At 42.9% G+C, this 57,671-nt stretch carries 59 protein-coding genes, 2 pseudogenes and 2 riboswitches (1 of these 63 running past the window's edge); of the genes and pseudogenes, 19 read left to right on the top strand and 42 right to left on the bottom strand.

Annotated features, from left to right (window positions below):
• Positions 1-774: the 3' portion of a MalY/PatB family protein gene (locus ACR65F_RS15255; protein ID WP_440504918.1), read on the top strand. 402 nt of this gene lie to the left of the window's left edge; 774 of the gene's 1,176 nt are visible here — the last part of the coding sequence; the start codon falls outside the window, past its left edge; its stop codon occupies positions 772-774.
• A 13-nt stretch (positions 775-787) separates the two neighbouring features.
• Here the strand turns inward: ACR65F_RS15255 and ACR65F_RS15250 are convergent, their stop codons facing one another.
• Positions 788-1,012, bottom strand: coding sequence for a hypothetical protein (locus ACR65F_RS15250; RefSeq protein ID WP_039044460.1), 225 nt, complete (start codon positions 1,010-1,012; stop codon positions 788-790).
• Between the two features lie 35 nt (positions 1,013-1,047).
• Positions 1,048-1,809 carry a peptidylprolyl isomerase gene (locus ACR65F_RS15245; RefSeq protein ID WP_440504917.1) on the bottom strand — a complete coding sequence of 254 codons (762 nt, stop codon included), beginning with the start codon at positions 1,807-1,809 and terminating at the stop codon, positions 1,048-1,050.
• A gap of 116 nt (positions 1,810-1,925) precedes the next feature.
• On the opposite strand from ACR65F_RS15245, the gene ACR65F_RS15240 reads away from it, so the two are divergent.
• The 3 genes and pseudogenes from ACR65F_RS15240 to ACR65F_RS15230 form a co-directional block, all read left to right on the top strand.
• Positions 1,926-3,155, top strand: coding sequence for an MFS transporter (locus ACR65F_RS15240; RefSeq protein WP_039044459.1), 1,230 nt, complete (start codon positions 1,926-1,928; stop codon positions 3,153-3,155).
• A 73-nt stretch (positions 3,156-3,228) separates the two neighbouring features.
• A complete protein-coding gene (locus ACR65F_RS15235) occupies positions 3,229-5,082 on the top strand; it encodes a transglycosylase domain-containing protein (protein WP_440504916.1) in 1,854 nt (617 codons plus the stop codon).
• Between the two features lie 322 nt (positions 5,083-5,404).
• Positions 5,405-5,608, top strand: a pseudogene (locus ACR65F_RS15230) (transposase); the annotation flags it as partial.
• Between the two features lie 465 nt (positions 5,609-6,073).
• Here the strand turns inward: ACR65F_RS15230 and ACR65F_RS15225 are convergent.
• A complete protein-coding gene (locus tag ACR65F_RS15225; RefSeq protein WP_440504915.1) occupies positions 6,074-6,673 on the bottom strand; it encodes a DUF5366 family protein in 600 nt (199 codons plus the stop codon).
• A 175-nt stretch (positions 6,674-6,848) separates the two neighbouring features.
• Here ACR65F_RS15225 and ACR65F_RS15220 point away from each other — a divergent pair, with 175 nt between their 5' ends.
• From ACR65F_RS15220 to mnhG, 7 genes are read left to right on the top strand one after another with little or no spacing between them, the layout of a single operon-like run.
• Positions 6,849-9,257 (top strand): Na+/H+ antiporter subunit A, encoded by a 2,409-nt coding sequence (locus tag ACR65F_RS15220; RefSeq protein ID WP_440504914.1) that lies wholly within the window; start codon positions 6,849-6,851, stop codon positions 9,255-9,257.
• Positions 9,244-9,666, top strand: a complete 423-nt coding sequence (locus ACR65F_RS15215; protein WP_039044456.1) for a Na(+)/H(+) antiporter subunit B — start codon at positions 9,244-9,246, stop codon at positions 9,664-9,666. The genes ACR65F_RS15220 and ACR65F_RS15215 overlap by 14 nt, the downstream gene beginning before the upstream one ends.
• Positions 9,666-10,007, top strand: a complete 342-nt coding sequence (locus tag ACR65F_RS15210; RefSeq protein WP_039044455.1) for a Na(+)/H(+) antiporter subunit C — start codon at positions 9,666-9,668, stop codon at positions 10,005-10,007. Before ACR65F_RS15215 ends, ACR65F_RS15210 begins: the two co-directional genes overlap by 1 nt.
• Positions 10,000-11,481 carry a Na+/H+ antiporter subunit D gene (locus ACR65F_RS15205; RefSeq protein WP_440504913.1) on the top strand — a complete coding sequence of 494 codons (1,482 nt, stop codon included), beginning with the start codon at positions 10,000-10,002 and terminating at the stop codon, positions 11,479-11,481. Before ACR65F_RS15210 ends, ACR65F_RS15205 begins: the two co-directional genes overlap by 8 nt.
• 6 nt (positions 11,482-11,487) lie before the next feature.
• Positions 11,488-11,967 (top strand): Na+/H+ antiporter subunit E, encoded by a 480-nt coding sequence (locus tag ACR65F_RS15200; RefSeq protein ID WP_039044453.1) that lies wholly within the window; start codon positions 11,488-11,490, stop codon positions 11,965-11,967.
• The gene (locus ACR65F_RS15195; protein WP_025782963.1) at positions 11,964-12,245 is read left to right on the top strand and encodes a Na(+)/H(+) antiporter subunit F1; all 282 of its coding nucleotides are present in this window, start codon (positions 11,964-11,966) and stop codon (positions 12,243-12,245) included. The genes ACR65F_RS15200 and ACR65F_RS15195 overlap by 4 nt, the downstream gene beginning before the upstream one ends.
• A complete protein-coding gene (gene mnhG / locus ACR65F_RS15190; protein ID WP_039044452.1) occupies positions 12,229-12,594 on the top strand; it encodes a monovalent cation/H(+) antiporter subunit G in 366 nt (121 codons plus the stop codon). Before ACR65F_RS15195 ends, mnhG begins: the two co-directional genes overlap by 17 nt.
• 47 nt (positions 12,595-12,641) lie before the next feature.
• On the opposite strand, the gene ACR65F_RS15185 is transcribed toward mnhG, so the two are convergent.
• Positions 12,642-12,926: a hypothetical protein gene (locus tag ACR65F_RS15185; protein ID WP_440504912.1), complete on the bottom strand. Its 285-nt coding sequence runs from the start codon at positions 12,924-12,926 to the stop codon at positions 12,642-12,644.
• Between the two features lie 62 nt (positions 12,927-12,988).
• Positions 12,989-14,503 (bottom strand): leucyl aminopeptidase, encoded by a 1,515-nt coding sequence (locus tag ACR65F_RS15180; protein ID WP_440504911.1) that lies wholly within the window; start codon positions 14,501-14,503, stop codon positions 12,989-12,991.
• 116 nt (positions 14,504-14,619) lie between these two features.
• On the opposite strand from ACR65F_RS15180, the gene ACR65F_RS15175 reads away from it, so the two are divergent.
• Entirely contained in the window at positions 14,620-15,096 is a 477-nt protein-coding gene (locus ACR65F_RS15175; protein ID WP_039044451.1) for a divergent PAP2 family protein, read from the top strand.
• A 225-nt stretch (positions 15,097-15,321) separates the two neighbouring features.
• Here ACR65F_RS15175 and ACR65F_RS15170 read toward each other — a convergent pair whose 3' ends face one another.
• The 3 genes from ACR65F_RS15170 to ACR65F_RS15160 form a co-directional block, all read right to left on the bottom strand.
• Positions 15,322-15,663: a YuiB family protein gene (locus ACR65F_RS15170; protein WP_156028841.1), complete on the bottom strand. Its 342-nt coding sequence runs from the start codon at positions 15,661-15,663 to the stop codon at positions 15,322-15,324.
• Positions 15,664-15,790: 127 nt separating this feature from the next.
• Complete coding sequence (locus tag ACR65F_RS15165; protein WP_039044450.1) at positions 15,791-17,008, bottom strand: NAD(P)/FAD-dependent oxidoreductase; 1,218 nt, start codon at positions 17,006-17,008, stop codon at positions 15,791-15,793.
• A 359-nt stretch (positions 17,009-17,367) separates the two neighbouring features.
• Positions 17,368-17,733 (bottom strand): HesB/IscA family protein, encoded by a 366-nt coding sequence (locus ACR65F_RS15160; RefSeq protein WP_440504910.1) that lies wholly within the window; start codon positions 17,731-17,733, stop codon positions 17,368-17,370.
• A gap of 119 nt (positions 17,734-17,852) precedes the next feature.
• On the opposite strand from ACR65F_RS15160, the gene ACR65F_RS15155 reads away from it, so the two are divergent.
• Positions 17,853-18,530: a DUF2225 domain-containing protein gene (locus tag ACR65F_RS15155; RefSeq protein ID WP_440504909.1), complete on the top strand. Its 678-nt coding sequence runs from the start codon at positions 17,853-17,855 to the stop codon at positions 18,528-18,530.
• A 47-nt stretch (positions 18,531-18,577) separates the two neighbouring features.
• Here ACR65F_RS15155 and ACR65F_RS15150 read toward each other — a convergent pair.
• Positions 18,578-18,873 (bottom strand): annotated as a pseudogene (locus ACR65F_RS15150) (NifU family protein).
• A 23-nt stretch (positions 18,874-18,896) separates the two neighbouring features.
• Between ACR65F_RS15150 and ACR65F_RS15145 the strand changes: the two are divergent.
• Positions 18,897-19,226 carry a YuzD family protein gene (locus ACR65F_RS15145; RefSeq protein ID WP_440504908.1) on the top strand — a complete coding sequence of 110 codons (330 nt, stop codon included), beginning with the start codon at positions 18,897-18,899 and terminating at the stop codon, positions 19,224-19,226.
• 104 nt (positions 19,227-19,330) lie between these two features.
• On the opposite strand, the gene ACR65F_RS15140 is transcribed toward ACR65F_RS15145, so the two are convergent.
• Entirely contained in the window at positions 19,331-20,395 is a 1,065-nt protein-coding gene (locus tag ACR65F_RS15140; RefSeq protein ID WP_039043399.1) for an NAD(P)/FAD-dependent oxidoreductase, read from the bottom strand.
• A 139-nt stretch (positions 20,396-20,534) separates the two neighbouring features.
• On the opposite strand from ACR65F_RS15140, the gene ACR65F_RS15135 reads away from it, so the two are divergent.
• Positions 20,535-20,771, top strand: coding sequence for a YuzB family protein (locus ACR65F_RS15135; protein WP_039043427.1), 237 nt, complete (start codon positions 20,535-20,537; stop codon positions 20,769-20,771).
• A gap of 317 nt (positions 20,772-21,088) precedes the next feature.
• Here ACR65F_RS15135 and ACR65F_RS15130 read toward each other — a convergent pair whose 3' ends face one another.
• The 30 genes from ACR65F_RS15130 to ACR65F_RS14985 form a co-directional block, all read right to left on the bottom strand.
• Positions 21,089-21,853: a TIGR01457 family HAD-type hydrolase gene (locus tag ACR65F_RS15130; protein WP_440504907.1), complete on the bottom strand. Its 765-nt coding sequence runs from the start codon at positions 21,851-21,853 to the stop codon at positions 21,089-21,091.
• Positions 21,840-22,304, bottom strand: a complete 465-nt coding sequence (locus ACR65F_RS15125; RefSeq protein WP_039043401.1) for a DUF86 domain-containing protein — start codon at positions 22,302-22,304, stop codon at positions 21,840-21,842. Before ACR65F_RS15125 ends, ACR65F_RS15130 begins: the two co-directional genes overlap by 14 nt.
• 88 nt (positions 22,305-22,392) lie before the next feature.
• Positions 22,393-22,752, bottom strand: a complete 360-nt coding sequence (locus ACR65F_RS15120) for a YutD family protein (RefSeq protein WP_039043402.1) — start codon at positions 22,750-22,752, stop codon at positions 22,393-22,395.
• A 6-nt stretch (positions 22,753-22,758) separates the two neighbouring features.
• Positions 22,759-23,688, bottom strand: coding sequence for a lipoyl synthase (lipA, locus tag ACR65F_RS15115; RefSeq protein ID WP_039043428.1), 930 nt, complete (start codon positions 23,686-23,688; stop codon positions 22,759-22,761).
• 410 nt (positions 23,689-24,098) lie between these two features.
• The gene (locus ACR65F_RS15110) at positions 24,099-24,806 is read right to left on the bottom strand and encodes an ABC transporter ATP-binding protein (protein WP_039043429.1); all 708 of its coding nucleotides are present in this window, start codon (positions 24,804-24,806) and stop codon (positions 24,099-24,101) included.
• A 2-nt stretch (positions 24,807-24,808) separates the two neighbouring features.
• Entirely contained in the window at positions 24,809-25,585 is a 777-nt protein-coding gene (locus ACR65F_RS15105; RefSeq protein WP_039043403.1) for an ABC transporter ATP-binding protein, read from the bottom strand.
• Complete coding sequence (locus tag ACR65F_RS15100) at positions 25,575-26,525, bottom strand: branched-chain amino acid ABC transporter permease (RefSeq protein WP_440504923.1); 951 nt, start codon at positions 26,523-26,525, stop codon at positions 25,575-25,577. The genes ACR65F_RS15105 and ACR65F_RS15100 overlap by 11 nt, the downstream gene beginning before the upstream one ends.
• Positions 26,526-26,538: 13 nt before the next feature.
• Entirely contained in the window at positions 26,539-27,414 is an 876-nt protein-coding gene (locus tag ACR65F_RS15095) for a branched-chain amino acid ABC transporter permease (protein ID WP_039043404.1), read from the bottom strand.
• Positions 27,415-27,493: 79 nt separating this feature from the next.
• Positions 27,494-28,678: an ABC transporter substrate-binding protein gene (locus ACR65F_RS15090; protein ID WP_039043405.1), complete on the bottom strand. Its 1,185-nt coding sequence runs from the start codon at positions 28,676-28,678 to the stop codon at positions 27,494-27,496.
• A 291-nt stretch (positions 28,679-28,969) separates the two neighbouring features.
• Entirely contained in the window at positions 28,970-30,547 is a 1,578-nt protein-coding gene (locus ACR65F_RS15085) for a Na+/H+ antiporter NhaC family protein (RefSeq protein ID WP_440504906.1), read from the bottom strand.
• A 134-nt stretch (positions 30,548-30,681) separates the two neighbouring features.
• Positions 30,682-30,862: riboswitch (Lysine riboswitch) on the bottom strand.
• 54 nt (positions 30,863-30,916) lie between these two features.
• Positions 30,917-31,684 carry a sporulation protein YunB gene (yunB, locus tag ACR65F_RS15080; RefSeq protein ID WP_052245914.1) on the bottom strand — a complete coding sequence of 256 codons (768 nt, stop codon included), beginning with the start codon at positions 31,682-31,684 and terminating at the stop codon, positions 30,917-30,919.
• A gap of 54 nt (positions 31,685-31,738) precedes the next feature.
• A complete protein-coding gene (locus ACR65F_RS15075; RefSeq protein ID WP_440504905.1) occupies positions 31,739-33,121 on the bottom strand; it encodes a bifunctional metallophosphatase/5'-nucleotidase in 1,383 nt (460 codons plus the stop codon).
• Positions 33,118-33,942, bottom strand: a complete 825-nt coding sequence (locus tag ACR65F_RS15070) for a sulfite exporter TauE/SafE family protein (protein ID WP_440504904.1) — start codon at positions 33,940-33,942, stop codon at positions 33,118-33,120. The genes ACR65F_RS15075 and ACR65F_RS15070 overlap by 4 nt, the downstream gene beginning before the upstream one ends.
• A gap of 2 nt (positions 33,943-33,944) precedes the next feature.
• Positions 33,945-34,805 (bottom strand): DUF72 domain-containing protein, encoded by an 861-nt coding sequence (locus tag ACR65F_RS15065; protein WP_440504903.1) that lies wholly within the window; start codon positions 34,803-34,805, stop codon positions 33,945-33,947.
• 125 nt (positions 34,806-34,930) lie between these two features.
• A complete protein-coding gene (locus ACR65F_RS15060; RefSeq protein WP_440504902.1) occupies positions 34,931-35,641 on the bottom strand; it encodes an N-acetylmuramoyl-L-alanine amidase family protein in 711 nt (236 codons plus the stop codon).
• 339 nt (positions 35,642-35,980) lie between these two features.
• Complete coding sequence (gene sufB, locus ACR65F_RS15055) at positions 35,981-37,378, bottom strand: Fe-S cluster assembly protein SufB (protein ID WP_039043409.1); 1,398 nt, start codon at positions 37,376-37,378, stop codon at positions 35,981-35,983.
• Between the two features lie 22 nt (positions 37,379-37,400).
• A complete protein-coding gene (gene sufU / locus ACR65F_RS15050; RefSeq protein WP_025782993.1) occupies positions 37,401-37,838 on the bottom strand; it encodes a Fe-S cluster assembly sulfur transfer protein SufU in 438 nt (145 codons plus the stop codon).
• A complete protein-coding gene (locus ACR65F_RS15045; RefSeq protein WP_039043410.1) occupies positions 37,838-39,058 on the bottom strand; it encodes a cysteine desulfurase in 1,221 nt (406 codons plus the stop codon). The genes sufU and ACR65F_RS15045 overlap by 1 nt, the downstream gene beginning before the upstream one ends.
• Positions 39,058-40,365, bottom strand: a complete 1,308-nt coding sequence (gene sufD, locus ACR65F_RS15040; protein WP_039043411.1) for a Fe-S cluster assembly protein SufD — start codon at positions 40,363-40,365, stop codon at positions 39,058-39,060. The genes ACR65F_RS15045 and sufD overlap by 1 nt, the downstream gene beginning before the upstream one ends.
• Positions 40,366-40,383: 18 nt before the next feature.
• Positions 40,384-41,163 (bottom strand): Fe-S cluster assembly ATPase SufC, encoded by a 780-nt coding sequence (gene sufC / locus ACR65F_RS15035; protein ID WP_039043412.1) that lies wholly within the window; start codon positions 41,161-41,163, stop codon positions 40,384-40,386.
• A 335-nt stretch (positions 41,164-41,498) separates the two neighbouring features.
• Positions 41,499-42,698 (bottom strand): dicarboxylate/amino acid:cation symporter, encoded by a 1,200-nt coding sequence (locus ACR65F_RS15030; RefSeq protein ID WP_039043413.1) that lies wholly within the window; start codon positions 42,696-42,698, stop codon positions 41,499-41,501.
• 135 nt (positions 42,699-42,833) lie between these two features.
• A complete protein-coding gene (locus ACR65F_RS15025; protein ID WP_039043414.1) occupies positions 42,834-43,676 on the bottom strand; it encodes a MetQ/NlpA family ABC transporter substrate-binding protein in 843 nt (280 codons plus the stop codon).
• Positions 43,677-43,927: 251 nt separating this feature from the next.
• Positions 43,928-44,596 (bottom strand): methionine ABC transporter permease, encoded by a 669-nt coding sequence (locus ACR65F_RS15020; RefSeq protein WP_440504901.1) that lies wholly within the window; start codon positions 44,594-44,596, stop codon positions 43,928-43,930.
• Complete coding sequence (locus tag ACR65F_RS15015; protein WP_039043416.1) at positions 44,593-45,615, bottom strand: methionine ABC transporter ATP-binding protein; 1,023 nt, start codon at positions 45,613-45,615, stop codon at positions 44,593-44,595. Before ACR65F_RS15015 ends, ACR65F_RS15020 begins: the two co-directional genes overlap by 4 nt.
• 378 nt (positions 45,616-45,993) lie before the next feature.
• Positions 45,994-46,099: riboswitch (SAM riboswitch) on the bottom strand.
• Between the two features lie 50 nt (positions 46,100-46,149).
• Positions 46,150-46,449 (bottom strand): thioredoxin family protein, encoded by a 300-nt coding sequence (locus ACR65F_RS15010; protein WP_440504900.1) that lies wholly within the window; start codon positions 46,447-46,449, stop codon positions 46,150-46,152.
• 289 nt (positions 46,450-46,738) lie between these two features.
• Positions 46,739-47,122 carry a glycine cleavage system protein GcvH gene (gcvH, locus tag ACR65F_RS15005; protein WP_039043418.1) on the bottom strand — a complete coding sequence of 128 codons (384 nt, stop codon included), beginning with the start codon at positions 47,120-47,122 and terminating at the stop codon, positions 46,739-46,741.
• Between the two features lie 77 nt (positions 47,123-47,199).
• Positions 47,200-47,559 carry an arsenate reductase family protein gene (locus tag ACR65F_RS15000; protein WP_440504899.1) on the bottom strand — a complete coding sequence of 120 codons (360 nt, stop codon included), beginning with the start codon at positions 47,557-47,559 and terminating at the stop codon, positions 47,200-47,202.
• A gap of 88 nt (positions 47,560-47,647) precedes the next feature.
• Entirely contained in the window at positions 47,648-49,435 is a 1,788-nt protein-coding gene (locus ACR65F_RS14995; protein WP_039043420.1) for an acyl-CoA dehydrogenase FadE, read from the bottom strand.
• 35 nt (positions 49,436-49,470) lie between these two features.
• Positions 49,471-50,646, bottom strand: a complete 1,176-nt coding sequence (locus ACR65F_RS14990) for an acetyl-CoA C-acetyltransferase (protein ID WP_440504898.1) — start codon at positions 50,644-50,646, stop codon at positions 49,471-49,473.
• Positions 50,647-50,676: 30 nt separating this feature from the next.
• Complete coding sequence (locus tag ACR65F_RS14985; RefSeq protein ID WP_440504897.1) at positions 50,677-53,061, bottom strand: 3-hydroxyacyl-CoA dehydrogenase/enoyl-CoA hydratase family protein; 2,385 nt, start codon at positions 53,059-53,061, stop codon at positions 50,677-50,679.
• A gap of 211 nt (positions 53,062-53,272) precedes the next feature.
• Here ACR65F_RS14985 and ACR65F_RS14980 point away from each other — a divergent pair, with 211 nt between their 5' ends.
• The 3 genes from ACR65F_RS14980 (at position 53,273) to ACR65F_RS14970 (ending at position 54,706) form a co-directional block, all read left to right on the top strand.
• Entirely contained in the window at positions 53,273-53,593 is a 321-nt protein-coding gene (locus ACR65F_RS14980) for a thioredoxin family protein (protein ID WP_039043423.1), read from the top strand.
• A gap of 108 nt (positions 53,594-53,701) precedes the next feature.
• Positions 53,702-54,160 carry an STAS domain-containing protein gene (locus ACR65F_RS14975; RefSeq protein WP_039043424.1) on the top strand — a complete coding sequence of 153 codons (459 nt, stop codon included), beginning with the start codon at positions 53,702-53,704 and terminating at the stop codon, positions 54,158-54,160.
• Positions 54,161-54,178: 18 nt separating this feature from the next.
• A complete protein-coding gene (locus tag ACR65F_RS14970) occupies positions 54,179-54,706 on the top strand; it encodes a C39 family peptidase (protein ID WP_039043425.1) in 528 nt (175 codons plus the stop codon).
• A 20-nt stretch (positions 54,707-54,726) separates the two neighbouring features.
• Here the strand turns inward: ACR65F_RS14970 and ACR65F_RS14965 are convergent, their stop codons facing one another.
• Together ACR65F_RS14965 and ACR65F_RS14960 are read right to left on the bottom strand one after the other, a co-directional pair.
• Positions 54,727-55,542, bottom strand: a complete 816-nt coding sequence (locus ACR65F_RS14965; protein WP_125103026.1) for an STAS domain-containing protein — start codon at positions 55,540-55,542, stop codon at positions 54,727-54,729.
• The gene (locus ACR65F_RS14960) at positions 55,514-56,449 is read right to left on the bottom strand and encodes a 5'-3' exonuclease (RefSeq protein ID WP_231567264.1); all 936 of its coding nucleotides are present in this window, start codon (positions 56,447-56,449) and stop codon (positions 55,514-55,516) included. Before ACR65F_RS14960 ends, ACR65F_RS14965 begins: the two co-directional genes overlap by 29 nt.
• A gap of 186 nt (positions 56,450-56,635) precedes the next feature.
• Between ACR65F_RS14960 and ACR65F_RS14955 the strand changes: the two genes are divergently transcribed.
• Entirely contained in the window at positions 56,636-57,271 is a 636-nt protein-coding gene (locus tag ACR65F_RS14955) for a hypothetical protein (RefSeq protein WP_440504896.1), read from the top strand.
• Positions 57,272-57,671 lie beyond the last annotated feature (400 nt).

Below are 57,671 nucleotides of genomic sequence, written 5' to 3'. Positions count from 1 at the left end.
CGTACTCATGAAGAATGTACGCTAATCGATAAAAATGGAACCTATGAAATTGACTTCGTTAAATTCGAAGAATCTTTAAAAAGAAATGTCAGATTATTCATTTTTTGCAATCCACACAACCCGGGCGGGATTGTATGGCCAGTACCTGTGTTACAAGAAATTGTTCGACTATGCGCTAAATATGATGTACTTATATTGTCCGATGAAATTCATGCAGATCTAGTGTTTGCTCCTTACAATCATACTCCCTTACATACAGTTGCTGGAGATGAAGGGAATCGGATTATCACGTGTGTCGCACCTACCAAAACCTTCAACTTAGCGGGAATTCAAGCGGCTATGATGATTATTCCAGACGAAGGTTTACGCGAGCAATTGCGCGATAACGGAATGGCCCACGGTCAAATGGAATTAAACGCTTTTGCAAATGTTGCGTTGAAAACAGCTTATCGCCACGGAGAGCCCTGGCTTGAAAAGTTACTTAATACAGTGTCTGATAATATGGATTACGTGATTGAAACATTACCTACTCGGGTGCCAGGAGTTAAAATCACGAAACCTCAAGGAACTTATTTGCTTTGGATAGACTACCGTGAAACAGGTCTTTCTGAAGATGAAATAATGGACAAGTTACTCAACAAAGGAAAGTTAGCACTTGAGCCAGGTACAAAATACGGGGAAGCTGGTCGTGGATTCTTACGTATGAATGTTGCTACTTGTCTTTCCACGGTTCAAGATGGTGTCGAACGGTTTATAAAAGGAATGGAAAACTAAGAAAAGAGCATCCTCATGAATGAGGATGCTCTTTTTGTTGTTCACGCATATCTCTGCGTTCCCGCAGTATGCGTTCTTCTAAGTCTTTCGTTTCCAATTCTTGCTTTTTAGAGATGCGCTGAATCCACATGAATGTCAACACAAGAAGTACCATGAAAAAAGCAAAGGAAATGGCCGCTGGGATATATTCTGATTTGTCTTCCGGAAAGTACAGGAAAGGCATTAGAACCGTCACCATGGATATCACTTCCTAACCGATAAATTTAGTGGTAATTACTCGCCTTGAACGTCGATAGACTCAATTTTCACATCTTCGACTGGCTTATCTTGAGCACCAGTTTTAACCGTGGCAATCTTGTTGACAATGTCCATACCTTCAATAACTTGTCCAAAAACAGTGTGCTTCTGGTCAAGGTGAGGTGTTCCTCCACGCTCTGCATAAGCATCAGCGATTTCTTCAGGCCATCCACCTTTTTTCAACTGATCTGCTGAAGCACCAGCTAAATTAGAGGCTTGAACGATGAAGAACTGGCTACCATTTGTGTTTGGACCAGCATTCGCCATTGACAATGCACCATTCAAGTTGAAAAGATCCATTGTGAATTCGTCTTCGAACGAATCTCCATAGATACTTTCTCCGCCCATACCTGTACCAGTCGGGTCTCCACCTTGGATCATGAAGTCTTTAATAACACGGTGGAAAATAAGTCCGTCATAATAGCCATCTTTTGCATGAGTTAAGAAGTTCTTAACTGTTTTTGGTGCTTTTTCTTCAAAAAGCTTGATTTTAATTGGACCAAGCGTGGTGTTCATAGTAATAAGCTTTTCTCCTGCTGCTACTTCATTAGATAATTGCGGATACATCTGGGAGTCCTCCTTAGGAATCGTTTTTTCTGGTTCGTCTGCTTGAGTCGTTTCACCTTTTTCAGGTGCAGACTCTTTTTCTTTAGCTTCTTGTTTTCCACACGCGGATACAACAAGAATCAATGCTAAAGAAAGCATGAGCATATAAAGTTTTTTATGCAATTCTCTCACCCTAAATTAGTTTAACACATGATTCAGTGAAACCGAACTACGAGCACTTGACTTCCTTCGGGAAACGAATTGTTTTATACTACTTAAATACAGTTTTTATAGAGGGAAGGTCACCTATGGATATTCAAAAAAGAAATTTCATCATTATCTGGGTGTCAAACTTTCTAGTAGCCGGCACAATGACAATGATCATGCCATTCTTGTCATTATATATTGAAACGTTTGGCGATTACTCGGATGCATACGTTCAAAAATGGTCGGGCCTCGTTTTCGGCGCGACATTCATCTCCGCTCTTATTATGTCTCCAATTTGGGGAAGAATTGCAGATAAATACGGTTTTAAGCCCATTCTTATCATTAACGGATTTGGAATCGCGATTTCAGTATTCTTAATGGGATTCATACACTCTGTGGAAGCGTTCTTCATACTCCGTCTTCTTAACGGTGTGGTAACAGGCTTCATCCCTACTTCTCTTGCATTCATCTCCGCAAACACAAAACGTGAAGAAGCCGGAAAACGGTTAGGGACACTTCAAATGGGTAGTGTGACTGGTACTTTGTTTGGTCCAGTATTAGGTGGACTCCTAGCCGATGCTTTCGGTTTTAAATACACGTTTGTAATTACTTCAATCTCCGTTATCATCGCTGCTCTCATCATCATATTCGGTATAAAAGAACAGCGCAAAGTGAAAACAGGTCGTGAGGTTGTCTACTCACGAAAGACGATTTTAAGTGGACTCCTCCACCATCGATTGATGTTGAACGTCATGGTGGTCACAGCACTAATTCAGATTGGGAACTTCAGTATCCAGCCGTTGCTTTCTCTGTATGTCTCTCATTTGACCGACGCAAAGGACGTTGCTTTTCTAGCAGGGATCACATTCAGTGCTGCGGGTGTCGGTAACTTATTGTTTGCCCGTAAATGGGGTAAGCTCGGCGATGATATCGGGTATGAGAAAGTACTTGGATTTCTATTATTGCTGTCGTTCATCTTCATCATCCCTCAAGCATTTGTCGGTAGCCTGTGGCAGCTTGTGATCTGGCGATTACTCTTTGGTATTTCCATGGGCGGTATGATTCCAATTACGACCGCACTCGTTCGTCGTGAAGCACCGCTCGATATCCAAGGTGAAGTGATGGGCTACAATACAAGTTTCCGATTCTTAGGTAACATTATCGGTCCTATGGTCGGAGGAATTGTTAGTGGATTCCTCGGTATTTCTTCTGTGTTTATCATAACCGGCTTACTGTTCTTACTTGGTTTTGCTTTCCTTTACTATGCAAAACGTAAACCGACGCAAGATTTCGAAGATTTCCTGGCAGATTCACAACAAAATAACTCCTAAAAATATAGCACACTCCAAATACTGGAGTGTGCTATATTTTGTATAGGTATTTGTAAGAACGGAGGGACCAGTTGTGAGACAGCTTGCAGGATTTGCTGTCGCTTTGTTAAGTCTCCCGCTACTTTTCTGGCTTCAACAAGAAGTCGCAGCGGAATGGCATGAGGCGAATGCGTATAAGGAACAAGTAGAAGAAACCATCGAATTCTCCAACCCTGAAGTGACAATCCCGATGGCACTCTACGATCGTAATGGACAATTATTTGCAGAAGAATATGCGGAGTGGCGGGATCCACTTCCGCTATCCGAAATCCCCTTGTTTGCAAAACAGCTATTTCTTGAAAGCGAAGACAAAGGATTTTACGAACATAGAGGGTACGATGTCGCTGCGATCGCTCGAGCATTCGCGGTAAACGTGAATTCGGATGGATTAAGCCAAGGTGCTTCGACCATCACTCAACAAGTTGTACGAATGCGTTTTCTCTCCCCTGAAAAAACCTACGAACGTAAATTTAAAGAAATTCTTTATGCTGCTGAACTAGAAAAACAATCAACAAAAGATGAAATTTTAGAAATGTATATGAATGAGATGTACTTCGGCAACCAAGTTTATGGAATTGGTGCTGCTGCCACCTATTACTTTAGTAAACCATTAGCTAATTTAAGCGAAGCGGAAACTGCGTTTTTGGCAGCTATTCCGAACAACCCTTCGTTGTATGATCCATTGAAGCATTTTGACCGTACAAAAAAGCGTCAAGAGCGACTTCTTCAAGTTCTGGTGAACAATGAAGTGCTTTCCACGGAAGAAGGAAAAATAGCTCAGAGCGCTCCGGTCGAACTACGGCTCAAACAGAAAAACAGTCAATTCCCCGCCTATCATACTTATGTAGTTGACGAACTAAAACAGTTGATCAGTGAAAAAGAAGGTTTTTCCGCCCAATTACAAACAGCAAAAGATGAAGAAACACGAAAAAAGATTCAACAGTCGCTATCGGAACGTATCTCTGAAGTGATCAATTCAGGCGTCCGTATCGATACTTCACTTGATCCCGTTAAGCAAAGTAGCGTCGAAAGTGGCATTTCAAACGCTCTTGGCGGCAGTGGCATCCAATCTGGTGCAGCTGTTGTGGATAACAAATCGCGTGAACTCATTAGTGTGTATGGTGGGTACGGCTATCGGAAAACAGATTTCAATCGATCGTTTCAAGCTGTTCGACAGCCAGGGTCAATTATTAAACCTTTGCTCGTATATGCTCCCTATTTAGAAAGCGGACCCTATACTGAGAACTCTCTTATCGATGGCAGTGGGATTTGTATCGGTAATTTCTGTCCTGAGAATTTTGGACGGTATTCGTATGGAGTTTCAACATTAAAAAAAGCGTTTAGTCGCAGTTACAATACGACGGCAGTCCGGATTTTCCAACGTGTTGGGATTGAAGAGTCGTTCGCTCATCTAGCTCCATTTGGATTCAAGCATGTCACCGAAAAAGACCATCAGTATACTGCAGCTCTTGGTGGATTTGAAAATGGCATGACGCCTTATGAAATGGCAAATGCATTTACGAGCTTCATAGATGGTACGTTTAAACCAGCTAGAGCGATTCGTTCTGTAAAAGACCGTCAAGGGAACGTGTTATACCAATGGGAGGATGAACGTAAAGAGGTATGGTCGCAGAAGACGACGGAAAACATACGATCCATGCTAGAAGAAACTGTAAGAACAGGAACAGCTAGTGGCCTCCGTCACACCACGCAGTACACAGGAGCAAAGACAGGAACAACAAGTCATTTTAAAGACCTATGGGTTGCTGGGTTGAACGACAATTATACCGCCGTGACCTGGGTCGGGTATGACCGACCGCGGTCACTCCAACAAGAGAGCGAACAAAAATTACATTTGAAAGTTTTTTCAGCTGCACTTTCCGACTAGCTGTATTTTAGCAACTGCAGACTGTAGACAAACTCCAGTATTTATGGGGTTTCTCTACAGTCTTTTTTCTTTTACAATATGATTTACTATAAAAAGTTGATTTCCGCTGCGAGCGGACGCTTTCCGAGGGGCTTGCTCTCAGCCAATCGAACAACGAAGAGTTCGATTGGCCGTATTTTAGCGCACTTTGCTGAAATTAAGGCAGCACTCATCTCCCTCGCTTTGCTCAGTCCAGGGTCTTCGAGCTTCGCTTATCCCTCCGGAGTCGCCGCTCTCCACTACAATCAACAGCATCTCCCAACTATCAAATGAGTTAATGGAAATGATGATGAATCAAATCAAAGATCGGGAACAGATGGAGCTGCTTACACTCTACTTGTTAGTTCCGCAAGACCATCTGGTCCGTAAATTAGAGGTATCAATTTATTTCCCCTTCATTTATCCATTGGTTGGAGATTTATAATCCCTATTTGGGAGACCTAGCATAGATCCAGTTGTACTCAATAAAATGTCATTCATTCAATATACTAAGCCCTCTTAGGGTTGTCGATCGCATACCATGCTTCTCCTGGGCATCGGCAATAACGTATTCAACTGTCTCTTTACATTTCCATAGACTTCTTTGAATTCACATCGGTGTCTCAAGTCTTCTGTTACATCTAGTTAGTCTTGCCAGCTGGACATGGAGCCCCACAATTGCATTGTTTGCTTGAATGATGTGATTGTGTCATAGGACATTCAGTTGATTGAAGTGCAGGACGGCGACTCCTGGGGATCAGCGAAAGCTGTCACGAAGAACAGCTTTTGCGAGTAAAAGCGAAGCGTTAGGAGCACATCTTTGCTTTCGAAGCGACGAGGAGGCTGAGGGCAAGCCCCCGGAAAGCGCCCGTCCGGAACGGAGATCAACGGCCTGTTGTTATCCTTCATTTTCAGAGACAACGATGCAAAAAGACAAAATGGATGGAAATCAAATCGATCCCATCCATTTTGTCTAAAGTCTTGGCAGCTGGTCTTTTTCAACTCCAGGGATACTTGCGGCAATCCCGTTATACAGTCTTAGTAAAATGTAAACAACGGCAGAAACTAATACCGCCCAAACGATGAATTCAAAGAAGATAATTCCGATTATCGCTGAAAAAGGTAGCTGATGATGCAACATATACGTGCTGTAGACAAAGTAAACGAAAGTGACTGTCAAAAACACGAAGAGCAACCAGTAAATCGATTGGATGGCGAAAGCAGAAGCAAGTGCACCTATAAAGTAAATAAGTTTACCCCCTCGATCATCTGTCACATGGTGAACAGGAGAATCTGCTGTAGGGGTCGCTTTGTAGAAGAACAACATTGCCGTTTCATGAATCGTAGCGGCAATCAGTTTGAGTGCACTGAATACCATGAAGTAAAAAAGCGCATAGATGGTTAATAAGAACAATCGGAGTTGGGTATCTGTAAGAAATTCCAACAGACCATTGTACAACCCGATTTCTCGAAATACGCTCAGTGAAAAACCAACTGTATACACGCCAAACGTTAAACTAAACAACATAATTGTGAAGAAAGGTAAATAGCTAAACAAATACGGATTTTTCATACTGCACCTCAGACTGACTTGTTATTTTTAATGGATTTTTCCATGACTCTATAATATAGGAAGAGATTGATTTACCGCAATCTCTTCCAAGTGCCCACAGTGCAAAATGCACTCTTTTACGTTATACTTTAAACCAATGTCTACATCATGTTAGTACGAGGAAGGAGGATTTTTAGTGGAATTTGTTTGGTTCATTTTCTTGCCAGCGTTAGCAGCTCTTTTCATCCCGACGTTGTTCCGTCGTGTTGCTGGTATACATACAGGTTGGTTTGTACTGATTATCCCAGTTGTACTGTTTGTTTACTACAGTACGTACTTACCACTGACAGCAAGTGGAGAACACGCAGTCTCTTCGTTCGATTGGATCCCCTCACTAGGAATCTCTTTTGTCTCCTACCTAGATGGTCTCAGTCTTCTATTCACACTGCTCATTACAGGGATTGGTGCGTTGGTAGTTCTGTATTCGATTTTCTATCTAGATAGGCACAAAGAAAAGCTCGGTAATTTCTATGTATACTTACTGCTTTTCATGACGGCAATGCTTGGTGTTGTCCAGTCGGATAATGTTATTTCTCTTTATCTATTTTGGGAGTTAACTTCCATTTCATCTTTCCTACTAATCGGTTATTGGTACACACGGGACGGTTCCCGATTCGGTGCATTAAAGTCCATGATGATAACCGTTGGTGGAGGATTAATGATGCTCGGGGGCTTCGTAATTCTCGGGATTTTAGGAGATACATACTCGATTCGTGAATTGATCTCCAGGTTATCCGATTACTCTGGAGATCCGCTATTTACACTTGCAGCGGTGCTTCTGTTATTAGGAGCATTTACAAAGTCTGCTCAATTTCCGTTTTATATTTGGCTTCCGGATGCCATGGAAGCACCTACTCCAGTCAGTGCTTACTTACACTCCGCAACTATGGTCAAAGCGGGATTATATCTTGTCGCACGCTTTACACCGATTTTCGCAGAGTCCTCTGTCTGGATCTGGCTCGTTTCTGGTATTGGATTGCTCACATTAATGTGGGGCTCGTTCTTTGCTGTGAAGCAAACCGATTTAAAAGGAATTCTCGCATTCTCGACAGTGAGTCAGTTGGGTCTGATCATGTCTTTACTTGGTGCGGGAGCGATTGCTTATCATTCGGACGATACGCTATTCCGATTAGCGATGTTTGCAGCGATCTTCCACTTAGTGAACCATGCAGTCTTTAAAGGTAGCCTGTTCATGATTGCAGGTATTGTTGACCACGAAACCGGTACGCGTGATATTCGTAAACTCGGTGGTCTGATGAGCGTTATGCCTATCAGTTTCACCGTTGCGTTTATTGGCGGTCTTTCAATGGCAGGTATTCCGCCATTTGGTGGGTTCTTGAGTAAAGAATTGTTCTTAGAATCTATGGTCGCTTTGAAACACTTTGAACTGTTCAACTTTGATACGTGGGGTATTCTATTCCCTGTAATTGCATGGCTTGCAAGCGTATTCACATTTGTCTATAGCTTCTACTTTGTCTTCAAGACATTCACAGGCGAGAAGAAGTTTGACAAGCTTCCACTTAAGCCGCATGAAGCACCAATAGGCATGCTGATTTCCCCTATTATTTTAGCGGTCAGTGTCATTGCACTATTCTTCATCCCGAACGTTGTTGGGAAATGGCTTGTCGCACCTGCCGTCATGGCAGCACAGCCGCAGCTGTACAGTTTACCTTCAGAGGCTGCTGTTCATGTACAAGCCTGGCATGGGTTCAAGTCGGTTCCCATGTGGCTGACAGTTGGCGTTATTGTAATTGGAGCATTGCTATTTACTTCAATTAAAAAATGGCAGCCTGTTTATGGCTTACAACCAGAGAAGTTATCATTGAACGCACTTTATGATAGCGCTATGACGTTTTCAGAAAAAGGAATGAACAAGCTATCCCGTTTCTATATGAATGGGTTAATCCGAACGTATTTACTGTATATGTTTGCGTTCTTCTCTGTAATGACGATTGTTGTATTGTTCGCTAAAGGTGCTTTTAAATTGGATATGAGCAGTCTATCACCAATTACGTTGTTCGCAGTGATGAATGCGATTGTGGCTATATTAGGAACTGGCATGGTGATTATGTCGAAAAACAGAATCTCCGCTATTATTGCTCTAGGTGCAGTTGGGTACTCTGTCGCATTGTTCTTCGTGCTCTTTAAAGCACCAGACTTAGCTTTAACCCAACTCGTAATCGAGACAATTTCAGTCGCACTCTTCTTATTAGCTTTCCGTCACCTCCCTGCTTTAAAAACGCACGGAGAAACAAAACAGAACAAATTGGTGAACGGAATTATTGCAATAGGAGTTGGTCTTTCCGTAACTCTCGTTGCATTGTCCGCACATTCCAATAAGCTTGTCTCAAGTATTTCTCAGTACTATAAAGATACCGTCTATACAGAAGCTGGCGGGGGAAATATCGTGAACGTCATTCTCGTCGACTACCGTGGTTTCGATACATTGTTTGAAATCGCTGTCCTATCGATTGCAGGAATCGCTGTTCTTGGCATGATCAAGCTTCGATTGTCGAGAAAGGAGTCTGATGATGAAAAAGAATAACGTTATATTACAGACGACTGCAAAAGTCACGTTTTTCATCATTTCCTTGTTCTCAATTCATATCTTCTTTGCTGGCCATTTCGCTCCAGGTGGAGGGTTTGTCGGAGGACTGCTAACGACAGGGGCGATCGTTTTACTGTTGCTTGCATTCGATCTTGAAACGGTACAAGCTACACTGCCCTTCAATTTTACGATTGTGATTGGTATCGGTTTGCTTCTTTCATTAGGAACAGCCGCGGGAGCCATTTTGTTCAATGTTCCATTTTTCACTCATGCATTTGCGCATTTCGATTTACCACTTTTCGGTGACACTGAACTCCACACAGCCATGATTTTTGACTCTGGTGTGTATCTCGTCGTCGTTGGCGCAGCAATTACAATCATTCAGTCGATTGGAGGGGATGAGTAATGGAATTGCTTATGGCAATTGTAGCGGGTATTCTATTCACCGCTGCAATTTACTTAATTCTATCCAGAAGTCTGATTAAAGTAATCCTTGGAACCGGCTTGTTAAGTCACGGTGCCCACTTATTCATCTTAACAATGGGAGGATTAGGTGGAAGTGCACCTCCAGTCCTTATAGACGGGGTGACTGAATTTGCAGATCCACTTCCACAAGCTTTAATCTTGACTGCAATTGTTATCAGTTTCGGGGTTACGGCGTTCATATTGGTACTCGCCTACAGAACCTATGCAGTTCACAAAACTGATGATTTGAATTCGATGAAAGGAAATGATGAGCATGATTAACCTTCTATTGTTTCCGATCATCATCCCGTTTTTCTTTGCGATTGTACTTCTGTTTTTCAAAGAACAAGTACGCATCCAGCGAATCCTCACAGTCATTGGGCTAAGTGCAAGTATTGTTGCCGCATTTTCGCTCATTATGAAAGTGAAACAGGATGGGATCCAAACACTGACACTCGGGAGCTGGCCAGCTCCCTTCGGCATAACAATGGTTTCGGATATGTTTTCTGCGTTACTCGTAACGTCAACATTAGTGATTACATTATTCGTGGCCATTTATAGCTTTAGCTCAATTGGTGAAGAACGGGAGCGGTTTTTCTATTATCCTGCCATCCTCTTCATGATTACAGGAGTGAATGGTGCATTTACAACTGGTGATATTTTCAACATGTTTGTATTTTTTGAAGTACTACTGATCGCCTCTTACCTTCTTATCGTTCTTGGTGGAGAAAAGAGACAACTGCGGGAGTCTATTAAATACATACTGGTAAATGTCATCTCATCTGCCTTCTTTGTCATAACAATTGCGTATTTGTACTCTATCGTCGGAACGCTCAATATGGCGGATATCGGTCAGAAGATTGCAGATATCGGCCAGCCTGGAATCGTTTCAGTCATCGGTGTTCTATTGTTGCTTGTATTCGGGATTAAAGCGGGTATCTTCCCACTCTACTTCTGGATGCCTGGATCATACGCAGCACCTCCTGTTCCGATTCTTGCATTGTTTGGTGCGTTACTGACTAAAGTCGGTGTGTATGCTATCACACGTACCTATACACTGTTTTTCGTCAATGACCTTGCGTTTACGCACACCATTTTAATGGTACTCGCATTGCTCACAATCGTTGCGGGATGCATTGGTGCACTTGCCTACTTCGATCTAAAACAAATTATCATCTACAATATTTTAATCGCGATTGGCGTTATATTGTTCGGAGTCTCTCTTATGAACGAAGCTGGACTGCAAGGTGCCGTTTTCTATCTGATTCATGACATGCTCATTAAAGGGGCATTGTTCCTGATTATCGGGATTATGATACATGTCACCGGAACTTCCAACTTGCGAGAAATGGGAGGACTTATAAAAACCCACGCTCCACTTGGTTGGCTATTCCTGATTGCCGCCTTCGGTCTAGCAGGTATCCCACCGCTTAGTGGGTTTGTCGGGAAATTGCTCATTGTTCAAGGTGGGTTCGAACACGGGCAGTTATTCGGTACGATCGTAATACTCCTATCAAGTCTGATAGTTTTACTATCTGTCATCCGAATTTTCATCTATGCATTTTGGGGCGAGCCGGTTGCGTTACAACCAACGAACCGTAAAACCTATAAGCATATGATGTTCCCAACCGTAATTCTAGTAGCTCTGTCCGTTTTATACGGAGTCGGAACTGAGTGGATTTTCCCGTACGTATCAGATGCAGCTCATGTGTTGCTCGATCCGTCGAGTTATATAAACGCCGTGTTAAAGGAGTAGATCACGTTGGCATTTCAAATATTGCTTAACTTTTTCATCGCAATTACGTGGGTGCTCATCACGGCGTCGTTCACCCCTTCCACTTTTGTAATCGGTTATATTATCGGGTTATTACTTCTCGTGCTGACCAGACGTTTTTACAATGAGCGCTTGTATTTTGGTCAATTATGGTCTTGCTTGAAATTGACGCTCATCTTTTTTAAAGAATTGATTTTGTCCAATATTTCTGTTGCCATGTTAGTTCTTAAGCCAAAATTAGAACTCCAGCCAATGATTTTTGCAATGCCAACTGTCCTTGAAGAGGACTGGCAGATCACGTTACTTGCTAGTTTGATCACATTGACACCTGGCACAATTGTCATTCATGTTTCAGATGATCAACGGACGTTGTACGTTCATGCAATCGACGTGGATGATGTTGAAGAAGCCATCAATTCCATTAAACAAACATTCGAAAAAGCAATCTTGGAGGTGAGCCGGACATGAAGATATTTATTTGGATCAGTTTAATCATCATCTTCTTATCCATGCTCGGTACGCTCGTTCGAGTATTCAAAGGCCCTTCTACTCCAGATCGCCTTATCGCTTTAGATGGAATCGGTGTGATGCTGATTTCAATAATCGCGTTACTGTCCATTGTATTTGATACAATATTTTTCATTGATGTGATTTTGCTCATTGCGATTATGTCCTTCATCGGGACAGTATCGTTCTCGAAGTTCATCGAGAAAGGGGCGATTATAGACCGTGACACTCATCGCTAACATCATTATTGCTCTGTTTATACTTGTAGGCGTCTTCTTTACTGTTGTCACTGTAGTCGGGGTTCTCCGATTACCTGATGTTTACACACGAGCGCATGCCGCATCAAAAAGTGCGACTCTCGGTGTTCTAGGAATTCTGATTGGGGTGTTCCTTCACTTTTGGTGGATTAAAGGGCATTTCAGTATTCAACTGTTGCTTGGTAGCGTCTTCTTATTCATCACTTCGCCTGTTGGTGGACACTTAATGAGCCGCGCTGCTTATATGTCTGGCGTTAAACCGACAGAACTGACGGTTGGAGACGATCTTCAAGAAGCAATTGGTGAACAGAAGTCTCGTGAAGAAGATTGAACAAAAAGACGCAGTGTCCCAAATCGGACGCTGCGTCTTTTTGTTGTTTACCAATATCCATAGGGGCTGTAGTAAGGTGGGTATGAGTATGGATAATAGCCTCCACCATATGGGGGGTATCCACCGTATGGATAATACCCTCCACCACCGTAGCCTCCTCCGTATCCGTAAGGTGAAATTGCACTACCGAGAAAGCTACCGAATAATCCACCAAGAAAAGGTCCGCCGAAGCCGCCTCCGAAGTTGTTTCCAAATCCGCCTCCGCCGAAACCTCTACCTCCTCCGTACCCTCTTCCACCACCATAGTTACTTCCTCTATTATATCGTGACATTTTACTCCCCCTTTCCCACTTATCTTATTCATTGGGCAAAGGTAGGGGTAGGCTGACACCTATTACGCTTCAGAGGAGTCTTCAGCTAACCGCTCAATAAACGTAGCTAACGTTCTTGTCATGGCGCCTGTTGCACCTTTAGGTCCAAGTACATGAGGTGCATCCGCTTCAGACGTCCCTGCGATATCTAAGTGGATCCAAGGAGTATCTCCTACAAACTCTCCAACGAAACCGCCACCAAAGATCATATGACCATCACGACCTGGTGAGTTATTAAGGTCCGCTACTTCACTCTTACGAAGACGCTTTTTATCACTTTCAGTTAATGGTAAGCGCCAAACGAATTCTCCTGTTTCTACAGAAGCTTCCATGAAATCTTCGAAGAATGCTTCGTTGTTCGTCAATGCGCCAGTTTTATCCTTACCTAGGGCAACGATTACTCCGCCAGTAAGTGTTGCAATGTCAATTAGATAATTTGCACCTGATTGTTTTGCATAGGTCACAGCATCTGCCAATACGAGGCGCCCTTCAGCGTCCGTGTTTAAGACTTCAATCGTTTTACCTGACAGCGATGTAATAACATCGTCAGGTTTAAATGCATCACCTGAGACCATATTATCGGTAGAAGCAATGACAGCTATGACGTTTTTGGCAGGGCGCAGTTCACCGATGATTTGCATTGCACCGAATACAGCTGCAGCACCACCCATGTCCCCTTTCATGCCGACCATACCCTCACGTGGCTTCAAAGAGTATCCGCCTGTATCATACGTAATCCCCTTACCAACGAGTCCTACTACGTCAGTCCAGTCTTCGTTGCCACCAGCGTATTTAAGAACAATCAGACGTGGTTCCTCTACTGACCCTTTGTTGACCGCAAGAATTGCGCCCATACCGAGTTCTTCCATTTCTTTTTTGCCTAGAATTTCGACTTCAAATCCGTACTTTTCAGCCAACATTTCACCATGTTCAGCCATTTTAACTGCAGTTAAGATATTTGGAGGTGTGTTGACGAGTGTTCGTGCTGAATTTACAGCATCGGCATGTACAAGACCTACTTCCATAGCCGCTTTAAGTTCATCTTCATCAGCTGTGCTAAGTAGTTCCACTGTATTGAATTCAAAGTCTTTTTCGTTTGAAGTTGTTTTATAATCCGCAAATTGATAACTACCTAAAACAAGACCTTGTAGAGAGGCAAACGCCACATCATCCGCGCCTAGTTCTTCAGTTGTGAATGAATCAGCCCAAATGGAAACGCTTTCTGATTTCATCGACTTAAGCTCTTTTCCAACCTTAGAGAATACTTCAAGCAGCCCTTGGTCTGTTAACTTTTTCGAGGCACCAAGGCCGATGAAAACAACGCGCTTGAACGTGCTGTCGCCCATTGATGGTAGCTTAGTGACTGCATTGAGTTCTGTCTTTACATCGCCTGTTTTAACCCAATCTGTTAACTTCCCATTGAATGTGTCATTTATGACTTTCCAATTTGTATTGTTTTCTGGATGTTCAGGGACACCGATCACAACCACGTCAAGATTGGTCTCCGTAATCTGTTTGTTTGTAATGATAGTTTTCATTTGACTACCTCCTCATTTTCATACATTCTTAATTATATACCAATTGAAGAAGAAACGAAAAAAATTCTTCGGTTACCGGACTATTTTTCATAATTATTTTAACGAGGAGTGCCTACATGACAATTTTGAGCAATGTGCCACTGTTGGTTGCACTATTCGGAATTTTTTTCGCACAGTTCGTAAAGATTCCGATTCATTTTTTACTCACTCGTGAGCTCGATTGGAAGTTAATGACCTCTACAGGAGGCATGCCAAGTTCTCACTCAGCCGCAGTAACTGCACTCACTACTGCTATTGCTTTCGAACACGGACTGGGTTCTTCCCTGTTTGCAATCTCAGCAATTTTTGCAGTAATCGTCATGTTCGACGCGAGCGGCGTTCGTTACCAAGCAGGTCAGCAAGCCTTGATCATCAACCAGATCCGTGCAGATTTCCAAACATTCGTCAGTGGAACAAAAGGTTGGATTAAGAAAGACGAAGAACAAAAGATTGTAGAGCTGAAGACCCTGCTCGGTCACAAGCCAAGCGAAGTTTTTGCAGGAGCAGTAACCGGCATCCTGATTTCCGTTATCACGTATTCATTTATCGTATGAGATTCAACACGTACTATAAGTCTTAAGCAATCCGTTGATTGAAGTGTAAGGCGTCGACTCCAAAGGGATAAGCGAAGATCGAAGACCCTGGACTGAGCTGAGCCAAGAAAGCGGCTAAAATCGAGCCCCCCCGGAAAGCGTACACCTGAAACGGAAATCAACACTGTGAACTAAATAATCTTAGGTATAGAAAAACGCTCGGGCACTTTATGCCTGAGCGTTTTTTTAAAACATCTGATAACCTTGTTTGCGTAAAAGCTTACTCACAAACCCTGAAAGGATAGCTCCAACTAGACCGCTTGAAAGAATCACGATGTCGACTGTATGTAACGCCATCAACTTATCTCCGAGCATACTGAACGCATGTCCTGATTTCGTAATATATTCATATGCCTTCACTTCATCAATAATTAAGATGACGACAATCGGGTAGACAATTGCCATGACCCACGACATGCGCAGTAACATGTTAAGCAAAAAGCCAATCCCGAAAAACATGACTATAAAGATGAGGACAGACAGAATAATCTCTGTAAGTGAAATTGTTCCCAAAATGATGACCTCCATTTTCCTTAGTTCATTTTACCGGATTGTGGCACTTCTTTCAACAGCTTACGCAAGTGTCATGAAGTTGTTGAAAAGTTTCAAAAAACACTCGTCCTCAAAAAGGAGACGAGTGTTTGTCATTTTTGTATTAAAGGAGGTCAAACTTTCCTTTTTTAAATGTAAGACCAGCACCACCGATTAAGTAAAGTGCACGGTTGTCGACCATTTTCTTCATGAAGGATGCTTTCTTACCAGTCATCTTCTTACCGAAAGCAACTCCAATTGCATCGTTAGAACCAAGTGAAGCAATGCTTCCTTTCAAGTCCGGAACGAATGCTTGAGTCGGTTGACCTTTCATAAGAGCGATCAAGTTATTTGCACACATGTCTCCTTGCTGCATCGCGATTTGAGCAGTTGGAGGGAATGGACGGTTGATTTCTTCGTTGATCATCAAAGCACAGTCACCTACGATGAAGACATCGTCGAATCCTGGAGCACGTAGATCTTTTTCTACTTTAACGCGAGCACGCATGTTTTCAATGCCTGTCTCTTCGATTAAACGGTTGCCACGGACACCTGCTGCCCATACAACTGTACCAGCTTCGATGAATTCAAATTCTTCGTCGCCTGTTTTCAATTTAACACCTTCAGGAGTCGCTTCAACAACTGGTGTACCAATTGAGAATTCAATTCCTTTAGATTTCAATTGACGAACTGCGTATTCAACCAATTCAGGGTCAAATCCTGGAAGAACCATAGGAGCTGCTTCTACACAAAGTACTTTTACTTTGTCAGCAGGTACATCGAATTCTTCACAAAGTTCCGGAATACGATCTCCGAGTTCACCAAGGAATTCGATGCCTGTAAATCCAGCGCCTCCGACAATAATTGTAAGACGGCTGTCTGCTTTCACTTCTTCAAGAGACCATGTAGCAAACTGATATTCAATATGCTCACGGATTTGACGTGCTGCCTTTACGTTTGCAATCGAAAGTGCATACTTATCAAGACCTGGGATTCCGAATGTTTCTCCTTCGAATCCGAGTCCGATGACTAAGTAATCATATGTATGCTGTCCGGCTGATGAAGTAACCATTTTAGCTTTAACATCGATTGCTTCAACTTCAGCTTTCACAAATTTCACTTTGTCTTGCTGAATAACACGGCTAATCGGATAACGAACTTGTTCAGGCTTCAATGTACCTGCTGCAGCTTCATGAAGCCAAGTAGATTCATAGTGGTAATCATTCTTGTTGATAAGGATAATTTCAGCATCGTCTACGCCTAGAGATTTCTGTAGATTCACAACAGTTGCTAATCCACCATATCCAGCACCTAAAACGAGGATTGTAGGTCTTTTTTTCACGGGAATCGGTTCCACCTTTTCTTGTATGATGTGCCGGTTTGTAAAAATCACGTGATTCCTACAATCCAGCGTTTATTATTTATATTCCTCATTCATAGTAGCCTTTTTGACCTGCTATTTCAATAGCTTATTAGGAATATAATCGGACATATTGAAATAACGTCATAGTGCCTTCATAAACTCGTAAAAAAATTCCAACAATCGGAACGATTCCCCTACAAATTAGTTGATGAGACTAATTTCTGTGAAATCATAAGAAAAATCTCTTGAAGGGGTCATGTTCTAATCCATGTCCTTCAAGAGACCTTATTTAAGCATTCGTAAGTTGTAAGTAGAACAAATCGATTTTCTAGGGAGTATCAATCACAACTTGCAGGAGCTCCCGCTTTCTTCGCCGTTCTGAACGACGTTCCACAGCCACATGAAGCGATGGCATTCGGATTTTCGATGGTGAACCCGCCACCCATTAACGATTCTTTATAGTCAATTTCTGTACCTGCTAATATATCCGTATCCTCAGAAGACACGACAATCTTTACGCCGTGCAATTCCAAAAGCTGATCTGACGCATGCTGTTCTGCATCGAACCCCATCCCGTACGTAAGACCACTGCAGCCTCCACCGTTGACAGAAACACGTAGAAAAGATCCTTGCTCCCCATTATGTTCCATCATTTCTTTAACTCGGTAGGCAGCTGCTTCAGATAAGTTGAGTAGTTGTGTCATCTATATCCCTCCTAAGTAATATCAATCATATCAATGTTGTAAATTGTAATGCAATGAAACCCACTTGTTCTATAAAGTTTTGCTATAATAGGTTAGGAAGCACGAAAGGGTGGTGCAGCATGGAAGTTACCCCATTTTATGATAAAAAAATAGTTTGCTTGAATTGTAAAGAATCTTTCACAACAACTCGAGTTCGTTCACGTTTTGCAAGGGTTGCTGCAACGGATAGTGATTTTAAACCCAACTATGTGGACAGCGATGTGAATCCGCTGTTTTACAATATCGCTGTATGTCCATCGTGCGGTTTCTCATTTACAGATGATTTTGCACCCTATTTTGCACCAGGAGCTAAAGAACAAATTGCTTCAGTCATTACCGCTGGTTGGAAGCCCCATTCGCTAGGTGGTGAACGCACTATTGAAGATGCCATCGCTGCTTACAAGCTAGGCTATTTAAGTGCAATGGTAAAAAAAGAGAAATCACTTACTACAGCTGGAATTACGCTGAGGACCGCTTGGCTCTATCGGATTTTGGAAAACGAGGAAGAAGAGCAGCGTTTTTTAACACTTGCAAGAAATTTGTATGAAGAAGCCTATTCAGCTGACGATCACGTTGGTACCCAAATGTCAGAATTGCGTGTTCTCTACATGGTCGCGGAGTTGTCATGGCGTGTTGGTGATCGAGAAAAAGCCGTTCTATACTTCTCAAAAATTATTGAAGCGCAAAGGACTTCAACTGAACCACAGCTTATTGAAATGGCAAAAGAGCGATGGCGAGAAATACGAGAAGAAAAATAAAACAGGAACGGACACATGTGGCCCGTTCCTGCGAAGCCAAATGGCCCTTAGAAAACCTGTTCTACTTCTACAACGCCGGGTACTTCTTCAAGAAGAGCACGCTCAATACCGGCTTTCAATGTAATTGTGGAGCTTGGGCACGTACCACATGCGCCTAGAAGACGTAACTTTACAATTCCATCCTCCACATCGATTAGTTCACAGTCACCGCCGTCACGTAAGAGGAACGGACGTAATTTATTCAACACTTCTTGAACGGATTCGTTCATCGTTGCTTCTGTCATAATTTTTAAACTCCCCTTTCCTTATAGTTATTATAAACTGGATCGCAAAAAAAATCCAATAGAGAATCAGGAGGCGTTAGCTATGAAAGCTAAACACGTTACAGTAGAAGTATACGGCGCAGAGGTCGTTTGTGCAAGTTGTGTGAACGCACCGACGTCAAAAGATACATATGAATGGCTAGATGCTGCCATTCAACGAAAATATCCAAATCATCCATTTGAAATCGTTTATATCGATATTGAGTCCGTTATAGAAAACGATCGTCAACGTAAGCTGGCTGAACAAGTAAAAGAAGAGGAATTTTTCTATCCGCTTGTAATTGTGAACGAAGAAGTGATTGGTGAAGGCTATATTCAATTAAAACCCATTTTCAGTGAACTCGAAAAACATGGATTCATTGCAGCTGGTTGAGTGATAATACTTAATTTGTAATTGAGAACTTCGGGTCATCCTTTTTACAAATAAAAGCGTGTAAGGCAGCGGAATCCTGCCTTACACGCTTTTATTTGATTTACTCAGCCATTATGCCATTTGTACATCCAGAGAACTCCAGATTTCAACAGTCGTGCAATCCGTCCTGTTACCGTGCGATCTGCTAAGTATGCAAATCCTTGTTTTTTACCGAGAGACCCCATAAATCCTTTTAGCTTGATTTCAGGCATCGTCTCTGGCAAGGTTTCACCATTCCAAGTATGTTTGAGTACAGTAACGATCTGTTCCGCTTGTCCCTCTGCTAACTGGGCACTAGGTGCATGAGGAAGTGCAGCGATGTCCCCTACGACATATACATCTTCAAAGCCCGGAATCTGATGGTACTGATTCAGCACAATGCGGTTTGATTTGTCTTTTTCAACATCTAATTCTCGAACTACTTTAGTCGGTTGAATGCCAGCTGTCCATACTACTGCATCTACAGCAATTTGGTCCTCGTGGTTATGAAGTAGATTCATTTCAACTTTTGTAATATTTGAGTTTGCAATGACATCCACATCATTTTTGGCAAACCAACTTTGGATGTAATTACTCAGACGTTCCGGGAAGTCACGCAAAATACGCGGGCCTCTGTCAAATAATTTAATATTTAAGTCTGAACGACTTTCTCTCAATTCACTTGCTAGTTCGATGCCACTTAGACCTGCACCGACAATCCCAACAGTCGCGCCGCCATTTAAATTCAAAAGCTTTTTGTACGTTTCACGAGATTGACCAATCGTTTGAATGCTGTACGTAAATTCGTCAGCACCTGGCACGTCGTGATAATTATCTTCGCAACCTAGGCCGATGACAAGTTGGTCGTAGTCTAGCTGTCTTCCATCTGTAAGTAAGACACATTTTTCTCCGACTTCAATTCCTGCAATCTCACCTTCAACTACTTTCAAACGTTCATGTGTCGGTAGTGCAACACGCACTTCGCTATCTGGTACAGTACCTGAAGCAAGTGCATAGAATTCTGTCTTTAAACTATGGAAGGATGTGCGATCTACAAGTGTCACTTCAACATCAGTTGGTAAGTTATTCAGTACTCGCAGTAAAATTCGCATATTACCGTAACCGGCACCTAATAATAGTAATTTTTTCATGATAGTCTCCTTTATCTGAGAGATTTCCGTTTTTTCCTCACGTATGAGTATAACAGTATGTGACGTTCTTCACAATAAGGCAAGGGCTTTGACGGTTAAAGAAAAAAAGAGTACGATCGTACAAGGTGAGGTGATGGGTGTGAACCCGATAGTTGAGTTTTGCATTAGTAATTTAGCCAATGGTTCTCAAGAGACACTAGAAGCACTTGAGAAGGATCCGAATCTGGATGTCTTGGAATATGGTTGTCTTAGTTATTGCACGAAGTGTGCAGAGTCACTGTATGCTCTAGTGAACGGAGAAGTCGTAGAAGCGGATACACCCGCTGAGCTGACAGAGAAGATTTACGAGTTCATAGAAGAGAATCCTCTCTTTTAAAATAGGAAAATACGAAAGGACTTGTCCGGGTTAATGGGCAAGTCCTTTTGTTGTATTCTATTGGCATACACAGTTATTTCAAATTAATAAAAGACTATATTAATACTAGTTATATAGTTGAATCAAATGATTAGACCAAGTGCCGTTGTTTTTCGCTCCAGGCGGACGCTTTCCGAGGGGCTTGATCTCAGCCTCCTCGTCGCTACCGCTCCTGCGGGGTCTTCGACCTTCGCTGATCCCTCCAGAGTCGCCGCCTTCTACTACAAACAACTAAATCCCCGTAATATATAAATTTTTCATTCTGAAAAATACAACGCTCAATTATTCCATTCGGCAAGTGTATTAAACATATAAGTAGGAGCATCGGCTTTAGACAACACTTCCTCAAGTGATGTGACGCCGCCTTGGAGATGGATCGTATCGATGCCGAAACGAATGCCTGATAGAATATCCGTTTCATAATTGTCACCGATCATGATCATCTCTTCTTTGCTTGCTCCACTTTGTTGTTGGATGAATTCTAGCATGTAGGATTGAGGCTTTCCGAGTATCGTCGGTGTAACTCCAGTTGAGGCTTTTACAAGTTCTATGAATGCGCCGTTGCCAGGTACCAGTCCAAGTTCGTTAGGCAACGAGAGATCTCCATTTGTTGCGAGAAAATGTGCGCCCTTTCTTATAGACAAACAAGCCATAGCTAATTTATCATATGTAATTTCATGATCAATTCCCATGATTATAATGTCTCCGTCAGCTTCGACAAGTCTAATTCCTTCGTCTAATAACGCTTCACGTAATCCAGTTTCACCAATCATTTGAACTGTCTTCCCGGGATAATGTTGTGCACAATACTTAGTACTGGCAATCGCAGATGTCATGATTTGCTGCTCTGTCGTTTCAACACCGAGCAATTCCAGTTTTTTCTGTTGTTCCTGCGCTGTACGGGAAGAGTTATTCGTTATGAAATAAGGCTCGATTCCTGAATGCTGTAACGTTCGGATGAAAGTAACCGACTCTGGGATTGCTTGGCTTCCTTTATAAACAGTGCCATCCAGATCCAAGCAAATTGCCTTATATCGTTCCATGAGGTGAATCCTCTGGAAGGAATGCAGAGACCGGCCCCAATTCGTTTTCCAAATACGTTAATACACAGCTTGGAAACTTTTCGAGTGAAGAGTAGCTTGCTGTAATAGTTTTCTCTACTTCCATTAAATCCACTTTCATAAAGTCACGAACGAGCATTTTTCGTAATTCAATTACTTGTTTAAGTGGTTGTTCCATCTCTTTATTGATCACTTTTTCGTCTTCCATAATGTCGACAATGTCTTCGTAACTTCCCGGATCGCGCATGATGAACCCATCAATCATGGAGTTCCCTACATCTATAATGGACTCGATGATATTTTGTGCGATTCGTTCAAGCGCCAACGTCTTCAACGTGCTATCTTGCCAGTTAGACTCACTTGAAAATTGCGCAAGAAGTTCTTCCATATAAGCGAGCGTCTCACTAATTTTTTTTCGGTCGATAAAATACATGCTAATTCCTCCTCAAATGTCTTCGTGTCAAGAACATGCAGAAACAGACGTCACAGAGAATTCTCCAAGACGTCCGAATGGAAAGGATTTATGAAGTTTGTGGAATTTCTTCTGCAACAGGTGATTCCTGTTTCGCATCAGCATCCGCTTGTTCCTTCTTCACTTTCCCTGCCTTTTTCAATATAAAATGGGCACACCCAAAATTGCAGTACTCATATAAGTAATCTTGCAACGTGCTAATTTTCGTTTCGTAAGTCGCTTTCGCGTTACGATCCTCAAAGAATCCTTTAAGACGGAGTTGTCCATATCCCCAGTCGCCGAGAATATAATCGTATTTCAACAGGATCTCACTGTAACGACTCATCAGTGCTTCGCTGTCAAAACCTTCGCGGAAGTTAACGATAATCTCGAATTCGTACTGATCCAACGTAATTAGTCGTTCTGTCATGTCGACTCAGCCTTTCACAGTCAAGGATTCAAGCATCTCTTCGCCTCTACGTTGACGTTCTTTCGCCGCTGCATTCACTTGCTCATCAGCATGATAGCTTGAACGAACGAGCGGGCCTGATTGGCAATGCGAAAAACCTTTACTCATCGCAATCTCAAAGAGTTCTTTGAATTCCTTTGGCGTGTAATATTTTTGTACAGTTAAGTGCTTTTTACTCGGTTGTAAGTACTGACCAATCGACATAATATCAACTTGGTTTGCACGCAAATCATCCATTGTTTCTAAAATTTCTTCCCATGTCTCACCCACACCTAGCATAATCGAAGACTTAGTAGGAATTTCAGGATACATTTCTTTTGCACGACGAAGCAGCTCTAAAGATCGATCATACTTAGCTCGTGCACGTACTCTAGGCGTCATCCGTCTAACCGTTTCAATATTATGATTCAAAATATCCGGTTTTGCATCCATCAATCGCTTAATATTATCATACTCTCCTCCCATATCAGAAGGAAGTACTTCGACTGTTGCAAATGGATTTTTTCTACGAATCGCACGGATTGTTTCTGCGAACACACCAGATCCACCATCTTTTTGGTCATCCCGTGCTACTGCAGTCACAACGACATGCTTTAAATTCATCAGTGCAACTGAATCTGCCACGCGCTCCGGCTCTGCTAAATCTAGCTCTGTTGGCAATCCTGTTTTAACGGCACAAAAACGGCAGGCACGAGTACAAGTATCCCCTAAAATCATGAATGTAGCCGTTCGGCGCTCTCCCCAGCACTCATGGATATTCGGGCAACGCGCTTCTTCACAGACTGTATGAAGATTTTTTTCACGCATCAACTTTTTTAAATCGGTATAGTTTTCGTTCGTATTCAACTTAATCTTAAGCCAATCCGGTTTACGGATATGCTCTTTTTTATTGTCCACCCCTGGTTTGCAAGACAAAGTCTTCAGCTCCATTCCATATCAATTGTGCCTCGGCATCATTGCGTCCAGATTTTTTCGAGCAAGCTCGAAAAGCTCCCTTAAAAATCTGTGACACCCGCGAGCCGACACGATGTCGATCATGCAACCTGTGCCACAGGATGTGGGCACTTAGGTTGCCATCCTTTAACTTAATTCAGCCAATTTTATCCCCACAAAAAAGAAAAAAGTTTGCATTCATACCGCTATTTATAGAAGAGGAAGACTATTGCTGAATTTAGTTAAACGTTTACTGTTTTCCCCACTTCCAATAATGTAACATATATTCAGAAAGCGAACAACTTGATATCTAAAGGGTTGTAACAAGAAAAGCGCCCATAAATTGGACGCTTTCCTTTAGATAATTCAGTTGTTTAGTGACCGCCCAAATAGGCGTTTTTCACTTCTTCACTTGCTTGTAATTCAGCTGCAGTTCCTGACAGAATAACCCGACCTGTTTCAATCACGTATCCGCGATCCGCAATTGAAAGTGCGATGTGGGCATTTTGCTCAACTAACAGAATCGTCGTTCCTGCCTTACTAATATCTTTAACCGTTTCAAATATTGTTTTGACCATGAGTGGAGCGAGTCCCATAGATGGCTCATCTAATAGAAGTAACTTAGGACGAGCCATAATCGCTCTTCCCATCGCAAGCATTTGCTGCTCACCACCCGAAAGTGTACCTGCTGTTTGTTTACGTCGTTCATACAATCTAGGGAAAATGCCATAAACTTTCTTGAAATCCTTCCCGATTTCAGCTTTGTCTTTCCTCAAGTAGGCACCTAGTTCAATATTCTCTTCTACTGTCATATCCGCGAAAACCCGTCTCCCCTCTGGTACTTGGGAAACCCCCATTTTCACGATGGATTGAGCAGGTTTACCACTTATTAAAGAATCCTGATAATGGATAGTACCTTCTTTTGGCTTTAGTAGGCCAGATAACGTTTTCAGCAATGTACTCTTCCCTGCACCGTTAGCACCAATAAGAGTGACGATTTCTCCTTCATTCACTTCCAATGAAACTCCTTTTAATGCATGGATGCTGCCGTAGTAGACGTTTAAATCTTGGATGCTCAGCATGCTCATACAATTTCCTCCCCTAAATACGCTTCAATCACTTTTGGATTGTTCCTGATTTCTTCAGGTGAACCTTCAGCTAGCAGAACACCGTGGTCAAGAACGTAAATTCGTTCACAGATCCCCATGACCAAGTTCATATCATGTTCGATTAAAAGAATCGTCAATCCGAATTGCTTCCGGATAAAGGCGATGAGATCCATCAGTTCTTTCGTTTCAAAAGGGTTCATGCCAGCTGCAGGTTCATCTAACAACAACAGATCAGGATTTGCTGCAAGTGCTCTAGCAATTTCCAGTCTGCGCTGCTTCCCATACGGAAGATTTTTTGCGGTTTCGTCTTTATATTTATCGAGTTCGAATATCTTCAAGAATTCCATCGCTTTGTTTTCCATCTCATGCTCGTTTTTAAAATAAGAAGGGAGTCGTAGTACTGAACTCAAAACAGAGTCATTCGCAAGTGAATGATAAGCAACTTTCACGTTATCCAGGACAGAAAGTTCGTTGAACAACCGGATATTTTGGAATGTACGACTCATCCCTAAACGAGTAACTTTAAAGGGTGGAAGTCCGTTGATTTTCTTACCATCAAAGAAAATTTCCCCTTCAGTCGGAACGTATACACCTGTCAGTAAGTTGAAACTAGTTGTTTTTCCCGCTCCATTGGGGCCAATTAGTCCAACCAATTCACCTTTATTGATTTTCATATTAAATCCTGAAACTGCTTTTAGCCCTCCGAATTGGATGCCTGCGCTTTGCACATCTAACAATACATCATTGCTCATGCTGGCTTCCCCCTTTCGGACGCATCCACAACTTCAAATAGTCTGTGAATTCCATTTTACCCATCAACCCTTTTGGACGGTATAACATTACGATGATTAGGACAAGACTGTAAATAATCATCCGGGTTTCAGGGAAGTCTTGGAGGAATGTCGAAACGACCGTAAGTAGGATTGTCGCAACAATCGCACCTGATAGACTGCCGAGTCCTCCAAGAACTACATAGATCAAAATATCAATCGATTTTAAAAATCCAAAGTTTGCAGGTTGGATAATGTAAAAGTTGTGTGCATATAACGCACCTGCAACACCTGCAAAGAACGATCCTATTGCAAACGCGAGAACCTTATAATACGTAGTATTGATGCCCATTGCGTCAGCTGCAATTTCATTTTCTCGTACAGCGATACATGCTCGACCATGCCTCGAATTCGTAAAGTTCACGATGACTAGAATGGTTACGAAAAGACATATGAATGTATATGTCCATGTCGTTAAGTGCGTTACTTGCATGCCAGCCGCTCCGCCAACATAATCGATGTTCAGGAATATGATTCGAATTATTTCTGCAAATCCAAGGGTTGCAATGGCTAGATAGTCACCGCGTAACCGCAAGCTTGGAATTCCAACGACGAGTCCAGCAAGGGCTGCAGCAATCCCAGCAATGAGAATCGCTGCAAAGAATGGCAGGTCCAGTTTCATCGTCATAATTGCGGATACATAAGCACCGACTGCCAGGAAACCAGCATGCCCAAGTGAGAATTGCCCCGTAATACCGATGACCAAGTGCAAACTAACCGCCAGCATGATATTGATTCCCATGAAGATCAGTGTATTGGAATAGAAATTATTTAAGAATCCACCACTGATCATGAACTGGACAGCAGCATAGATCGCAATCGCTAAAACGGCAAAGACCCAAAACTGCTTAGACTTTTTCATCATTTCAATTCACCTACACTTTCTCTCTTGTGTTTTTACCGAAGATGCCAGAAGGTTTAAAGATTAAGATTAAAATCAAAATGATGAATGCAGCCGCATCTCGCCACAAGGAGAATCCTAGGGCACTTACCACCGTTTCGACGACACCAAGTACAAGTCCGCCTGCAACCGCTCCTGGAATGATTCCAATCCCCCCAAGTACAGCTGCGACAAACGCTTTCAAACCTGGGATAACGCCCATCAATGGATCAATTTTCGTATAGTAAATTCCGAAAATGACTCCTGCAGCACCAGCAAGTGCTGACCCGATTGCGAATGTAGCTGAAATCGTATTGTCTACATTGATGCCCATTAGTTTTGCGGCTTCAGCGTCATACGACACAGCTCTCATCGCTTTTCCGATCTTTGTCTTATGTACAATGAACTGCAGGACAAGCATGAGCACTACAGATACAGATAAAATGAGGATTGCCTGTGTACTAATTTGAGCACCAAATAGGTTAAATGACTTGTTTGCAAACACTTGAGGATAGGCCGCTGGTTGTGCACCTCTGAAGTAGATGACTCCATTTTGTATAAGAAGCGATACACCAATTGCTGTAATTAACGCCGCAATTCGTGTTGCATTCCGTAAACGCTTGTATGCAATGCGTTCAATGACAACTCCGATCACCGCACAAACCGCCATCGAGATTAAGAGTGCTGGGAAAAAGCCTAGACCCCATCCTGCAATGGAGATGTATCCTATGAACGCACCAATCATAAACACTTCACCGTGAGCAAAGTTGATTAACTTTATAATGCCGTAAACCATCGTATAACCGAGCGCAATAAGCGCATAAATACTGCCTAATGAAATACCGTTGATGAGTTGCTGTAGCCATTCCATGAAGTCTCACTCCTTTTTCCTCATCTGACTTTCATCCAAAAAAAGAAGGCAGGGAGAGAGCTCCCCACCCCTCATGAAATTAAGGATTCACCTTCGTATTGAACACTTGCTCGCCATCCTTGTATTCAAGGATCGTTGCCGATTTAATCGGGTGGTGGTTTTCATCCACTGAATATTTACCTGTTACAAGATCAAGTCCATCTGTTTCAGCAAGTGCGTCTTTAATTTTTGTAGAGTCCACACTTCCTGCTCGTTCGATTGCATCTTTCAACAAGTACACTGTGTCATATCCAAGTGCATTAAACGCATCCGGAGACTTGCCGTATTCTTCGTTGAACTTATCACTGAACGCTTTAACTGCGCCATCTGGGTCGTCAGAAGAATAGTGGTTCGTTGTAAACGTGTTGTTTAGAGCATCTGCTCCTGCAAGTTCAAGCAACGTTGGAGAATCCCATCCGTCAGCACCCATCAATGGAACGTCAATGCCCATTTCGCGCGCTTGCTTAACTATGAGACCAACTTCTTCATAATAACCCGGGATGAAGATGAACTCCGGATTCGCTGACTTGATGCGCGTTAATGTTGAACGGAAATCAGAGTCTTTTGCAACATATGATTCTTCCGCAACAATTTTCCCACCCGCTTTTTCAAAGTCCTTCTTGAATGAAGAAGCGAGACCTTTTGAATAGTCACTTGCGTTATCAGAGAAAATCGCAACATTTTTTACACCTAAGTCATTTGCTGCAAAGTTTGCTGCTACCGTTCCTTGGAAAGGGTCGATGAATGAAGTACGGAATACGAACTCATTTACTTCTCCTTTTTCGTTTACAGTAACTGTTGGGCTTGTTCCAGATGGACTGATAAGTGGTGTCTTATTGTCGTTTGCAATTTGGGCTTGGGCAACAGTTGCTCCACTAGTCGCCGCTCCGATAATAGCAACTACCTTTTCTTGCGTTGTCAATTTAATCGCTGCGTTTGTCGCTTCAGCTGCATCTGACTTATTATCAATTTTAACGATCTTTATTTTTTTGCCATCGATTCCACCATCATCATTGATTTCATCGACAGCGAGCTGAATGCCATCCGCTTCGGATGTTCCGTATGAAGCAACTGCTCCTGAGAGTTCGAGGTTCACCCCTATTTTAATTACATCGCCATCCTTCGATCCGGATGCCCCATCATCTCCTCCTTGAGAACAACCCGCTAGGAGACCAACGCCAAGCGTCATCGCTGCTAGTAAACTCCATGCTCTTTTAAACTTCATTTCTCTTCCCCCTTATCAAACTATTCTGAAATCACAACAGAAAGGATTGCATTAGTCCGAGTGGAGACATCCGCACCCTTTCTTTTCTTTCTGTATCCCTATTCTAAAACAAACTTCCAATTCAGTCTATACAAATTTTCATAATCTTATTACTAGATTGTCAAATTGTTTCGGTTCCCGTCACTTCTACCCTCTAGATAGTGGGAACTAATGCTAATTTCCTAGTAACTAAAATTTTTCAACATACAAAAAAGGTATTCCTCACAACTAAGTAGGAATACCTTTTTTTGCTTATTCTGCTGTTACGCTAACAGCTTTTTTTGAATTTCTCACATTCCAAACAGTAAACAATGCCGCTAGAATAATAATTACTGCCACTAGACCAATCCAAATCGAACCAGTTAATCCAAGCACAAAGTATCCACTAGTCGCAACACCTGCAGCCATAAGTGCATACGGCAATTGTGTGGAGACGTGATCGATGTGGTTACTACCTGCTCCTGTAGATGAAAGAATTGTCGTATCTGAAATTGGTGAACAGTGGTCACCGAACACTGCACCTGCAAGGACAGCAGATAATGCTGGCAACAGTAACTCTGGAGCTGCGTTTACCATAATTGTTCCTGCAATCGGAAGTAAGATACCGAACGATCCCCAAGACGTTCCTGTGGAGAATGCCATTAAACCAGCTAAAACAAATAGTACAACTGGTAGGAAGGCAACGGGAATGTTGGACTTCGAAACTACTTCAGATAAAAATAGTCCAGTCTCTAAAATATCGATCAAGTGAGTAAGTGACCATGCCAGAATAAGAATAAGTACTGCAGGCATCATAGCCTTGACTCCACTGACAAAAGCTTGAACAATTAGACCTGTTGAAGCCGTTTTGTTGACCTTGAACTGACTTGCATAAAGAATAATTGCAATCAGAGTACCTGCCACACCACCGATTACTAACGACAATGGAACGTCCATATTCTCAAAGATTGACCATATATTCAGTTCTCCACCAATCCGTATCCCTGTAATGACCATCGATGTCAATGTCACAGCAACAAGTGAAACAATTGGTGCAACTAGATCTCTCACTCGTCCATGAGAGTGTTCAGGGAACTCATCTTTTAATTGTCCAGGAATCTCTTTTTCAGGATCAAAAAGCTCTCCTTTTTCTTCTGCACGTTTTTCATGATCTTTCATAGCGAAAAAGTCGATATTCGTCCAAGCAAAGAAGAATACCATCGCTAATGTAGCAATTACATAAAAGTTCATCGGCGCCATCATTAGAAACGCTGCTATCGGTGAGTAGTTGACTGTAGCAGTAGTTGCAAGAATGATTGCTAGTTGTCCGATTAGGAACGCTCCCCAGCTCGATACAGGTGAAATCACGCAGATCGGCGCGGACGTCGAGTCGATGAAGTACGCAAGTTTTGCACGAGAAATCTTATGTCGATCTGTAATCGGTCGTGCGATTTGACCGACCGCAAGTGCATTAAAATAGTCATCTACAAAGATTGCAATTCCTAATATCATCGTCAGGAGTTTTGCACTTCGGCGAGTTTGGATTCGCGTTACAGCCCACTCTGCAAAGGCGCGGCTTCCTCCTGATAGACTAACAAGTGCCGTGATAACACCTAACATTAGTATGAATAACATTATGAAAATATTATACGTATTCAATTCTCCATCTGCCCAAAATGAGACGATGAGCGCTTTCCCTAACTGCGTCAATGTTTCCACTGGTGCAAAGGAAGCGACTAGTAATGCAGCGGACAAAATTCCTGCCCCGAGTGAAAGTAACACCCGCTTTGTCGTGAGCACCATAACAATGGCAATCACTGGTGGCAGTATCGATAACCAAGTTCCAATCATTCCAATCTCCTCCTTCAATTTGTTAATGTAACCGGGGAAACAAAAAAGCCGGTGCCCGTTTCACTCTTTTCAAGTGGACCGGGTACCGGCTGTCTACATGTCGTTTGTTTGATAATCACTTTCGTTATCTCACTGACGATTGTAGCTCATCATGGACGATATAGCTGTCCCTGACAGTGCCATCCCTTTTCGAAATGACCCCAACCTCATGGAATTGACGTTCCATCAGACTTCGGCAATGCTTCCTTTCACGCATGGTCTACGATGTCTCTCTCGCATGCGGTACTTTTAAACAATGCAGCCTCTACCCTATCGATTACGTTATTACTTTCTAATCATAACAATAATCGAAAGAACATGCAAGGTGACTTATGGTTTCTTAATATCTTCCATCGGAACTTCTATATTCGCTGGACTCTGTCCCCCCTTCGTATAGATTTGTGGAACGACCCCTTGGATGATCCCGATTGCAATCGGGATTTGCTGAACAACTGTACTTTGTTTAGTTGCTATTGGAATAATAATTTGGACATTCACCGTCAATTCCATATTCACTTCCATATAGACATTATTGATGCCATATTCTGTTAGTTTTGTATCAACGTCCGCATGTACATCTCCTACAATATGAAACCTGATTGGAATCTTCGGTCCTAAATTCCCGAGCAGCGGAATATCTGCAACTTGACCGATTGGAACGAAAAAGACGACGCCTCCATGCTTCTCCATTTCTTCAGTATCGAATTTGATCCCATCACTTTGCGGTAACATTTCAAGATCTCCGGACTCTGCACGGTCCAAGTGTTCTTCAACCAACTGATGCATCTCGGCCATAACCTGATTAATGGTTTCTGCATCGACTTTTAGTGTAACCGTCTCATTAGAATCGTTAGGGATATTCAAGAGGACGTCGTTCGCATCCAAGACACTTGTTGACCTCGATTGAATGGCTTGACTGATGACGTGTGCCGCAATTTTACGTGTTTGAACTTCAGCATAGTTCATGTAAACTGGCTTCAACTTCATATTTAAATAGAAAAAACTTACGATTATCGTCAAAAGAAGTGCTGGGATGATGAGTTTAAGCCATCTTCTTTTCGGTTTTCGTTTCTTAGGGACTTGCATGTGAAATTTCAAAAAGCGACGCCTCCCTATTCCACAATATGAAGAGGAAGAGTCGCTTATTACTTGTTATGAAGTTGTTCCAAAATGCTGTTCCCCATACCCTCCAAAAATATCACGAATGAGTTCCGGAACGAGATAGTCAATTTTCTCTAATTTCATGTTCGGATAAAAGAAACCGAATGTAAACATATCAAGAGTTGCTAACCTATACTCTCTATCTGGTTCGACGATTTCATCCCCCATATAGAGAATATCTTGTTTCATCTTCAGATTCACATGGATCATAACGCCCATCACTGTTCCCCTGAATCCAAGTCCCTTCACTTCAGTACGCGCCCAATCAGGATGGCACGAAATCTCGTAATACTCCCTTAAAGCACGTCCGGTTACAGTGATGACACATGCATTGATCGGATGTGGAAGAATACGGTGTAAATCTCTCTTCGTGACAACGCCTTCATGAAGGCGGCCAAGGAAAATCCCCGAGTTAAACAATCCGCAATCCGCTTTCGTATAGGCGAGTAGTGCTTGACCGAAAATATCGGAGAGCGGGCTCGGCCCAAATAGATTTTGCCCAAGACTAATAGGCGTTGTAAAAACTTCTTCATCCAACAGTTGCGTTCCCTCAGTGATCATCTGTTTCACAGCTTTGAGTTCACGTTTTTCTACTTCAAGTTCGTCTGCCTGTATGACAGTTGCCTTCTTTTCTACAACTAGACCATTCTCCAGTGTGAGAGTGACATGTCCTACATACTGTCCGAATTTTCCTGTCGCAGCTAACAATGTGTCTTCAACAACCTCACCTCGAACGAACAAATGATGAGTATGTGCGCCTAAGATCACATCGATATCCGATGTTTCCGTAGCTAAAAGACGATCTTCATTCACTCCAAGATGAGAGAGACAAATGACGCAATCCATTGAATGGCTTAACTCTGAAGCAAGATCCGTCAACAATTGGCGAGGTTCTTGAATCGACCAACCAAGCTTGTCATAGAATAACTCATATACTGCAGTTGCCCCTATCACAGCCAGTTTCACGCCACTATTCGTCGTGTAGCACGTATATGGAACAGCCCACTCCAACTCGCTGCCATCGCGATTCTTCAGGTTTGCAACAACCACCTCAAATTGAGCGTCTACATACAATTCTTCTAATGCCTCATGTGATAACGTAATCCCTTCGTTGTTCCCTATCGTCACTGCATCATATTTGGCTCGATTCAGAAGCTCAATATTCCCTTTTCCTTCAGACGCTTCTGTAAATGGATGAGATCGATCCACGAAATCACCAAGATCGAAAACAAAACAAGACTCTCTGTCCTGTTCGTGTTCAATTCGTTTATCCAATAAGAATTCACTGATACCCGGCCAATTGTCAAAATGACTATGAATGTCGTTTGTATGATAAATATGAATGGTTTCTGATTTTCTAGCGATCATTGTCATCCCCAAATCCCATCAATAATTGAATTAATCCCGAATAATAGTAAGAGCACGCGTAACACTACAACTAGCGTTTCAGAACTCATCTTCTTGTTCAACATGGATCCGAGTGTACCTCCGATATAAGCACCCGGAATGACTGCAAGTGAATAGAGCCAAGGGACGTGACCCAGATAAATATGAGTCCCTGAGTTGACAAGAGCAGACAAAAATACCATAAGCATCGATGTACCGACTGCAACGTGCGGCGGAAATAAAAATAGTAGAAGCATAGCTGGTACGATCATTGCACCGCCACCAATTCCAAACAAGCCCGACATTAAGCCAATCACAAATGTCAGCAGAATGGCAAACCAGATCGGATACCCATACACATGGGTTTCACCTTGTGGATCTGTGAATGTAATTTCTTTGCCGTGATTCACAAACCAATTGATTGGTTTCAAATATTTTTTGACGAGTAGTAGAGCCGCTAGAAATATTAGTAACATGCCAAAGTATAAGTTAAAGGAACCTAAATCCAAACTCTTATTAAAAAATGCCCCTAAGATTGTTCCTGGGACACTACCCGCGAAGAAGATGAATCCACTCCTGTAGTCCACGGTTTTGGCCTTCATGTGGAACAGAGTCGAAGACAGCCCATTGAACACCATCATGATGACAGACATGCCTACAACCGTCTGGGGAGTCACGTGCGGAATCCAACCTAAGTCAATTCCGACTAATATCGTGACAGGGACAAAAATTGTACCTCCACCCAGTCCTACGAGTGAACCAACCACTCCTGAAAGCATTCCAATAACAATTAGCAAAACATATTCCATCGTTATTCCCCCTCAAAGATGTCGAGCTGTTTAGGAGCCAGGTCATCGAAAGAGAGATGAAGCATTTTTTGAAAACGTTTGGCATTCTCTGCAGCATGCCCACCTGAGTTATTATTAAAAATAACAGCAACGTATTCGGTTTGTTGCGCTAACTCCTCAACCGCTGTTTGTATTCCTTTTAACTCTTGATCTGTATAATCGTACAAATATCGCACTTTGCGCCAATGTTCTCTACTTCCACCAGGATTCTGCCAGCCTGCCACATTTCGTCCATGAAGACGAATGACCACTTTGTCGCTTCTTGTAGCAGAAGGGATGAAAGGAACACTTCCCGTACCTGCTTGCGGCTCATCTGCAATGACGTGGATCAGATGATTCTCTTCCAGGAAACGAAGTGTCTTTTCACGGAACTCTTCTGTATACCACGACTGGTGACGAAATTCGATTCCAATATCGAATCCTTCTAATTGCTTACTTATGTATCGTATTTCATCAACGTTCTCTTTGACACAATCGAACCAGGGTGGAAACTGTACTAAAATAAGCGATAGCTTGTCCGCTTCTTGTAAAGGTTCCATTGAAAGCCGAAAGAGCTCAAACATTTCCTCTTTCGATTCATACGGCAGTTCGCCGCGCAAATGCCCCGTCATCCCCTGATACGCTTTGACGATGAAACCGAAGTGATCTGGTGTTTCCTTAATCCATTTTCGGATATTTCGTTCCGGTTGGATCGCATAGAACGTTGCATCGAGTTCGACGACAGGGAAATGAGCGCTGTAGTCCATTAATTTTTCTTTCGCTGTGGATGAGGGCGCATACACATCAGGGTGGTCACCCCATCCAGTTAAGCCGATTTCAATCATGTACAGCCCTCCATTCTTGTACCAATCCGTTACCCTCATCATATCATAACTAATTCGTTTTTCTGGACTTTGGGACTGTTTGTGGGATGAAAAAATGACCTTTGCATTTCAGCAAAGGTCAGCTGTTAGGATTCTTCTTTTACATAGACAGTCCATCCATGTTGCTTCCTAAGACGATCAGCTGAGACTTCTGCATCTTCTTTGGATAGAAATGTCCCTGTTACTAATCGGAATGTCTTGCTGGCATTGATAGTAGATGTCGTGCTCGATTTCTTTTTGAGTTGATAATAAGCTATCACTGCTTCAGCTATAGTTTCGCCTTGAGCCTTCAATCGTTGTGGATTCCTAAGTGCTTCAATATCTGTCCGGGAATCCATGAAGCCCCCTTCAACAAGTACAGCCGGCATCTTGGTTTCACGGAGAACATGCAAGTTTTTCTTTCGTACGCCTCGATCTCGCAGCCCCATTGCACGCACGAGTCTCGGCTGAATGAGTTTTGCAAGTTTATCAGCATTCGAATTCGATCCATTCCCATCAAACGTATATGTCTCCACCCCACCCCAGTCGCCCCAAACACCTGTATTGGCGTTGTGATGAAACGATAGATAGACATCAGCTTTCCATGCGTTTGCATAGTCTGTCCGCATTTTTAAGGGAACATCAGTCTTACCAGTTGGATCATCTACTCGCAAGAGCTCAACTTTATCATACATCTCCAGTTTTGCCTGGGCAGCAAGAAGAACTTCATTGTTAAACATCCATTCTTTCTCACCGTCAGGAGTTTGTTTGCCTGGAGTCAACACGCCATGCCCTGCATCGAGTACAATTTTCACCATTTTCCATTCTCCTTTCATCTACTAGTTTGTGGATCATCATTTATATAGGCTCCTAGTGAGAAAAGATGTACAGAAAACAAAAAACATTCCCTTGAGTGATCAAGTGCACGGTTCTCTAATATATTGATTAACCGATAGAACCTCACAAATCGACGTTTGTGTCCTAATTCGCTCAAAAGAAGTACGGATGAATAGTTGTACTTAACCGAGAAAATAGAAAAAGACGAACTCAAAAAGTTCGCCTCTTAAATGTCCGACCACATTTGAAATGGGCACGAATGTGGCACGGACGGTTATTCAGTTATATGGAATACCGCATAAACACTGACTTAACAGTGCTTATCCGATACTTCCCTCCATCTCGAATTTTATGAGACGGTTCATTTCAACGGCATATTCCATTGGAAGTTCTTTTGTGAATGGCTCGATGAAGCCCATTACGATCATTTCAGTCGCTTCCTGTTCAGAAATACCACGGCTCATCAAGTAGAAGAGCTGCTCTTCAGAGACTTTGGAAACTTTTGCTTCGTGTTCAAGTGAAATGTTATCGTTCAGGATTTCGTTGTATGGAATCGTATCTGACGTAGATTTGTCATCCATGATAAGCGTATCACATTCGATGTTGGAGCGAGCGCCTTCCGCTTTACGTCCGAAGTGAACGATTCCGCGGTACGTCACTTTACCACCGTGCTGTGAAATTGACTTCGACACAATTGTTGAAGACGTGTTCGGAGCCAAGTGCATCATTTTTGCACCCGCATCTTGGTGTTGCCCTTTACCTGCGATTGCAATTGACAATGTCATACCGCGAGCGCCTTCACCTTTAAGGATGACTGCTGGATATTTCATCGTTAGCTTCGAACCGATGTTACCATCAATCCATTCCATCGTTGCATTCGCATCACAGACAGCACGCTTCGTTACTAGGTTGTACACGTTGTTCGCCCAGTTTTGAATCGTTGTGTAACGGCAGTAAGCATCTTTTTTGATGATGATCTCTACAACCGCACTGTGAAGTGAGTTCGTTGTATAAACAGGAGCTGTACAGCCTTCTACGTAGTGAACGCTTGCGCCTTCATCAACGATGATAAGTGTGCGCTCGAATTGTCCCATATTCTCAGAGTTAATGCGGAAGTACGCTTGTAGTGGTGTTTCCACTTTAACGCCTGGTGGTACATAGATGAACGATCCACCTGACCAAACCGCTGAGTTCAATGCAGCGAATTTATTATCAGAGTTCGGGATTACTGTACCAAAATGCTTCTTGAACAATTCTTCGTTTTCACGAAGTGCAGAGTCCGTGTCTTTAAAGACAATTCCTAAGTCAGTCAGTTCTTGTTTCATGTTGTGGTAAACCACTTCGGACTCATACTGCGCAGAAACACCTGCAAGGTATTTTTGTTCTGCTTCAGGAATTCCCAGTTTGTCAAACGTACGCTTGATTTCTTCTGGTACTTCATCCCATGAAGTTTCTGTTGCTTCAGATGGTTTTACGTAATACGTAATCTCATCGAAGTTCAACGAATTCAAGTCTCCGCCCCATTGTGGCATCGGCTTGCTATAGAACAACTCAAGAGACTTCAGACGGTAATTCAGCATCCACTCCGGTTCTTCTTTCATACGTGAGATTTCTTCAACAATTTCTTTTGTCAATCCACGTGCAGAACGGAATACGGATACGTCTTTGTCATGGAAACCGTATTTGTAATCGCCAATTTCAGGCATCTTTTTAGCCATTTGATAGTCCTCCTTCGTTCAATTATTCGGAATCGCTCGCGATTCCTTTCTCCATTGCTTTCCATGGCAGTGTTGCACATTTAATACGCGCAGGGAATTTAGCAACCCCCGTCAACGCCTCAATATCACCAAAATCCATAGAATCATCGATATCTTTACCCAACATCATATCCGAAAAAGCGTGAGCTGCAGTTACTGCATCCTCAGTATTCTTGCCTTTGATAAGTTGCGTCATCATCGAAGCCGATGCCATTGAAATCGAACATCCTTCTCCTTCAAACTTAGCATCCTTAACGATGTCGTCTTCTACTTGAAGCGTTAAGTGAATCACATCTCCGCAAGTAGGGTTATTCATATCGATAGTAACGTTGCTGCTTTCAAGAACTCCTTTGTTACGAGGAGTTTTATAATGATCCATTATGACCGAACGATACAGCTGATCTAGTTTTTCGTTTCCCATTATTGAAAATACTCCTTTGCCATGCGAAGGCCTTCAACAAGACGGTCCACATCTTCTTTCGTGTTGTAGAGATAGAAGCTGGCACGTGCTGTTGCAGATACATCCAACCATTTCATAAGAGGCTGGCAACAATGGTGTCCTGCACGAACTGCTACACCATTCATATCTAACACAGTTGCTAAATCGTGAGGATGAACACCGTCCAGATTGAAGGTGACAATCCCTGCACGCTTGCTTGAATCCCGTGGGCCATAAATTTCAAGACCTTCAACAGTCTTCATTTGTTCCATTGCATATGCGACCAGTTCGTGCTCATGCTTCTCAATATTATCAAGTCCAATAGATTCGATATAATCGATAGCCGCCGCCATTCCAATCGCACCAGCAATGATCGGTGTCCCACCTTCAAATTTCCAAGGCAGTTCTTTCCATGAAGAATCATAAAGTCCTACGAAGTCGATCATTTCACCACCGAATTCAATAGGTTCCATTTCATTCAATAGCGCTTTTTTTCCGTAGAGTGCACCGATACCTGTAGGACCACACAACTTATGTCCGGAAAACGCGAGGAAATCACAGTCTAAGTCCTGGACATCCAGCTTTAGATGGGGCGCTGCTTGCGCTGCATCCACCACCATGATTGCATTGTGCACATGAGCAATTTCCGTGATTTCTTTTATCGGATTCATCGTTCCCAAAACGTTGGAGACATACATCATCGAAACAATCTTCGTCCGATCTGTCATCGCATCGCTCACTTTTTCAAGTGCTATCGTGCCATCTTCTTCAAGATCGATGTATTTCAAGACAGCTCCTGTTGCTTTCGCTAGTTGCTGCCAAGGAATGATGTTCGAGTGATGCTCCATATACGTGATGAGGATTTCATCACCTTCACTAATGTTTGCACGACCATAGCTTTGAGCAATAAGATTCAATGCTGTTGTCGTTCCACGAGTGAAGATGATTTCTTCTGTTGACGAAGCATTCAAGAACTTGCGCACAGTTTCACGCGCGCCTTCATAACCTTCTGTCGCTCTGTTACCAAGTGTGTGGACTCCTCGGTGAACGTTTGCATTATCATTTTGATAGTAGTTGGCAACCGCCTCAATTACTTGACGTGGTTTCTGAGAAGTTGCTGCACTGTCAAGATATACGAGAGGATACCCATTTACCTCTTGGTCGAGTATCGGGAAATCTTTGCGAATGTCGTTGTTCAGCATTAGCGCACTTTCCTTTCAATGACCTCCGTCAACTGTTTCTTGACGCCTTCGATTGGCAATTTGCTAACAACTGGCGCAAGGAAACCATGGATGACGAGGCGTTCTGCTTCCTGCTTCGAAATTCCGCGGCTCATTAAGTAGAACAACTGGAGTGGATCTACGCGTCCAACAGAAGCAGCGTGTCCTGCAGTTACATCGTCTTCATCGATTAAAAGAATCGGATTGGCATCTCCACGAGCTTTTTCGCTAAGCATAAGTACTCTCGACTCTTGCTCCGCATTTGAACGTGTTGCACCTTTCTCGATTTTACCAATACCGTTGAAGATGGATGAAGCAGCATCTTTCATAACGCCGTGCTTTAAAATGTGACCTTCTGTGTCAAGTCCCCAGTGGACAATTTCAGAAGTGAAGTTTTGTTTTTGTGTTCCGCGTCCTACTACAACAGATTTCATATCACAGCGTGAGCCGTTGCCAACTAAATGTGTCAAGTTGTCTGAAATCGTGTTGCTATCGTTCATTAAGCCCAGCGCCCAATCAATGCGGCTATCACGGCCAGCAATTCCACGACGGTTTACGTATGTTGTAAACCCTTCAGCAAGAACATCCACTGCACCATAAGTGACGACGGCGTTATCGCCTGTGAACACTTCTGAAATGATATTTGCAAGTCCTTCAGCGTGAGGGACTGTAGATAGATAGTTCTCAACGTAAGTGACAGCACTATTCGCTTCAGCAACTACAATTACGTGGTTGAAAAGGGATGCTTGTGCATCATCATGTAAAAACAACACTTGAATCGGTTGTTTAACTTCTACGTTTTTTGGTACGTATACAAATACGCCACCATTCATGAGAGCTGCGTGGAATGCAGTGAGGCGGTGCTCGTCCACTTTAACGCCATCCGTCATGAAGTATTTCTTTACAAGATCACTATGTTCACGAGATGCCGTGAAAATATCTGTCAAAATAACGCCTTGCTCTTTCAATTCATCAGATAGCGATAAAAAAGCAGGTGTGTTGTTATGTTGCACGTAGATGTTTTTTTGATTTTCTGCGTCTACAAGTGATTTCGCATCGTCTGGAAGTTCGCTAAGGTTCTCATATACAGTGCTTTCAACAGCATGTACAGGAAACTCCGTGAAGTTCCACTTATCAATCTTAGTTTTATCTGGTTTCGGCATTGGAAGTGAGTCTACTTTGCCCAGCGCATCCAAGCGGAGATCGGTTAACCAGCTCGCTTCTCCCGTAGTTGCGGAATAAGAGCGGACGTCTTCTCCGGTCAATGCCAATTTAGTTTCAACCGTCATGTTCAATCGTCCTCCCTCTTACGCTTCTTGTTCAACCGTCTCTTCTTCAATACCTAGCTCTTCTTTAATCCAGTCGTAACCGTGTTCTTCTAGTTTGCGAGCAAGTTCAGCTCCACCAGATTTCACAACTCGGCCTTGCATCATCACGTGAACGTGGTCAGGTGTGATGTAGTTCAATAGACGCTGATAGTGAGTAATGATTAGGCAACCAAAATCTTCTCCGCGCATTTCGTTGATACCTGTAGAAACGATACGTAAAGCATCAATATCAAGACCGGAGTCGATTTCGTCTAGAATTGCGAATTTAGGCTTCAGCATCATAAGTTGAAGAATTTCGTTACGTTTTTTCTCTCCACCTGAGAATCCTTCGTTCAAGTAGCGAGTTGCCATATCTTCGTCCATTTCAAGGAGTTCCATTTTGCTATCGAGTTCACGGATGAACTTCATAAGCGAAATTTCGTCGCCTTCTTCGCGACGAGCGTTAACGCCTGAGCGAAGGAAGTCAGCGTTTGTTACGCCTGTAATTTCACTTGGATATTGCATGCCTAGGAACAGACCCGCTTTCGCACGTTCGTCGACTTCCATTTCTAGAACTTCTTCTCCATCAAGAAGTACAGAACCTGATGTTACTTCGTATTTTGGATGACCCATGATTGCAGACGCGAGCGTGGATTTACCTGTTCCGTTCGGTCCCATGATTGCATGGATTTCATTTGTGTTGATTGTTAAATTGACACCTTTAAGTATTTCTTTGTCTTCGATTGAAACATGAAGATCTTTGATTTCCAAAGTAGCCATTCCAATACCTCCAGTATGCTTAAGATGAATTTCACTCATCTTCTATTTATCATCATTCTAATCTTATCCTATATACGAAGTACATGCAAATCATTGAGAATGATTATAATTTATAAATGAAACCTCCTTTTCCCGCGATATTCACAAACTATTTCCATTTTCAATTGCCGTTTTGTGAATGAGAATTTATCACGAACTGTTCACAAACTATTTTTTAGGGTTAACCCTCATTAACAAAGGTTTTCTTATCTATTTCTTTATCCCTTGTATAGAAACAAAAAGCGCGCCATCCTCTAATAGAACAGAAGATAGACGCGCTGCTTATTATAGGTCAATCATTTCGATAGTTTGGCAGATGTGCCGTCTTTTGAAAAGCTGTCGACGACAATTGCAAGCGCTCCATCGCCTGTAACGTTCGTTGCAGTTCCGAAGCTATCTTGTGCCATGTACAGAGCAATCATGAGTGCTACCATGGATTCGTCGAAACCTAACATAGAAGCTAGAAGACCCGTTGCGGCAACAACCGCTCCGCCTGGTACTCCAGGAGCCGCAATCATTGTAATTCCTAACATGAAGATGAAACCGAGGTAAGTAACAAAGCTGACTGGAACACCATTCATCAACATAACCCCGATTGAACAAGATACGAGTGTAATCGTACTCCCTGACAAGTGGATTGTTGCAAACAAAGGAACGGTAAAGTCCGTCACTCGTGCAGACGCCCCAGTTTGTTTTGCTTGACGTAATGTTACAGGGATCGTTGCTGCTGAAGATTGTGTACCAATCGCTGTGAAATAAGCTGGTGCCATAATCTTCATCAGACGGAACGGATTCCGTTTTGAAACAGCTCCAGCAACTGTGTATTGCAGTGTCAACATAACTAGGTGAAGAATAATGATCATAATGAATACGAAGATGAAAATCGATAGCACTTTAGCAACTTCACCTGTATATGTCATATTTAAGAAAATCCCAAAAATATGTATCGGTAAGAGCGGTATGATAATGACCGTGATCACTTTTTCTATTATCGTGTTCAATTCTTCAAACATGTGTAACATTGTTTTACTGCCGATTGCAGCCATTCCGATACCTAGTACGAATGCAAGAAGCAACGCCGTCATAACGCCCATAAGAGGTGTCATTTCTAGCTCGAAGAAAGCGCTTGCTGCTTCTTTCGCAGTATCAATAGATTTGCTTCCTAACCCGCTTATGTATCCCGGAAGTAAGGTTGTTGCTGCAAAGTAAGCAAGAATCCCTGCGATAATCGTCGATGTGTAAGCGAATAATGTCGCAAGACCAAGCAACTTCCCAGAACCTTTACCGAGTTTCGCAATTCCTGGTGCGATGAATGCCAAAATAATTAAAGGAACTACAAAGTTAAGGAATCCTCCAAAGATCATGTTGAATGTTGCGAAGAGACGTGTGAAGCCTTTTGCAAACCCTTCACCAATCATAGGTGTCAAATACCCAAGTCCTACTGCGAGACCGATAGCAATGACAATTCTCCATATAAGTCCTATTTTAAATTTCATTTTCGAAACCCCTTTCGTGCGTTGAATTAGTAAAACTCTCTCTATCATACATGAAAACGCTTTAAAAATCAGTCCTATTTTTTATCCAAAAAACCCCTCATCTTTGTAAACTCAAGATGAGGGGTTGCTTCTATATTATTTAGTAACTGGTACGACTGAACCTTTCCACTCATCGAGGATGAAGTCTTGGATCTCTTTTGAAGTTAGAACTTCGACAAGTGCTTTGATAGCTGGTTTGTCTTCATCCCCTGTATTCACTGCAAGGATGTTCACATATGGAGAATCAGATTCTTCAAGTGCAATAGAATCCTCCATTGGGTTGATGCCTGCATCAATTGCGTAGTTCGAGTTGATCAGTACTGCATCGCCTTCTTCGCTGTCGAACATTTGTGGAAGAAGTGCTGCTTCATAGTTTGCGTCGAACTTGATGTTTTTCGGGTTATCCACGATATCTTTCACTTCAGCTTTTGTCTTATCCACACCGTCTTTAAGCTTGATAAGACCTTCTGCTTCAAGCATCGCAAGAACACGACCGTGGTCAGCAACCGAGTTACTGATAAGGATTGTAGCGCCATCCGGAAGTTCGTCTAGTGATTTGTATTTCTTAGAATAGACACCGATTGGCTCGATATGAATGCTGCCTGCGTTTGTGAAGTCATATCCGTGGTCCGCAATTTGTGTTTCCATGTAAGGGATGTGCTGGAAGTAGTTTGCGTCCAGGTCTCCAGAATCAAGATCTTGGTTCGGTAATACATAATCCTGATACGGTTCAATCTCCAAGTCATAGCCTTTTTCTTTCAATAGCGGCTTTGCTTCTTCCAGAATTTCTGCGTGTGGAACGTTGGATGCGCCAACTTTAATGACTTTTACGTCTTCATCAGAACCGCTTGCGTTTCCATCTTTGTCGTCTTTTGAACCACATGCTGCAAGTGCTAATACAAGTACTGCTAGTAAAATTCCTGTTAAAAACTTTTTCATCCATTCCACTTCCCTTTTCTGTTTTTTTAGATTTGATAACGAACAGTGTTGATTTCCGTTGCAGGCGGACGCGGGCCTACAGGAAGTAGGTCATGCAACCGTTGCGGCAGGACGCCGCGTACTTAGGTTGTTTCCATGAACTTTCCCACAGGAGTCGCCGCCTTCCACTCCTATCAACGGAGATGCCAGGCATCAGTTTTAATTCATCAAACCACTTATATAGTAGACAGGCATGCCTGTTTTTCCCTGTGTTATCGTTTGTCGAGCTTTTTGACGGCGAAGTCTCCTGCAAATTGTAGGATGAAGACGACGATTAGGATCAAGATTGTTGAAACGAGTGTGACGTCTTCTCGGCTTCGCTGGAATCCGTCTAGGAAGGCAAGTGTTCCTAGTCCTCCAGCGCCGATAATTCCTGCCATCGCCGTGTAGCCAACAAGTGCGATTGCTGTCACTGTAATCCCGGAGATTAAAGCGGGCATCGACTCTGGCAATAATACTTTAAAAATGATAGTTGAGGTTTTTGCACCCATCGAGCGTGCTGCTTCTAGAACACCTTTGTCAATTTCCTGCAGCGCAATCAGTACCATTCTTGCGTAAAACGGAGCAGCTCCAATAATCAATGCCGGCATTGCAGCTTCTGGGCCTCTGATTGTTCCGATTAGAAACTTAGTAAACGGAATTAGAAGGATGATCAATATAATGAAAGGAATCGATCTGAAAATGTTAACAATTGATCCCGTTAGCAAGTTAACTAGCTTGTTTGCCCATATATGGCCTGGACCGGTTAGGAAAAGAAGGATCCCAAGTGCTAGCCCGATGATGAAAGTGAATATGGTTGAGACAGACGTCATATAAAGTGTTTCTACTGTTGCTTCCCACATTTTTGCCCAGTCCACGTTCGGGAAATACGTTTCAATCATTTCTCAAACACCTCCGTCTGGACACCTTGTTCATGTAAATATTGAATTGCATTTGCGGTTGCCTCTGGTTCACCTGTTATTTGTAAAATCATTGTCCCGTATGCACCGCCACGAGTTTGCGAGATGTTTCCTTGAAGAATACTGACATCCACTGGATACTCTCTTATTAAACTAGCGAGTACGGGTTGCTCTGTACGTTCCCCAACAAACGCTAGTTTGACAAGTGTGCCATCCGGATAATCCTGACGCATGAGCGACATCACTTTCTTCGCATCTTCCGGTTCAGTCACTTGCGAAACGAATCGTTTTGTTATCTGTTCTTTCGGTGACTGGAACAGTTGTAGTACGTCTCCAGTTTCTACAACACGTCCTGCTTCCATCACTGCGACTTCATGACAGATTTTCCGGATGACGTGCATTTCGTGCGTGATGAGGACAATTGTTAATCCAAGCCTTTCGTTAATGCTTGTCAACAAGTCTAAAATCGCATCAGTCGTTTCTGGATCGAGTGCGGACGTTGCTTCGTCACATAAGAGCACTTCAGGGTCGTTCGCGAGTGCCCGGGCAATTCCGACACGTTGTTTCTGTCCACCCGACAATTGGGATGGATAGGCATTTTCACGTCCTGCTAAGCCTACGAGCTCTATCAATTCCGCTGCTTTCCGCTCTCTCTCTGCCTTTTTAACTCCTGCTATTTCTAAAGGGAATGTAATGTTCTCTTTTACGGTACGAGACCAAAGCAAGTTAAAATGTTGGAAGATCATACTGATTTTTTGACGGGCTTGACGAAGTTCTTTTCCACCTATGGATGAAATCTTACGACCGTTTACTTCGACAGAACCGTCTGTTGGTTGTTCCAACCCATTGAGCAATCGAATTAGCGTACTTTTACCAGCACCACTATACCCGATAATGCCGTATATTTTTCCTTCTTCAATCGTTAGGTTTACTCCGTCAACTGCAGTAATCGCAGTGCTTGAGGTCCCAAATCGTTTGTTGACATTTGCTAATTGAATCATTCGACACCCACCTCACTGCTTTTCATTCTGTCCAATACTAATCGCTATATAAGTTAAATTAAACAATCCGACCACTTGCCGTTGTTTTCCTCTCCAGGCGGACGCTTTCCGAGGGGCTCGATTTCAGCCAATCGAACCACGAAGAATTCGATTGGCCATATTTCTGAGCCCTTTGCAGAAATTAAGGCATCAGCACCCTGCTCCTAACGCTTCGCTTTTACTCGCAAAAGTTGTTCTCCGTAACAACTCTCGCTCCAAACAACTAAAATGTCTGAACCGATGGTGATTTTCACTTCAACATATATAATTAAATTAAAAACGCCTTCCTGCAGATTCACAGAAAGGCGTACGCATAAGAATTCATGGCGTTCATCCGATCTCTCATCTTTCAAAGCATACGCTTTGTGTGACTTGGCACCATTTCAATTAAATTGACGGTTGCCGGGCTTCACAGGGTTCTCCCCTCCACCTCTCTTTATAAGAGTCAGTTATTCAATTGGTTGCTTTTAGTTATACCATAGCGATTTAGGAGTGTCAACTAAGCTTTTCGAGAATATTTTGAACCGATTGAAAGGCATAGACTTTCTCAGCTTGCTCGCCTTTTCGCTTGATGAGCAGGCACGGTACGCTTTCAACCTGGTATTCTGTCGCCAGTTCTTCAACATAGTTTAAGTTAGCTTTTCCAATTGGAAGACTTGGCTTCATCTCTGTTACGACATTCAATATTTTGCTGGCCACTGCACACGTTCCGCATAGCGGTGTATACAAATAGAATGCCGCCAGCTCTTCTCGATCAGCGAGTTCTTTCCACTCACTATATGTCCATTCATTCATGCCTATCACCTTCACTCTAAAAATAGCATATAGGGACTAAAGATCCCTGATGAATCTAGATAGCTGTTGATGACGTCACTAGATGCAAAAAATCTCGTTGATTGAAGTGTAAGGCGGCGACTCCTGGGGGAAGTTCAAGGAAACAACCTAAGTACGCGGCGTCCTGCCGCAACGGTTGCATGACCTACTTCCTGTAGGCCCGCGTCCGCCTGAAACGTAAATCAACACTGTTGACACTCTATTTCAATAGAAAATATAAAAGACGCCGGATAGTCGGCGCCTTTTAGTATTATTCTCCGACAGTCATTTTGTCGTAGTCTTCAGGAGTCATAAGCTCATCCAGTTCAGCTGGTTTCGTTGCTTCCACAACTACCATCCAAGCACCCTCGTAAGGAGATTCGTTGACAAGCTCAGGGCTGTCCTCTAAATCTTCGTTCACTTCAACGACTTTACCGCTGATTGGTGCATATAGTTCTGAAACCGTTTTTACAGATTCAACGCTACCGAATGGCTCGTCTGATTTCAATTCGTCGCCAACAGATGGCAATTCAACGAACACGATATCACCAAGCTCAGATTGTGCAAAGTGTGTAATACCAATTCGGTATTTACCGTCTTCTTCTTTAACCCATTCGTGCTCTTCAGAATACTTCAAACCTTGTGGTGTGCTCATTCTATTCCCCTCCAACTAATAATTGTTATACTTGATTCTATTTTGCCACAGGTACCTTTGAAAGACAAGAAATGAAGTTATGCCTTCCACGTTTCTGCAAACGTTTGCTCATTGAACCCGACAGTAGTCGTTTTACCATCAGTCACAAGTGGACGCTTAATGAGCATGCCGTCAGACGCTAGCAATTGGATTTGTTCATCCTCACTCATAGTAGCAAGCTTGTCCTTTAAACCGAGTTCACGATATTTCATGCCACTCGTGTTAAAGAACTTCTTCAATGGCATTTCAGAACTAGTGATCATTTCTTTCAATGCTTGTTCGCTCGGTGGCTGTTCAGCAATGTTGGATGCTTCGTAAGAAATATCATTTTCTTTCAGCCACTTTTCAGCCTTTTTACATGTTGTACATTTTGGATAGCCATAATAGTGCAGTCCCAATACAGTCACCCCCATTGGTTCCATTTTACCACAAAAACATCCAGACTACAGAATTGCAGTCTGGATGGGAGTGTACAAAAGTTATGAATTAAACAACATACTTCGCAGCATCGATCAGCTTGACTGATGCTTCACGCTTCTTCGCAATTACGTTGTAAGGGTTTGAGCGAGTCAACTTACGCAATGCTGAAATCATCATGCGCTGGTTATCTCCGTCCACTGCAGCGTAAAGCGTTTCTTTCGCATCGCGTTCGATTGCGGCAAATGCTTCTTGACAGAAGATTTCTGTGTACAAGATTTTTTGTTGTTCTTTTTCTGCTCCGTTTTTCGCGACTGCTTTTTCAGTACGTAGGAGTGCAGATTCCATTGCAAAGATGTTATTAGCAATATCCGCAATGTTCACAAGAACTTCTTGTTCCTGCTCGAGTTTCGTACCATAGCGTTGTGCAGCTAATCCAGCAGCTAGCAAACCAATTTTCTTTGCATTCTTCACTAGAACCTTTTCTTGTTCAAGCGGTGCATCGCCAATTTCTTCCGGCATCATCATAAGCAACTCTTCTTGAAGTGCTTGAGCTTGTTGCAACAATGGCAACTCGCCTTTTAGCGCTTTCTTCATGAATGTTCCCGGAACGATCATACGGTTAATTTCGTTTGTTCCTTCGAAGATTCGGTTGATACGTGAATCGCGGTATGCGCGCTCTACTTCGTATTCAGCCATGAAACCATATCCACCGTGTAGTTGAACCGCTTCGTCAACGATATAATCGAGTGTCTCAGACCCAACTACTTTGTTGATAGAACATTCAATCGCGTATTCAGCAATCGCCGCTGCAATCGCTTTTCCGTCTTTTTGCTGTTCAGCAGTCATCTGGCTTTGACGCTGCTCAAAGTAACCGACTGTACGGTAAATCAAGCTTTCCGTCGCATATAGCTGGGACGCCATCGTTGCAATCTTTTCTTTCGTCAAGTTGAACGATGAAATCGGCGTATTGAACTGCTTACGCTCGTTTGAATACGAAATCGCAAGTTCAAGCGCACGTTTTGACCCACCAACTGTACCTACTCCAAGCTTATAACGACCAATATTCAAGATGTTGAAAGCGATAATGTGACCGCGGCCCACTTCACCAAGCAAGTTCTCAACAGGCACTTCAGCGTCAGACAAGATCAGTGTACGTGTAGATGAAGACTTGATGCCCATCTTTTTCTCTTCCGCCCCAACAGAAACACCAGGGAATTCGCGCTCTACGATGAATGCTGAGAATTTATCGCCATCAATTTTCGCATAGACAACGAAAACGTCAGCAAAGCCAGCGTTCGTAATCCACTGCTTTTCACCATTCAATACGTAGTGAGTACCCGCTGCGTTCATTTTTGCAGTCGTCTTCGCTCCAAGAGCATCAGAACCTGAACCTGGCTCAGTTAGTGCGTAAGCAGAGATTTTGTCCCCTGCTACAGAGTTCGGTAAGTACTTCTTCTTTTGCTCTTCGTTACCGAACAATACGATTGGAAGCGTACCGATTCCAACGTGTGCACCGTGAGTGATTGAGAATCCACCTGCAACTGCTAGTTTCTCTGAGATTAATGCAGATGAGATTTTATCCAACCCTAGACCGTCATATTCTTCAGGAACGTCTGCGCCTAGAAGACCAAGATCTCCAGCAGATTTAAGTAGTTTTACGGAATGTTCAAACTCATGGTTCTCCAATTTATCCACAACTGGAAGCACTTCGTTTTTCACGTAGTCTTCCGCTGTTTTTGCAATCATCTTTTGCTCGTCAGAAAAGTCTTCTGGCGTGAATACTCGGTCCGGTGTAATGTCTTCAGTTAAAAACGCCCCGCCTTTAATTAGCTCATTTGTCGTAGTTTCAGTCATTTCTAGTTCCTCCTCTATTTTACGTTCATGATTTTTTAAAGTAATTCAAACACGCCAGCTGCGCCCATTCCGCCACCGATACACATCGTAACGACACCGAATTGCTTGCCTTGACGCTTCAGTTCACTCATCATACGCACAGTCAAAATCGTACCGGTTGCACCAAGTGGGTGACCGAGAGCGATTGCGCCGCCGTTGACGTTCACTTTGCTCGTGTCCAGCTTCAGTTCACGGATGACTTGAAGGGATTGGGATGCGAATGCTTCGTTCAATTCCCATACGTCAATATCGTCAATTGTTAGTCCAGCGATTTTCAACGCTTTAGGAATCGCAGCGATTGGACCAATTCCCATAATTTCAGGTGGAACGCCTGCTACTGCAAACGAACGGAACTTCGCGATTGGCGTAAGCCCTTCCGCCACAGCTTTTTCACGATCCATGACGAGTACAGATGCTGCACCGTCAGACGTTTGCGAAGCGTTACCTGCTGTTACTGATCCTGTAACGGAGAAGGCAGGACGCAATTTCGCTAGGATTTCCGTAGTTGTACCGCGACGTACGCCTTCATCCATAGAAAACGTTTCTTTTTTCTCTGCAAATTTCCCGTTGTTGTCGACATATCCTTTTGTAAATTCGACTGGGACGATTTCGTCATCGAACTTTCCAGTGTCAATCGCTGCTGCTGCGCGACGGTGAGATTCAACCGCAAACGCATCTTGGTCGTCACGACTGATTCCATATTTTACGGCAACTTGCTCGGCAGTATGCCCCATTCCCATGTAATACTGAGGTGCTTCTTCAGCAAGCTTTGCATTCGGTCGAACGGTATTCCCCATCATTGGAACCATACTCATAGATTCTGCACCACCTGCTAGGATGGCTTCAGAGTGTCCAAGCATAATGCGTTCAGCTGCATAAGCAATGGACTGGAGTCCTGATGAACAAAAACGGTTGATGGTAATCGCTGGTGTCGTATCCGGTAATCCCGCAAGTGCACCGATATTACGTGCCATATTCATGCCTTGTTCTGCTTCCGGCATTGCGCAGCCGATGATCAGGTCTTCAATCGGACCGTCATATCCTCCTGCGCGTTTTAATGTTTCTTTTATAGTAAGGGCTCCTAAATCATCTGGTCGGACTGTTGCAAGTGATCCTTTACCTGCTTTACCAACCGGTGTGCGGGAACCCGCTACGATTACTGCTTCACGCATTGTGTTTCCTCCTCTAAAAGTTCTGTTTCATCAGTTACGCAATGGTTTGCCTTTGACAAGCATGTGTTGCATGCGAGCTTGTGATTTCGGCTCTGCTACTAAGCTCAAGAACGCTTCTCGCTCTAAGTCCAGCAAGTACTGCTCATCGACTAGTGTGCCGTATGGCAGTTTGCCACCAGCCAATACGTATGCGAGTTTCTTCGCAATCTTCATATCATGATCGCTGATGAACCCTGACAAACGCATGCCTTCAGCACCGAGTAATAACGTTGCATAGCCGGTTTCACCAACTACCGGGAATTTCTCATGCTTTGGCGCTTGATAGCCATTGTCATAAAGTGATAGTGCTGCTTGTTTTGCATCATATAATAGATGATCCGCATTGACGCTAATGCCATCTGCGAAATCGAGGAAGTTGTTTTCACGTGCTTCATCAGCGGAAGTCGACACTTTTGCCATCGCAATCGATTCGAATACGTTGTTCGCGATGTTTTGGTAGTCCACTTGAACGCCATTCGGCAATCCTTTTAAGTGTTTCAAGTAAAGACCGACGTTTCCGCCTCCACCAGGAATCAGTCCAACTCCAGCTTCAACAAGGCCGATATACGTTTCCATGGAAGCTTGGATATGAGCAGCTGGCAAGCAGACTTCTGCTCCGCCACCCAACGTCATTTGGAACGGTGCTGCAACGACTGGTTTCGATGAATACTTGATTTTCATCATTGCGTTTTGGAACGTCCGCACTACGAAATCGAGTTCGAAGATGTTATCATCTTGCGCTTCCATCAAAATCATTCCGAGGTTTGCACCGACACAGAAGTTCTTTCCTTGGTTACCGATGACGAGACCTTTATAGTTCTTCTCAACTTCATCCACCGCAAAGTTAATCATTTGCATAATGTCGAGGCCAATCGCATTAGACTGTGAATGGAACTCAAGAAGTGCAATTCCGTCTCCCATGTCGATCAAGCTTGCGCCAGAGTTTTTCTTGATGACGCCATGCTTTTTCTTATAGCATTTCAAGTCGATTACTTTCTCATTAACCGGAACTGGAGAGTATCCTTCCCCATCGAAGTAGAAGAGCTCGTTGTCTTCCTCTTTATAGAAGGTTTCGAATCCTTTATCGAGCAATTTTTGAGCGAATTCAGGAATTGTTTCTCCCTGTTCCTTCATCCGTTCGACTGATTTGCTGACACCGATAGCATCCCAAACTTCAAACGGCCCCTGTTGCCATCCGAAACCCCATTTCATCGCATTATCGATGGATACGATTGTATCTGCGATTTTGCCATGCATGTCAGCAGAGTAAAGAAGTGTCGGTGCTAAGATGCTCCAGAGAAGCTCTCCTGTACGATCATCTGCGTACACTAATGACTTCACACGATTGCCGAGTCCTTTTTGCTGCTTCGCCATTTCAATTGAAGGCGTTTTCATTTTCTTGACTGGACCGTAGTCAAGCGTCGATGAATCGATCTCGAAGATTTCTTTGCCTTTTTTCACAAAGAATCCTTGCTTCGCTTTAGCACCGATCCACCCGTTGTCGATCATTTTTTTCATGAATTCAGGAAGTTCGAATACCGCCTGCTCTTCCCCTTCAGTCTTGTCGTAGACGTTTTTCGCAACATGCATGAATGTATCCAGCCCTACTACATCCAACGTGCGGAATGTCGCAGATTTTGGGCGTCCAATCAGAGTTCCAGTTACAGAGTCCACTTCACCAACTGTATAACTGCGTTTTTCCATCTCACGAAGCGTGACGAGAAGTCCGTATGTTCCGATTCGATTGGCGATGAAGTTCGGCGTGTCTTTAGCTAACACGACACCTTTACCAAGGCGATCTTCACCGAATGACGTCATGAACTCGATTACTTCATTTGAAGTCGTTTTTGCTGGAATCACTTCAAGCAATTTCAAGTAACGCGGCGGATTGAAGAAATGCGTACCTAGGAAATGTTTTTGGAAGTCTTCTGAACGACCTTCCGCCATAGCATCGATACTAATTCCTGATGTATTTGAAGTGACGATTGTTCCGGGTTTGCGAACAGCGTCGATTTTTTCATATAAGCCCTTTTTAACTTCTAAGTTTTCAACGATAACTTCAATGATCCAGTCCACGTCTTTCAACTTTTCTAAGTCGTCTTCCAAGTTGCCCGCTTCAATTAAAGCTAGGTTTTTCTTAGAAGTCAGTGGTGCTGGTTTTTGTTTTAGTAGTTTCTGAATCGATCCAGATACAACTCGGTTGCGAACTGCCTTATGCTCCAGTGTAAATCCTTTTTTCTCTTCGTCTTCTGTCAATTTGTTTGGAACAATGTCCAGAAGAAGAACAGGAATCCCAATATTGGCGAGGTGTGCAGCGATTCCAGACCCCATAACACCAGATCCGATAACTGCTGCTTTCTTAATTTGATAAGCCACGTGAAATCCTCCCTTTGCTTTTGAATGAACACTCATTCATTTTGTGGGTAAAAAAAATAGAAACCTTTTCTATGAATCTAATTGTAGACTATTTCCTGCGTTTTCGCAATATTTAAATCTAAAAAACAACTATTCATTCCTTCCGAAACAAGTTGATGGGCTGAAAGCGCTTTTCATTGTACACTGAAGATATGAAAGGAGTCGAATATACATGGATTCAATTACAACCGCAAAACAATTCGATGACATTATTAACGAACCATCACGCTCAGTTATTAAATTCCAGGCAGGATGGTGCCCAGACTGTCGAGTGATGGACATGTTTATCGGACCTATTACAGAAGATTACGATCAGTACGATTGGTATGATGTAGACCGCGATGTTCTTCCTGAAATCGCAGAAAAGTATGATGTGATGGGGATTCCGAGCTTACTCATTTTTGAAAATGGAGAGAAAAAAGCGCACCTTCATAGTGCCAACGCAAAATCTCCTGAGCAAGTGACAAGCTTCCTTGAAGGTCTAACAATTTAAAAGATACTAGCAATTCCTCCGGCTGCCTATGCAGTCGGTTTTTTTTATGTATTTTTTTGAAAATCAGTTATACTTAAGAGAGGTTAAAGAAAAACTAAGAGGTGTAGAATGAGTCATATAGAAGAAATTGCACAATTAAAAGCCACTATTGCCAAGTATGAAGAAATTATTAGTGAGACATCTGTTCCAATTATTACGTCAATTATTGATAATACAATCTTGCTCCCTATTGTCGGATATATAGATAGAGAACGAATGGAACGTATTCGCACGAAAGTTCTTGAGTATGCTGGGGACCATAGACATACTGAAGCTGCCGTATTCGACTTTTCAAGTATCCGTTTGGCTGAAGAGGAAGGTTTGGAAATGCTGACTCATGAATTGCAACTCATGCGATCCGAACTTCGATTGATGGGCATTCGTCCAATCATGGTTGGCTTCACTCCTCCATTTGTCCGTCAAATGGTTAATTCAGGAGTTGCTTCTGAAGTAGAGTCATACGCAAACTTCAAATCAGCACTACAAACTCTAATGGATGAAAAAGGACTTTCCTTTTCAAAAGAGTAAATAAGGGAGGATTTTGTCGTGCCGTTCTTAAAACAACTACAAGGCAAATCACAATATGAACCTTCCATAGACATACAGCTAAGACCATCTGCATGCGGTCCCGTAACAGCTTCTGTGATCTTACACTATTTGAATGTCCCAATTTCCAAAGTTTCTGTCAATAAGCTTTACAAGCTATTAGGAACTACTCGAATCGGGTTATTCACATGGCGTTTCGTTCATAGGCTTCATAAGATACTAGGTGCCGATTGGGAAGTTCGGAAATGTTCGTTATCCGAAGCGATATCCGAACTTGAGAACGGACGTCCCGTTGCGGCGAAATTTGATAAATGGTTTACTTTCAAGTGGAGTGGAAAGTATGAATTCGACTATCACTGGGTACCTCTTATAGGATATGAAAAAAATGCGAATGATGTGATTCTCACAATTCATGACAATGGAAGCCCTTCTTCTCCTAGCAACTTGCGATTTGTCTCTTATCGAAAGAACCAAGAGGTTTTAACTTTTGTAAAAATCGCTCCAAGTTCCAAGCAAAAAGGACACTGATTCGCTCAGTGTCCTTTTTGTTATGCTACATATTGAATTGCTTGTTTTAACGTTGCAAAGCTCTTGATGGAGCCGAAGTCTATACCAAGACCGACTAGCGTTTGTGCGATAGCAGGGGTTACTCCACTAACGACTGGAACAGTCCCAACTAACGACAGTGATTCAAAGAGTATGAATAACTGTTGAGCTACAAATGTATCCGTCGTTTGAAGTCCTGAAAGGTCGATGATCAAATGCTCGAGATTGAGTCGAACAGCTTCATTAAGAACTTTTTCTTGCAGCACGGTTCCTCTATTGAAATCCATAATACCGATTAACGGCAGGATAGCAGTCGTATCGTTAATGGATGCAATCGGAACGGATAATTCAGCAACCGCAGCTTGTGAAATCTTCAGCATTTCCTTTTCATAATGCACAAAAGGAAGGCTGAAGTAGTAGACGACATCGTTCACAATCGTATCGAGTACAGTCGTCAGTTCATACATTTCCTCTGAACTGATGTTACGGTTTAGTCCTTCATGCTTTAAAACGGTACCAATATATGCACGGTATTCAGGAACCTCACGAAGCATCATGTCTAAAGAGACACTTTCTTTCTTCGCAAAGTGAGTCCCCGCTTCCTGTCCCCATTGACGCAATTGCTCAATTCGTTCTGTCTCCTCTAACTTCAGCGCATTCGCATATAGCTTTACTAATTCCACGCGAGATAGAAAGAGTTCTTCTTCAATACGATTCATAATCGGATAACGTTCGTTCTGCTGTTTAGTTATCAGGCCTGCAAGTTGCTCAGCATTCTCCGTTACCTTATCACTTAAAAGGATCAATAATTCTTTCATCAAGACTCCCCCTTGTAGCAGCTACTAGTTCTGCTGTTGCCATTTGTTTGAGGACTGCGTTCAAACCTTGTTTCCTTAGATGGCTTAATGTTTGGTCAGTATAATCCGGAATTTCAAGAGACTCTAATGTTTTTCCTAAATCTACTTCACAGTGGATGGTTGCCAGTTCTTTTGATACATGTAGCATCGCCAAGTTGTCTTGAATTTTGCTTTTCTCAGAACTCGTCAGCTTGTCCAATGAATTGACGACTTCTTCAGCAGTCCCATATGTTTGAATCAATTTGAGTGCTGTCTTCGGTCCAATTCCTTTGACCCCTGGATAGCCATCACTCGTGTCGCCTATAAATGCTTTATAGTCAATGAATTGAGTGGGTGTCATTCCGTAATCTTCTAAAAAACGTGACTCTGTGTATAGGTCATAGATAGAATGACCTTTTTTTGTTAAGGCGATTTGGACGGAAGGTGCAAGTAATTGAAGTAAATCCTTATCCCCGGACACAATTGTTAAATCCGCATCCTCTTTCCACGTTTTGACGAGTGATCCGATCAGGTCGTCCGCTTCCATTCCTTCAACCCCATAATTTCTCCATCCCATAGCTTCAGAAACCTGACGAGCCATATCAAATTGAGGAAGAAGTTCCGGCGCTGGCGCAGGACGATTGGCTTTATAACCATCATAAATGTCGTTTCGGAAAGTGACCGAACCCATGTCCCAGCAAACCGCAAGATGGGTCGGCTGAAAAAGGTTAACTGCAGTTAATGTATGTCTTAGAAATCCTTGAACCCCATTTGTAGGGATTCCATCTTCATTGTATTGGAACTGTTTTCGTACAGCTGTTGCAAAAAACGAACGGAATAACAGGGCCATTCCATCAATAATCAGTATGTGTGGACGTTCAGTACTCACTTGCTCACTCTCCTTATTAGTTCTTAAGCTTATGTACAAATTTCTTTTCTTTATCATACCACGTCTTTTTAGTTTGGCACGCTCATTTAGGGATTGACGTCACTTATCTAGGCACTCGTCTAAGGCAACCTGAGCGTTTGACATAGGATGGGGAGCAGAGTGAAATTCTGAAAGGGGTATAAAAGTATGAATCCAAATGATTACACCGAGGAACAATGGTTTCCCGAGCTTCCTGAAGGATACATTCAACAACCTAGCAGTCAGGATGATTGGAACGCGACTGCAATGAATGTGAATCCTCATCAAATGGCATTAAATGTAGATCCTCATCAAACTGCAATGAACATCGATCCTCATCTAACCGCAGTGAACGGCTGGAACGATTGGCAGAATCCATCACATAACAACCACCAGCAAGGATGGCCGGGTTGGCCGAATTCGCCACAGCAACCAGGATGGCCAGGTTTCCCGCACCAACCGAATGCACCATGGCAAGGTGGATGGAATCCGAGTCAACCCGCTTATCCAGGATCTGGTGGTGGTGGCGGTGGCGGAAATCAACAAAGTGCACCAACATCACCTCCACCTTCGCAAACACCCGCGTATCCTGATCAGCAACTCTTGAGAGTAGATCCAGGTGGAATTCGCGGATGCATGTTCCGCTATACGTACATCTGGACATCTCGATATAGAGGGTTTTGGTTCTTCCCAACCTTCGTCGGAAGAACGTCTGTCGCAGGATTCCAATGGAACAATCAGTGGCGACGATGGATGTTTACCGGAATTGACTTAAATCGGATCGATGCATTTACTTGTATTTAATGAGTTAGAGTTGGGAATTAAGGAGAGATCAGCTGCGGCTGATCTTTTTTTGTTTTGGGAAATGAGTTTGGGGCGAAATAGATTGAGGCGTGAGGTCATGTTTTTTTGGGTTATGAGCAGATTTCATGGGTTATGATCACTTTTTGCCATTTATGAGCACTTTCCTCGGGTTATGATCACTTTCTGCGATTTATGAGCACTTTCCCTGGGGGATGATCACTTTCTGCGAGTTATGAGCACTTTCCCTGGGTTATGATCACTTTCTGCGATTTATGATCACTTTCTGCGATTTATGAGCACTTTCCCTGAGTTATGATCAATTATGGTATTCCGTCAAGAAAGTGGACACAAATTTGTGAGTGATTATTTTTAAAAGCCTACCGCGCTGCGCTTGCTGGAC

It is taken from the genome of Sporosarcina sp. SAFN-010 (assembly GCF_059415065.1).
Note: the sequence above shows the minus strand (reverse complement) of the source record. Positions and strands in the feature narration are given on the sequence as shown.

Bases quoted from the DNA above. Each gene is read 5' to 3' on its own strand.
- ACR65F_RS14975 (WP_039043424.1), top strand. From the start codon at position 53,702: ATGAGTCATATAGAAGAAATTGCACAATTAAAAGCCACTATTGCCAAG.
- ACR65F_RS15250 (WP_039044460.1), bottom strand. From the start codon at position 1,012: ATGGTGACGGTTCTAATGCCTTTCCTGTACTTTCCGGAAGACAAATCA.
- ACR65F_RS15015 (WP_039043416.1), bottom strand. From the start codon at position 45,615: ATGATTCAATTAGCAAATGTCAACAAACGATTTGGGACCTCAAGCACT.
- ACR65F_RS15045 (WP_039043410.1), bottom strand. From the start codon at position 39,058: ATGCTGAACAACGACATTCGCAAAGATTTCCCGATACTCGACCAAGAG.
- ACR65F_RS15060 (WP_440504902.1), bottom strand. From the start codon at position 35,641: ATGGTGAAAATTGTACTCGATGCAGGGCATGGCGTGTTGACTCCAGGC.
- ACR65F_RS15075 (WP_440504905.1), bottom strand. From the start codon at position 33,121: ATGACAATGATCGCTAGAAAATCAGAAACCATTCATATTTATCATACA.
- ACR65F_RS15205 (WP_440504913.1), top strand. From the start codon at position 10,000: ATGATTAACCTTCTATTGTTTCCGATCATCATCCCGTTTTTCTTTGCG.
- ACR65F_RS15155 (WP_440504909.1), top strand. From the start codon at position 17,853: ATGGAAGTTACCCCATTTTATGATAAAAAAATAGTTTGCTTGAATTGT.
- gcvH (WP_039043418.1), bottom strand. From the start codon at position 47,122: ATGAGCACACCACAAGGTTTGAAGTATTCTGAAGAGCACGAATGGGTT.
- ACR65F_RS14995 (WP_039043420.1), bottom strand. From the start codon at position 49,435: ATGACTGAAACTACGACAAATGAGCTAATTAAAGGCGGGGCGTTTTTA.
- ACR65F_RS15215 (WP_039044456.1), top strand. From the start codon at position 9,244: ATGAAAAAGAATAACGTTATATTACAGACGACTGCAAAAGTCACGTTT.
- ACR65F_RS15140 (WP_039043399.1), bottom strand. From the start codon at position 20,395: ATGAAAAAATTACTATTATTAGGTGCCGGTTACGGTAATATGCGAATT.
- ACR65F_RS15125 (WP_039043401.1), bottom strand. From the start codon at position 22,304: ATGTATTTTATCGACCGAAAAAAAATTAGTGAGACGCTCGCTTATATG.
- ACR65F_RS15145 (WP_440504908.1), top strand. From the start codon at position 18,897: ATGAAAGCTAAACACGTTACAGTAGAAGTATACGGCGCAGAGGTCGTT.
- ACR65F_RS15185 (WP_440504912.1), bottom strand. From the start codon at position 12,926: ATGTCACGATATAATAGAGGAAGTAACTATGGTGGTGGAAGAGGGTAC.
- ACR65F_RS15100 (WP_440504923.1), bottom strand. From the start codon at position 26,525: ATGAAAAAGTCTAAGCAGTTTTGGGTCTTTGCCGTTTTAGCGATTGCG.
- ACR65F_RS15120 (WP_039043402.1), bottom strand. From the start codon at position 22,752: ATGACAGAACGACTAATTACGTTGGATCAGTACGAATTCGAGATTATC.
- ACR65F_RS15175 (WP_039044451.1), top strand. From the start codon at position 14,620: ATGACAATTTTGAGCAATGTGCCACTGTTGGTTGCACTATTCGGAATT.
- ACR65F_RS15085 (WP_440504906.1), bottom strand. From the start codon at position 30,547: ATGATTGGAACTTGGTTATCGATACTGCCACCAGTGATTGCCATTGTT.
- ACR65F_RS15225 (WP_440504915.1), bottom strand. From the start codon at position 6,673: ATGAAAAATCCGTATTTGTTTAGCTATTTACCTTTCTTCACAATTATG.
- ACR65F_RS15030 (WP_039043413.1), bottom strand. From the start codon at position 42,698: ATGAAATTTAAAATAGGACTTATATGGAGAATTGTCATTGCTATCGGT.
- ACR65F_RS15130 (WP_440504907.1), bottom strand. From the start codon at position 21,853: ATGGAACGATATAAGGCAATTTGCTTGGATCTGGATGGCACTGTTTAT.
- ACR65F_RS15180 (WP_440504911.1), bottom strand. From the start codon at position 14,503: ATGAAAACTATCATTACAAACAAACAGATTACGGAGACCAATCTTGAC.
- ACR65F_RS14980 (WP_039043423.1), top strand. From the start codon at position 53,273: ATGGATTCAATTACAACCGCAAAACAATTCGATGACATTATTAACGAA.
- ACR65F_RS14990 (WP_440504898.1), bottom strand. From the start codon at position 50,646: ATGCGTGAAGCAGTAATCGTAGCGGGTTCCCGCACACCGGTTGGTAAA.
- sufD (WP_039043411.1), bottom strand. From the start codon at position 40,365: ATGACGGTTGAAACTAAATTGGCATTGACCGGAGAAGACGTCCGCTCT.
- ACR65F_RS15105 (WP_039043403.1), bottom strand. From the start codon at position 25,585: ATGAGCAATGATGTATTGTTAGATGTGCAAAGCGCAGGCATCCAATTC.
- ACR65F_RS15160 (WP_440504910.1), bottom strand. From the start codon at position 17,733: ATGACACAACTACTCAACTTATCTGAAGCAGCTGCCTACCGAGTTAAA.
- ACR65F_RS15195 (WP_025782963.1), top strand. From the start codon at position 11,964: ATGAAGATATTTATTTGGATCAGTTTAATCATCATCTTCTTATCCATG.
- ACR65F_RS15090 (WP_039043405.1), bottom strand. From the start codon at position 28,678: ATGAAGTTTAAAAGAGCATGGAGTTTACTAGCAGCGATGACGCTTGGC.
- ACR65F_RS15240 (WP_039044459.1), top strand. From the start codon at position 1,926: ATGGATATTCAAAAAAGAAATTTCATCATTATCTGGGTGTCAAACTTT.
- ACR65F_RS15025 (WP_039043414.1), bottom strand. From the start codon at position 43,676: ATGAAAAAGTTTTTAACAGGAATTTTACTAGCAGTACTTGTATTAGCA.
- sufC (WP_039043412.1), bottom strand. From the start codon at position 41,163: ATGGCTACTTTGGAAATCAAAGATCTTCATGTTTCAATCGAAGACAAA.
- ACR65F_RS15070 (WP_440504904.1), bottom strand. From the start codon at position 33,942: ATGGAATATGTTTTGCTAATTGTTATTGGAATGCTTTCAGGAGTGGTT.
- ACR65F_RS15095 (WP_039043404.1), bottom strand. From the start codon at position 27,414: ATGGAATGGCTACAGCAACTCATCAACGGTATTTCATTAGGCAGTATT.
- ACR65F_RS14955 (WP_440504896.1), top strand. From the start codon at position 56,636: ATGAATCCAAATGATTACACCGAGGAACAATGGTTTCCCGAGCTTCCT.
- ACR65F_RS14965 (WP_125103026.1), bottom strand. From the start codon at position 55,542: ATGAAAGAATTATTGATCCTTTTAAGTGATAAGGTAACGGAGAATGCT.
- ACR65F_RS15210 (WP_039044455.1), top strand. From the start codon at position 9,666: ATGGAATTGCTTATGGCAATTGTAGCGGGTATTCTATTCACCGCTGCA.
- ACR65F_RS15020 (WP_440504901.1), bottom strand. From the start codon at position 44,596: ATGATTGAAACGTATTTCCCGAACGTGGACTGGGCAAAAATGTGGGAA.
- ACR65F_RS15010 (WP_440504900.1), bottom strand. From the start codon at position 46,449: ATGAATGAATGGACATATAGTGAGTGGAAAGAACTCGCTGATCGAGAA.
- ACR65F_RS15065 (WP_440504903.1), bottom strand. From the start codon at position 34,805: ATGATTGAAATCGGCTTAACTGGATGGGGTGACCACCCTGATGTGTAT.
- sufB (WP_039043409.1), bottom strand. From the start codon at position 37,378: ATGGCTAAAAAGATGCCTGAAATTGGCGATTACAAATACGGTTTCCAT.
- sufU (WP_025782993.1), bottom strand. From the start codon at position 37,838: ATGGGAAACGAAAAACTAGATCAGCTGTATCGTTCGGTCATAATGGAT.
- ACR65F_RS15170 (WP_156028841.1), bottom strand. From the start codon at position 15,663: ATGGAGGTCATCATTTTGGGAACAATTTCACTTACAGAGATTATTCTG.
- ACR65F_RS15110 (WP_039043429.1), bottom strand. From the start codon at position 24,806: ATGCTGAGCATCCAAGATTTAAACGTCTACTACGGCAGCATCCATGCA.